The 43,367-nt window shown below is 61.7% G+C and carries 39 protein-coding genes (1 of these 39 cut by a window edge); 17 read left to right on the top strand and 22 right to left on the bottom strand.

The window, feature by feature from the left end; genetic code table 11:
• Positions 1 to 324: 324 nt before the first annotated feature.
• Positions 325 to 900, bottom strand: a complete 576-nt coding sequence (locus LPA34_RS20720; RefSeq protein WP_228981684.1) for a TetR/AcrR family transcriptional regulator — start codon at positions 898 to 900, stop codon at positions 325 to 327.
• Positions 901 to 1,030: 130 nt separating this feature from the next.
• Between LPA34_RS20720 and LPA34_RS20715 the strand changes: the two genes are divergently transcribed.
• From LPA34_RS20715 to LPA34_RS20705, 3 genes are all read left to right on the top strand, one after another.
• Positions 1,031 to 1,765: an SDR family NAD(P)-dependent oxidoreductase gene (locus tag LPA34_RS20715; RefSeq protein ID WP_228981677.1), complete on the top strand. Its 735-nt coding sequence runs from the start codon at positions 1,031 to 1,033 to the stop codon at positions 1,763 to 1,765.
• A 103-nt stretch (positions 1,766 to 1,868) separates the two neighbouring features.
• Entirely contained in the window at positions 1,869 to 2,465 is a 597-nt protein-coding gene (locus tag LPA34_RS20710) for an NADPH-dependent F420 reductase (protein WP_228981675.1), read from the top strand.
• 94 nt (positions 2,466 to 2,559) lie between these two features.
• The gene (locus LPA34_RS20705; RefSeq protein WP_228981673.1) at positions 2,560 to 3,147 is read left to right on the top strand and encodes an ester cyclase; all 588 of its coding nucleotides are present in this window, start codon (positions 2,560 to 2,562) and stop codon (positions 3,145 to 3,147) included.
• A gap of 151 nt (positions 3,148 to 3,298) precedes the next feature.
• On the opposite strand, the gene LPA34_RS20700 is transcribed toward LPA34_RS20705, so the two are convergent.
• The 5 genes from LPA34_RS20700 to LPA34_RS20680 form a co-directional block, all read right to left on the bottom strand.
• A complete protein-coding gene (locus tag LPA34_RS20700; protein ID WP_228981671.1) occupies positions 3,299 to 4,546 on the bottom strand; it encodes an enolase C-terminal domain-like protein in 1,248 nt (415 codons plus the stop codon).
• A 52-nt stretch (positions 4,547 to 4,598) separates the two neighbouring features.
• Positions 4,599 to 5,891, bottom strand: a complete 1,293-nt coding sequence (locus tag LPA34_RS20695; protein WP_228981668.1) for an MFS transporter — start codon at positions 5,889 to 5,891, stop codon at positions 4,599 to 4,601.
• Positions 5,892 to 5,975: 84 nt separating this feature from the next.
• Positions 5,976 to 6,743, bottom strand: a complete 768-nt coding sequence (locus LPA34_RS20690; protein ID WP_228981667.1) for an SDR family oxidoreductase — start codon at positions 6,741 to 6,743, stop codon at positions 5,976 to 5,978.
• A 126-nt stretch (positions 6,744 to 6,869) separates the two neighbouring features.
• Complete coding sequence (locus LPA34_RS20685) at positions 6,870 to 7,589, bottom strand: FadR/GntR family transcriptional regulator (protein ID WP_228981665.1); 720 nt, start codon at positions 7,587 to 7,589, stop codon at positions 6,870 to 6,872.
• Positions 7,590 to 7,765: 176 nt separating this feature from the next.
• The gene (locus LPA34_RS20680; RefSeq protein ID WP_228981660.1) at positions 7,766 to 10,132 is read right to left on the bottom strand and encodes a DNA polymerase II; all 2,367 of its coding nucleotides are present in this window, start codon (positions 10,130 to 10,132) and stop codon (positions 7,766 to 7,768) included.
• A 179-nt stretch (positions 10,133 to 10,311) separates the two neighbouring features.
• On the opposite strand from LPA34_RS20680, the gene LPA34_RS20675 reads away from it, so the two are divergent.
• Positions 10,312 to 10,665 carry a DUF1428 domain-containing protein gene (locus LPA34_RS20675; protein ID WP_228981658.1) on the top strand — a complete coding sequence of 118 codons (354 nt, stop codon included), beginning with the start codon at positions 10,312 to 10,314 and terminating at the stop codon, positions 10,663 to 10,665.
• Between the two features lie 168 nt (positions 10,666 to 10,833).
• Positions 10,834 to 12,273: an MFS transporter gene (locus LPA34_RS20670; RefSeq protein WP_228981656.1), complete on the top strand. Its 1,440-nt coding sequence runs from the start codon at positions 10,834 to 10,836 to the stop codon at positions 12,271 to 12,273.
• 54 nt (positions 12,274 to 12,327) lie between these two features.
• Here LPA34_RS20670 and LPA34_RS20665 read toward each other — a convergent pair whose 3' ends face one another.
• The 3 genes from LPA34_RS20665 to LPA34_RS20655 all read right to left on the bottom strand — a co-directional run bounded on the left by LPA34_RS20665 (position 12,328) and on the right by LPA34_RS20655 (position 14,880).
• Positions 12,328 to 13,338: a DUF2891 domain-containing protein gene (locus LPA34_RS20665; protein ID WP_228981653.1), complete on the bottom strand. Its 1,011-nt coding sequence runs from the start codon at positions 13,336 to 13,338 to the stop codon at positions 12,328 to 12,330.
• 106 nt (positions 13,339 to 13,444) lie between these two features.
• Positions 13,445 to 13,987: an ankyrin repeat domain-containing protein gene (locus LPA34_RS20660; protein ID WP_228981651.1), complete on the bottom strand. Its 543-nt coding sequence runs from the start codon at positions 13,985 to 13,987 to the stop codon at positions 13,445 to 13,447.
• Between the two features lie 98 nt (positions 13,988 to 14,085).
• A complete protein-coding gene (locus LPA34_RS20655) occupies positions 14,086 to 14,880 on the bottom strand; it encodes a TetR/AcrR family transcriptional regulator (protein WP_407672479.1) in 795 nt (264 codons plus the stop codon).
• Positions 14,881 to 15,144: 264 nt separating this feature from the next.
• On the opposite strand from LPA34_RS20655, the gene LPA34_RS20650 reads away from it, so the two are divergent.
• The 4 genes from LPA34_RS20650 (at position 15,145) to LPA34_RS20635 (ending at position 20,860) form a co-directional block, all read left to right on the top strand.
• The gene (locus LPA34_RS20650) at positions 15,145 to 16,326 is read left to right on the top strand and encodes an isovaleryl-CoA dehydrogenase (protein WP_090534375.1); all 1,182 of its coding nucleotides are present in this window, start codon (positions 15,145 to 15,147) and stop codon (positions 16,324 to 16,326) included.
• Between the two features lie 33 nt (positions 16,327 to 16,359).
• Positions 16,360 to 17,967, top strand: a complete 1,608-nt coding sequence (locus tag LPA34_RS20645) for a carboxyl transferase domain-containing protein (RefSeq protein WP_228981650.1) — start codon at positions 16,360 to 16,362, stop codon at positions 17,965 to 17,967.
• A gap of 23 nt (positions 17,968 to 17,990) precedes the next feature.
• A complete protein-coding gene (locus LPA34_RS20640) occupies positions 17,991 to 18,776 on the top strand; it encodes an enoyl-CoA hydratase/isomerase family protein (protein ID WP_228981649.1) in 786 nt (261 codons plus the stop codon).
• A 71-nt stretch (positions 18,777 to 18,847) separates the two neighbouring features.
• Positions 18,848 to 20,860: an acetyl/propionyl/methylcrotonyl-CoA carboxylase subunit alpha gene (locus LPA34_RS20635; protein ID WP_228981648.1), complete on the top strand. Its 2,013-nt coding sequence runs from the start codon at positions 18,848 to 18,850 to the stop codon at positions 20,858 to 20,860.
• Between the two features lie 14 nt (positions 20,861 to 20,874).
• On the opposite strand, the gene LPA34_RS20630 is transcribed toward LPA34_RS20635, so the two are convergent.
• Positions 20,875 to 21,666 carry a phosphate/phosphite/phosphonate ABC transporter substrate-binding protein gene (locus LPA34_RS20630; protein WP_228981646.1) on the bottom strand — a complete coding sequence of 264 codons (792 nt, stop codon included), beginning with the start codon at positions 21,664 to 21,666 and terminating at the stop codon, positions 20,875 to 20,877.
• Between the two features lie 335 nt (positions 21,667 to 22,001).
• Between LPA34_RS20630 and LPA34_RS20625 the strand changes: the two genes are divergently transcribed.
• Both LPA34_RS20625 and LPA34_RS20620 read left to right on the top strand, forming a co-directional pair.
• A complete protein-coding gene (locus LPA34_RS20625) occupies positions 22,002 to 23,432 on the top strand; it encodes a PTS galactitol transporter subunit IIC (protein ID WP_228981644.1) in 1,431 nt (476 codons plus the stop codon).
• 71 nt (positions 23,433 to 23,503) lie between these two features.
• Entirely contained in the window at positions 23,504 to 24,268 is a 765-nt protein-coding gene (locus tag LPA34_RS20620; protein ID WP_228981643.1) for a PTS sugar transporter subunit IIA, read from the top strand.
• Positions 24,269 to 24,329: 61 nt separating this feature from the next.
• Here LPA34_RS20620 and LPA34_RS20615 read toward each other — a convergent pair whose 3' ends face one another.
• From LPA34_RS20615 to LPA34_RS20580, 8 genes are all read right to left on the bottom strand, one after another.
• Positions 24,330 to 25,316 carry a fatty acid desaturase gene (locus LPA34_RS20615; protein WP_228981642.1) on the bottom strand — a complete coding sequence of 329 codons (987 nt, stop codon included), beginning with the start codon at positions 25,314 to 25,316 and terminating at the stop codon, positions 24,330 to 24,332.
• A 166-nt stretch (positions 25,317 to 25,482) separates the two neighbouring features.
• The gene (locus LPA34_RS20610) at positions 25,483 to 26,232 is read right to left on the bottom strand and encodes a CDP-diacylglycerol diphosphatase (RefSeq protein WP_228981641.1); all 750 of its coding nucleotides are present in this window, start codon (positions 26,230 to 26,232) and stop codon (positions 25,483 to 25,485) included.
• A 15-nt stretch (positions 26,233 to 26,247) separates the two neighbouring features.
• Positions 26,248 to 27,003, bottom strand: a complete 756-nt coding sequence (locus LPA34_RS20605) for a FadR/GntR family transcriptional regulator (RefSeq protein WP_228981640.1) — start codon at positions 27,001 to 27,003, stop codon at positions 26,248 to 26,250.
• Between the two features lie 130 nt (positions 27,004 to 27,133).
• The gene (iaaH, locus tag LPA34_RS20600; RefSeq protein WP_228981639.1) at positions 27,134 to 28,588 is read right to left on the bottom strand and encodes an indoleacetamide hydrolase; all 1,455 of its coding nucleotides are present in this window, start codon (positions 28,586 to 28,588) and stop codon (positions 27,134 to 27,136) included.
• A 64-nt stretch (positions 28,589 to 28,652) separates the two neighbouring features.
• The gene (locus tag LPA34_RS20595; protein WP_228981638.1) at positions 28,653 to 29,546 is read right to left on the bottom strand and encodes a ferritin-like domain-containing protein; all 894 of its coding nucleotides are present in this window, start codon (positions 29,544 to 29,546) and stop codon (positions 28,653 to 28,655) included.
• Positions 29,547 to 29,651: 105 nt separating this feature from the next.
• Complete coding sequence (locus LPA34_RS20590) at positions 29,652 to 29,867, bottom strand: transcriptional regulator (protein WP_228981635.1); 216 nt, start codon at positions 29,865 to 29,867, stop codon at positions 29,652 to 29,654.
• Positions 29,868 to 30,225: 358 nt separating this feature from the next.
• Positions 30,226 to 30,909, bottom strand: coding sequence for an NADPH-dependent FMN reductase (locus LPA34_RS20585; RefSeq protein ID WP_228981634.1), 684 nt, complete (start codon positions 30,907 to 30,909; stop codon positions 30,226 to 30,228).
• Between the two features lie 364 nt (positions 30,910 to 31,273).
• Positions 31,274 to 31,675, bottom strand: a complete 402-nt coding sequence (locus LPA34_RS20580) for a DUF3224 domain-containing protein (protein WP_228981631.1) — start codon at positions 31,673 to 31,675, stop codon at positions 31,274 to 31,276.
• A gap of 184 nt (positions 31,676 to 31,859) precedes the next feature.
• Between LPA34_RS20580 and LPA34_RS27145 the strand changes: the two genes are divergently transcribed.
• The 6 genes from LPA34_RS27145 (at position 31,860) to LPA34_RS20550 (ending at position 38,290) form a co-directional block, all read left to right on the top strand.
• Positions 31,860 to 32,177 carry a recombinase family protein gene (locus LPA34_RS27145; protein ID WP_458796460.1) on the top strand — a complete coding sequence of 106 codons (318 nt, stop codon included), beginning with the start codon at positions 31,860 to 31,862 and terminating at the stop codon, positions 32,175 to 32,177.
• 60 nt (positions 32,178 to 32,237) lie between these two features.
• The gene (locus tag LPA34_RS20570) at positions 32,238 to 32,516 is read left to right on the top strand and encodes a hypothetical protein (RefSeq protein ID WP_228981629.1); all 279 of its coding nucleotides are present in this window, start codon (positions 32,238 to 32,240) and stop codon (positions 32,514 to 32,516) included.
• Between the two features lie 6 nt (positions 32,517 to 32,522).
• Positions 32,523 to 35,171 (top strand): autotransporter family protein, encoded by a 2,649-nt coding sequence (locus LPA34_RS20565; protein ID WP_228981627.1) that lies wholly within the window; start codon positions 32,523 to 32,525, stop codon positions 35,169 to 35,171.
• Between the two features lie 172 nt (positions 35,172 to 35,343).
• Positions 35,344 to 35,826, top strand: coding sequence for a hypothetical protein (locus LPA34_RS20560; protein WP_228981625.1), 483 nt, complete (start codon positions 35,344 to 35,346; stop codon positions 35,824 to 35,826).
• A 155-nt stretch (positions 35,827 to 35,981) separates the two neighbouring features.
• Entirely contained in the window at positions 35,982 to 36,320 is a 339-nt protein-coding gene (locus LPA34_RS20555) for a hypothetical protein (RefSeq protein ID WP_228981623.1), read from the top strand.
• 608 nt (positions 36,321 to 36,928) lie between these two features.
• On the top strand, positions 36,929 to 38,290 hold the full coding sequence (locus LPA34_RS20550; RefSeq protein WP_228981622.1) for an MFS transporter: 1,362 nt from the start codon (positions 36,929 to 36,931) through the stop codon (positions 38,288 to 38,290).
• A gap of 42 nt (positions 38,291 to 38,332) precedes the next feature.
• On the opposite strand, the gene LPA34_RS20545 is transcribed toward LPA34_RS20550, so the two are convergent.
• The 4 genes from LPA34_RS20545 to LPA34_RS20530 form a co-directional block, all read right to left on the bottom strand.
• Positions 38,333 to 38,806 carry a hypothetical protein gene (locus LPA34_RS20545; RefSeq protein WP_228981621.1) on the bottom strand — a complete coding sequence of 158 codons (474 nt, stop codon included), beginning with the start codon at positions 38,804 to 38,806 and terminating at the stop codon, positions 38,333 to 38,335.
• A 647-nt stretch (positions 38,807 to 39,453) separates the two neighbouring features.
• Positions 39,454 to 40,809: a glucarate dehydratase gene (gene gudD, locus LPA34_RS20540; RefSeq protein WP_228981617.1), complete on the bottom strand. Its 1,356-nt coding sequence runs from the start codon at positions 40,807 to 40,809 to the stop codon at positions 39,454 to 39,456.
• 78 nt (positions 40,810 to 40,887) lie between these two features.
• Positions 40,888 to 42,132, bottom strand: a complete 1,245-nt coding sequence (locus LPA34_RS20535; RefSeq protein ID WP_411179019.1) for an MFS transporter — start codon at positions 42,130 to 42,132, stop codon at positions 40,888 to 40,890.
• Positions 42,133 to 42,665: 533 nt separating this feature from the next.
• Positions 42,666 to 43,367, bottom strand: the 3' portion of a protein-coding gene (locus tag LPA34_RS20530) for a FadR/GntR family transcriptional regulator (protein WP_228981613.1). Its footprint extends 51 nt past the window's final position; 702 of the gene's 753 nt are visible here — the last part of the coding sequence; its start codon lies beyond the right edge, outside the window; its stop codon occupies positions 42,666 to 42,668.

The following is a 43,367-nucleotide window of genomic DNA, read 5'->3' as shown; positions in this document are numbered from 1 at the left end:
AGACGCTGTTGTGGACGCAAATCCTCCGGCCGGCGCGCCGGGAGCGATCCTGGGAGCCGTATCACCCGTTCTTGATCGATGCTCCTGTCAAACGAAGTTCAGGCGTACGGAGCATCGGACAAGGTTCGACCATGTGCGGTCGCTGGGTAGTACGACCGCTCAACTGCTCCAGCGTCTTGTCGCCGTCGTCAACAGCCGCTCAAAACTCCCGATACGATCAGCTGCATTCGTCATCCTTGCCAGGACTTTTGTGCATGGTCTCGCCGGCGCCGGTCATAGCGGACGCCATCCGGCGCAATGCAGACAACAACTCGTTGCGCCCTGTTACGTTGCCTTCCTGACATCGTTGCCAGGCCGGTTTGTCAGGATGGCGCTCGTAATAACGTGAAAGAGATGATCGGCGCGTGGCGCGAATGAGGGTTGGTCAACGAGCCAACCGAGCGCCGACATCAGGGCAAACAGGTCGACCCCATCCATATCGGCGCGCGCCGTTCCCTCGGCCTGAGCTCGGAGCAGTAGCCGCGCGCCCGCTGAATGCACCGCTGAGCATGAAGCGTGAAGCGCGGACTCCGGGTCCGCATGGGCGTTCGCCATCAAGGCGACAACGCCGCTATAGCTATGAACGAATGCCACCCCTTCGCGAAACCAGGACACGAGCGCTTCGTCAGGTGGATTCGACGATTCGAATTCGCTTGCCTTCTGCGTGAGTGCGTCCAGATTCGTACGCAGCAACGCTTCGAACAAGGCTTCTCGCGTCGGGAAATGGCGAAACAGTGTGGCCAACCCGACGTTGGCCTGGCGGGCGATATCGCGCATGGACGCGTCGGCACCATGCTCGGTGATGACGTTGCGCGCGACCTCAAGTAGATGACTGTAATTTTTTCTGGCGTCGGCTCGCATAAATTGCCTTGACAACCGGATCAGTGATCCGAATATAATGAACCTGTATCTGGATCAGTGATCCACAAGATACAGCACATTTGTGCAAATGGGAACAGAGACGCTGTCCGACATCACGAAAGGAGAAGTCATGGGAAAGCTTGAGGGTAAGGTTGCAGTCATCACGGGCGGATCGAGCGGCATGGCGCTGGCGAGCGCCAGGCGGTTCGTTGAAGAAGGCGCCTATGTGTTCATCACGGGCCGGAGGCAGGAGGCGCTCGACGAGGCCGTCAAGCTGATTGGCCGGAACGTGACCGGCGTGCGCGGCGACGCGGCCAGTCTGGACGATCTCGACCGCCTGTTCGATACAGTCAGGCGGGAAAAGGGCAAGATCGACATCCTGTTCGCGAGCGCAGGCACGGGCGAAGCCGTCCCTCTGGGCGAGATTACCGAGCAGCACTTCGATGCGACCTTCGGCCTGAATACGCGCGGCACGCTGTTTGCGGTTCAGAAGGCGTTGCCGCTGTTCAACGATGGCGGATCGATCTTCATGACCGGGTCAGTTGCTTCGGTGAAAGGTTTTCCTGGTTATGGCGTGTATGCGGCGAGCAAGGCGGCGTTGCGCTCATTCGCACGCACCTGGCTTAACGAACTGAAGGGCAGGAATATCCGGGTGAACGTGCTGAGCCCGGGGCCGATCGCCACACCGATGCAGGACCAGATTCTCACCGAGGAGGCGAAGCGGATGTTCGAATCCCTGATTCCGCGGGGAAAGATGGGTCGTCCTGAGGAAATCGCGACGGTCGCGCTGTTTCTTGCGTCAGACGATTCGAGCTTCGTGAATGGGGTGGAGTTGTCTGTCGACGGCGGCTTCTCGGCCATCTGAAATCGCGCCGAAAGGCGCGTAGAAGGACCTGTCAACTCGACGAATATGATCCGGGTTGTGTCGATAAATATGGATTCCTTAAAATACTGAATGGAGAGTTCGCGTGAGCTATTCGATTATTGGCTTTGGCGCGGTAGGTCAGGCACTCGCCCGAGCGTTTGCAAGAAAGAACATCGATGTGACCGTCGCCAGCCGGCGTCCTCCCGAGATGTTGATGCAGCAGGCACAAGCGATCGGCCCCACCGTTGTCCCCAGGACGCTGCAGGATGCAATCGCGTCCGACACGATCTTCCTGGCGGTTCCGTTTTGGGAACATCGCGAAGTCGCGAAGCAGATCACAACCTGGCACGGCAAGACGATCATCGACGCGACAAATACAAATGCTCCAGTTGAAGACCTGGATGGTCAGCCATCGTCCGCGGTTGTCGCCAGGGCGTTTACCGGCGCCAGGTTCGTAAAGGGCTTTAACCATCTGTCCGCTGCCGTTCTGGCCGCTGATCCGGGCGTGAATGGCGGCAGCCGCGTCGTGTTTTTGTCGAGTGATGACGAAAATGCGGTGGCACCGGTCGCGGTTCTGGCCGAACAACTCGGTTTCGCGCCGATTGCGCTAGGACCGCTCAAGGATGGCGGCTCGCTCGTCCAGGCCAGGGGCAATACCTGGGGTAAACTGATCTTCAAGGATCTCGTCAGGTTCAAATAGCGGCGCGTCAGGACAAAGTCACAGCGGCCACGTGCATCGCTAAACGCGTGCTGATGATCTGACCGGGATTCAGTTGGTGCTGCTGAGCGAGTGCATGATGGCCGCTCGCGACCCGTCGGCCGCGAGCGCCCGTACTGCAGACGTGATGCGGACGGATGTCCGTTCGGAACTGGAAGGCGGCCATTGCCGACATGGCGACCCGAGCGACAGCTACGAGCCGAAAATACGCATTCGTCGAAATCACCGGGAGGCCATGAGCACCATGCACGATATCAGCGGTGTTGTTCGCGGGTTTGTCGAGGAAGTCCTCAACCAGGGGCGGATCGATGCCGTCGACCGGTTCTTCCGGGATGACATGGTCGAGCACGTGCCGTTTCCCGGCCAGGGTTCCGGTCTGCAAGGTCTCAAGGAGGTTCTACGTGAGATGCGGACCGCATTCCCGGATATGCACTGGACCATTGAGGAGCAACTGACTGAGCGTGACCGCGTGCTGACCCGCTTCGAGTGGACGGGCACTCATCGGGGAGCGTTCCTGGGCGTGCCCGCAACGGGGCGGCCGGTAAAGGTTTGGGGCATGGTCATCGACCGCGTGGAGGAGGGCAGGATCAAGGAAACCCGCATCATCATGGACATGCTCGGACTGATGATGCAACTCGGCGCGGTCCTTCCACCGGGTCAGTGACACCAGCATGGTCGAGCACGCACCGGCATGACTGACTGTCGATATCCCGGAAGCTATTGTTGAAGCGTTGCGGGTGCAATGGTCGGGAGTGGAAATCGCAGCGTGATTCGCCCTGAACTGAAGGCGCACAGTCGAGGCTGGATCAGCCGCTTTACGGAGTCTGGAGCGTCCCATCCTTCAGTCGTGTCTGCGTCCACGTCGTCGTCGTATTTTCGCAAGGATATTTCGCCGCCTCGACCTCGTTGATGTCCACGCCCAGGCCCGGTTTGTCATTGGCATAGACGTAGCCGTTCCTGAATTCGGGCAGGCCGGGGAATACATCGAGCAGAGCCTCTTTCGGTCCCTTCAGGTTCTGGATGACGAAATTCGGCGGCTCGGTGCCGGACCACTCCTGGACACCAAAATTGCGCGCAGGCAGATCGATATGAATATTGGCCGCGTGAGCCAATGGCGACATATCGCCTGGACCGTGCCATGCCGTCCTGACGCCGAACTGTTCGGCAAAGATCTGCAGCTTCCTGCCGGCGGTAATGCCGCCAATCTGGCTGAGATGAACCCGGATGTAATCGATCAGCCGCCCGGTAATCAGGAATTTCCATTCAGCAGGGTTGTTGAACAGCTCACCCTGGGCCAGCGGAGTGCTCGTCTTTGCCCGCAGTTGACGTATCCACTCAGCTTCTTCCAGCGGGATGGCATCTTCCAGGAAGAACAGGTCATAGGGCTCCAGTTCACATGCAAACCGGATGGCCTCGATCGGCCTTAGACGCTCATGCACGTCATGACACAAGGCAACATCGAATCCGATCCTGCTACGAATGCCATCGAACAGCTTGAGCGTCTCGCGCATATACTTTTTGCTGTCCAGGTAGACGCCGTCCATTGCTCCTTCCGGCGCGGATGAGGGTGCCTTGCCGTAGCGGGCGCCCCCATATCCGCCGCTCTGGCAACGGATATGAGTAATGCCCTGTTCCTGGTATTGCTGGATGTTGTCGCATAACTCGTTCAGATCCTTGCCGTCGGCGTGGCGATAGATCGGCACACCTTCACGGCACTTGCCGCCGAATAACTGGTACAGCGGCATGTCGGCCATCTTGCCCTTGATGTCCCACAGTGCCATGTCGATGCCGGAGATCGCATTGTTCTCGATTGGACCATTGCGCCAGTACGCGTTCTGGTGCATCAATTGCCAGAGTTCCTCGATCGCTTCGGCGTCCCTGCCGATCAGGAGCGGCCGCAGATATTCCTCGATCAGACACTTGACCGCGACATGCCGGTAGGCAAATGTCGCGCAGCCGAGCCCGTACAGTCCGTCCTGGTTGGTCTCGAGTTTGACGACAGTGAGGTTGATGCCTTCCGGCGCGGTCAGGATGACCTTTACGTCCGTAATCAGGGTTGCCATTTTCAGCCTGCCAGAATCGAATCGATAAAACGAAGCCGCATCGCGTGGTTCCTTACGTGCGGCGCAGCGAGAGCGAATCTTCATCCTTCGTGCGCTGACCGGAATGCGCCGGCACGGTGATCATCAGGATGACTGATAGAAGCAGACCGGCCGCCATGAAGATATACGAGGCCGCGGGGCTGCCGGTCGCGCCGTTCAGGTACCCGACGACGTACGAGCCCGCGAACGCGCCCAGTGCGCCGCACGCATTGACCAGACCGATCGCGCCGCCCAGCACGTTGCCTGGAATCAGTTCCGGTATCAGCGCGAAAAACGGACCATACGGTGCATACATCGTTGCGCCTGCAACGACCAGCAGCGCGAACGAAATCCAGAAGTGCGATCCGCCGATCAGGTACGAAGCCACGAACGCGATGGTCCCTATGAGCAGCAGCGGCCAGACGAACAGCTTGCGGTTGCGCGTCCTGTCCGACAGCCAGGACGCGAGCAGCATCAGGATGATTGCCGCGAGATACGGAACCGCGGCAAGCCAGCCGATCGATACGATGTCGATGGTGGACGCGGCCTTGAGAATCGACGGCAACCACATGATGAAGCCGTACACACCGATACTCCACAGCGCATGAATCGCGCAGCACTTCAGCACGATCGGCGAACGGAAGGCCGCCTTGTAGTCGCGCACCGGCGCGATGTCCGCCTGCTCGGCCTTCAGACGGGCGGCAAATTCGGTCTTTTCAGCGTCGCTCATCCAGGTGACGTTGGCCGGGCGATCCTGCACCGTAAACCACCAGACCACCGCCCAGATGAGCGCCGGCAGGCCTTCGAGGATAAACATCTCGCGCCAGCCGAAGCTGTGGACCAGATAGCCCGACACCACCGACATCCACAGCACCGTGACCGGATTGCCGAGAATGAGGAACGTGTTGGCACGCGAGCGTTCGCTGCGCGTGAACCATCGGCTGATGTACATCAGCATTGAAGGCATGACAGCCGCCTCCACCACGCCGAGCACGAAGCGCAACACCATCAGCATCGGAATGTTGCTGACCATCCCGGTCGCCGCGGCGCACAGTCCCCACAGGACCAGGCTGAAGAAGATCAGCTTCTTCACACTGTTGCGTTGCGCGTAGATCGCGCCGGGTACCTGGAACAGGCAGTAGCCGAGAAAGAACAGCGAGCCGATCAGCGACGATGTGCCCTGCGAGATACCGAGGTCCCGGTTGATCCCGGCCGCCGCGGCGAAGCCGTAGTTCGCGCGGTCGAGATAGGCCAGGCTGTAAGTGATGAAGATGATGGGCATCAGATACCACCATCTTTGGGTTGCTACGGGTTTGACGCTTTCCATGACGTCTCCAGATCGATACGTCACACAGACGGTTTGCCTCGCGCGAGCCGTTTTTTGTTTTGATGTCCCCGCGCGAACCTGCATTCAAAGCACGGCCAGCCAGCCGCCATCGACGTAGATGATCTGGCCGTTCACATAACTCGATGCTGGCGACGCCAGATACACCGCCGTGCCGACGAGTTCCTCCGGCTTGCCCCAGCGTTGCGATGGATTGCTGCTCTTGACCCACGCGTCGAAGGCGGCGTTCTCGATCAGCGGCTTGTTCATGTCGGTCAGGATGTAACCCGGCCCGATCGCGTTAGCCTGAATGTTCGACGCCGCCCACTCGGCGCTCATCGCGCGGGTCAGCATCTTGATGCCGCCCTTCGCTGCCGTGTACGCGCCGACAGTCGCGCGACCGGCTTCGCTCGTGAGCGAGCCGATGTTGATGATCTTGCCGCCCGTGCCGCGCGCGATCATGCGGCGCGCAGCCTGCTTCGCGACGATGAACGCGCTCGTCAGATTGGTGTCGATCACACGCTGCCAGTCGCTCAGTTCGAGTTCGACGAGGGGCTTGCGAAACTGGATGCCGGCGTTGTTGACGACGATGTCGACCTGCACGCCGTCCTTCTCCCATTGCGCGAACGCGTCGGCGACGGCGTGCTCGTCGGTGACGTCGAAGGCGCGGCCTCGTACGTCGAATCCTTTGGCTGCGAGCCGGCTGGCCGCTTCGGCGACCGTATCCGCACGCGTGCCGTTCAGGATCACGCTGGCGCCCGCGGTGGCCAGCCCTTCAGCAAGCGCGAAGCCGATGCCGCGAGCCGAACCGGTTACGAGCGCCGTGCGGCCGCTCAGATCGAATAGCTGTGTCATGCGCTTGTCCTCTCCATGTTCAGAAACGAGGCGCGAGTGCACCCCTCGCGACGGTTGATCCAGTCGCGATAACGCGTTGGTGTGGGGTCCGTGGCGAAGCCGTCGGACAGGTCGCTGGACGCGCTCCTAAACGGGCTGGTCGTTCACGGTGCGATTCAGCGCGGCACGATCCTCGAAATCGTTCTCCGCGCGCCGGATGAGCGTGAGGACAGCAGCCTCCGCCGTCTCCGGGTCGCCTTTCTCGATCGCGACGCACAGCGCTTCGTGCATCGGCAGCGAACGGGCCGGGCCACCGGCGATTTCAGAGCTGAGCTCGAAACTCGTGCGCAGGATCGCCGACAGCGCGTTCTGCATCTGCTGGACGAACTGGTTGTGACAGGCCGTCAGGATGGCCCCGTGAAACGCGAGGTCGGCGGGAACGTATTCACCGTGACCGGCGACCGCTCGCTCCATCGCCCTGAAGGCACGCCGCACCGCGTGCCGATCCTCCTCAGTCGCGCGCTTCGCGGCGAGCCTTGCCGCGTTCGGCTCGATGATCATCCGCAGTTCCATCAAGTCCTGGATCAGGCCGTCGTCGACCGCTTCCGCCCGCGCGCGCCACGTGATCACGTCCGGATCGAACAATTGCCATTGCGCACGCGGCAGCACGACCGTGCCATACCGGCGGCGCACTTCGAGCATGCCCTTGGCGGACAGCGATTTCATCGTTTCGCGAATGACGATGCGACTGACCTGCATCTGCTCCGCGAGAACAGGCTCTGCCGGCAGAATATCGCCCGGCATGAATTTGCCTGAACAGATCTGCTCGCCCATCTGGTTCAGAACCTGTCTGTGCAATGTGGCCATAATTCGCTCTCTAGATCATACGTATGATGTAGAAAGATAAATATGCAGATGTACCCGCGCAATAGGGGTTGACCCGAGGTCAGGCTTTCACGCGGGCGAGGTCAACGCCGTGTTCGCTCGCTGTAGTCGAATACATCCGCGAACACCCGCGAAATGGCACAGGCCGCCATCGATCGTCAGAAGAGAGCTTTCTGGCCCGACATCAGCGTTTCGAAGTCGTCGCCGAGCAGAGGAAGAATCGCGTCGGCCACAGGCTGCAACTGGCGCGTCAGATAGTGGTCGTAGTCGATGTCCGAGCGTAACGTTTCCAGCGGCTCGGGGCCTGCGCCTGTCATCACGTAGCTGATCCAGCCGCCACTCTGATATTGCAGCGGTCGGCCTCTCTCGCGATTGAGCTCGTCGGCGATGCGCGCGGCGCGCACGTGCGGCGGAACGTTGCGTTGATAGTCTTCGAGCGGACGGCGCAGCCGCTTGCGATACACCAGTTGATCGTCGAACTCGCCGCGTAGCGTTCGATGAACGTAGTCGCGGATGTAATCCTGGTAGGGCTGCCGCCTGAAGATGCGCAGATAGAGCTGCTGCTGAAACCGCTGCGCAAGCGGCGTCCAGTCGGTGCGCACCGTTTCGAGCCCTTTATAGATGACGTCTTCGGAGCCGTCCGGCAGCACCGTCAAACCCGCATAGCGTTTCTTGCTGCCTTCCTCCGCGCCGCGAACCGTAGGCATGAAAAAGCGGCGATAGTGCCGTTCGAACTGGAGTTCAAGCGCGCTTTCGAGTCCAAAGCGCGCCGCGACGTGTTGTTGCCACCACTGCGTAATGTGCGTGACCAGTGTGCGACCGATCTGCGCGGCTTCGTCCTCGGAGTGGGCGTGCCTGAGCCACACGAACATCGAATCGGTATCGCCGTAGATGACTTCGTAACCCTCTGCCTCGATCAGCTCACGCGTTTTGCGCATGATTTCGTGCCCGCGCATCGTAATCGACGACGCAAGGCGCGGGTCGAAGAAGCGGCAACCCGTCGACCCCAGCACGCCATAGAACGCGTTCATGATGATTTTCAGCGCCTGCGAGAGCGGCTTGTTCTGCTCGCGCCTGGCGGCTTCGCGTCCTTCCCAGACCTGACTGACGACAGACGGCAGACAGTGTCTGCCGCGCGAAAAGCGGGCGCCAAGGAAGCCCGGCACGGAATCCGCGTCATCGGGATGCTGCATGCCTTCCACCAGCCCGACCGGATCGATCAGAAACGTGCGGATGATCGATGGATAAAGGCTCTTGTAATCCAGCACGAGCACGGAATCGTAGAGGCCCGGGCGCGAATCCATGACGAGCCCGCCAGGGCTGGCTTGCCCGTTTATATCGCCTGGATTGGGCGCGACGAAACCCATGCGATGCATCCGCGGCATGTAGAGATGCGTGAACGCCGCGACGGATCCACCGCTGCGATCCGCGGCAAGCCCGGTGACAGTGGCGCGTTCGAGCAGGAACGTCAGCAGTTCCGTTCTGGCGAAGATGCGCGTGACCAGCTCGCAATCCTTGAGGTTGTATTTCGCAAGCGCCGGTTTGTCTTCGTCAAAGCGCCGCTGGATTTCCTCCATGCGCTGATACGGATTGTCGATGGATTTGCCTTCGCCCAGCACGGACTGCGCGACGTATTCAAGGCTGAACGACGGAAAGCTCCATGTTGCCGACTTGAGTGCCTCGATGCCGTCGATGATCAGACGCCCGGCGGCACCCGCAAAGAAATGGTTCTTTTGATGACCGTGCTCGCGCCATTCCATGACGCTTGCGCCACGCCCGAGTCTGAGCGGAACGCGATAACGTTCAGCGTGTTCCTGCAACACGCGCAGATCGAACTGGACGAGGTTCCAGCCGATAATCGCATCGGGATCGTGAGCGGCGAACCATTCATTGAGCTTTTCCAGCATCTGCGGCCGGCTTTCGCAGTATTCGAACTGAAAGTCGATGATGCTTTCGTCGCCATTCGCGGGGCCCAGCATATACACCTGGCGTTGACCGCACCCTTCCAGTGCGATCGAATAGAGGTCGCCATGAGCGCTGGTTTCGATATCGAGCGACACGAGTCTGAGTTGCGGGCGATACGCCGTGCAAGGCTTCATCTCGGCGTTCACGAGCATGCCGTTTTCGGTCGCCTCGCCGCTGAACGTGACGGGCGCCGTGATGAATCGCTCCATCATGTAGCGCTCGGGCGGAAAGATGTCCGCTTCATAGACATCGACGCCGCCGTGCCTTAACCGCTTTTCCAGCGCGCCAAGCTGGCGATAGTGCCGGCAATACATCCCCAATACGGGACGATGATGAAAATCGACGAGCCCCAGCGGACGCAACTCGACCTGGGATTCACGACGCAATACGGTCTCGGCGCGCTCGCGCTGCTCAGCGGGAATGAACGCGACCGACGTCTGCGGCCGCAGCCGGATATGACGCGGCCCCTGACCGGTTGCGAGCCAGAACTCGACCTCCGTGCCGGTGGCCGTATCGCGCCAGTGTCGGGTCAGAAGAAAGCCTTGATGTTGCTCAGTCAAACGATCGCCTTTGGATGCTCATCTCTCGGGGCAATTTTACTGTCTGCGCGGTTTCAGCGTTGTCGATTTCCTGCTGTGCCGTTCGTCGTGTCTGAAGGCGGGAAGGCTGACAACAGGCTGCGCCGCGGCGAAGCGGCTTCCCGCCCTCATTCCTGTTCAATCGAAGAAGGAGCACGTTCATGACCTACATCGACGGTTTTGTTGCAGCGGTACCTACAGCCAGTCGCGAAGCGTTCACGCAACACGCCGAGGTTGCTGCGGCGGTCTTCAGGGAGCAGGGGGCCTTGCAGGTGGTCGAATGCTGGGGCGACGACGTACCGGAAGGAACGCTGACTTCGTTTCCGATGGCCGTTAAACGCAAGGATGACGAGACCGTTGTCTTTTCGTGGATTCTCTGGCCGTCCCGTCAGGTGCGCGACAAGGGCATGCAGGCCGTCATGGCGGACCCGCGCTTGCGGCCCGAGACGAATCCGATGCCCTTCGACGGCAAACGGGCGATCTTCGGCGGCTTCGAAGTGATCGTGGAAGCCTGATCTGCCGTCGCGGTGGCCACGGGTGTGGGGAAAATCACGACGTTCGAGCCGTTCAGGGGCGCTCACCGCTAGAATGCTGCCGGACCCTGCGCCCGGCGGTGCGCGTGCTCATCGCACGCGTGCAGAGTAAAAAGCCGGCGCAAGACCGGCCTCACTCTGGAGACAAGAATGGTAACCCCTGAACAGGATCGGGCCGCGGCGTACGCGGCGGCCTCCCGTGAACCCGCCGTCCTCGCCATCGACGCGGGCACCATTTCCGCGCGTCTGGACCGGCTGCCCGCGACACGTTCGATCTGGAAGCTCGTCGTTCTGCTAAGCCTTGGTTTTTTCTTTGAGCTGTACGATCTGCTTTATACCGGCTACGTGGCGCCCGGGCTCGTCAGGAGCGGTCTGCTGACCGCCACGACGCATGGCCTCTTTGGCACAACCGGCATCGCAAGTTTTATCGCCGCGCTATTTGCGGGCCTCTTTGTCGGCACGATCGCCTGCGGTTTTCTTGCCGACCGTTTTGGGCGCCGCGCAATCTTCACGTATTCGCTGCTGTGGTACACGGTCGCCAACGTCATCATGGCGTTCCAGGAGACCGCACTCGGGCTGAACGTCTGGCGTTTCATAGCGGGTGTGGGTATTGGCGTCGAACTCGTGACGATCGGCACGTACATCGCGGAACTGGTGCCGAGGCAGATTCGCGGCCGGGCATTCGCCTGCGAGCAGGCAGTCGGCTTCACGGCCGTACCAGTGGTGGCGTTTCTCGCGTATCTGCTGGTGCCGCATGCTTTCTTCGGGCTCGATGGCTGGCGCTGGGTGGTGCTGATCGGCGCGCACGGCGCGCTCTTTGTGTGGTGGATTCGCCGCGCGTTACCCGAGAGCCCGCGATGGCTCGCGCAGCAGGGCCGTCTCGACGAGGCGGACCGTGTGATGACGGCGCTCGAAGCCAGAGTAGAGGCCGAATACGGCCGGCCGTTGCCGCCGCCGGAGCAGGTCGTCGCGATGCCGGAACGCGGCCGGTTCCGCGATATGTGGATGCCCCCGTACCGTTCGCGCACGTTGATGATGGTGATCTTCAACGTCTTCCAGACGGTGGGGTTCTATGGCTTCGCCAACTGGGTGCCGACGTTGCTGATCAAGCAGGGCATCACGATCACAACGAGCCTGCTGTATTCGAGCATCATCGCGCTGGCTGCACCGCTGGGACCTGTGATCGGGCTTGCGATCGCGGATCGTTTCGAGCGCAAGAGCGTGATCGTGGCGACGGCGGGTGCGATCGTGGTGTGCGGTTTGTGGTTCAGCCAGGTGTCGGACGCGTTGTTGCTGGTCGGGCTTGGCGTGTGCCTGACGCTGGCAAGCAACATCATGTCGTACAGCTTTCACGCGTATCAGGCCGAGCTGTTCCCGACGAGCATCCGTGCGCGCGCGGTCGGCTTTGTCTATTCGTGGAGCCGTTTCTCCGCGATCTTTACCGCGTTCCTGATTGCTGCTGCGTTGCGGCAGTTTGGTTCGACAGGTGTGTTCGTGCTGATCGCCGGCGCGATGCTGATCGTCATGGCGGCGATTGGATTGATGGGCCCGCGCACGAAGGGTCGTGCGCTTGAAGCAATTTCGCACTGAACCTGACGATCCCGGGAGGGATCGTCCACGTGATACCCTGGCATGTGGCCTTCCTCAAGCCTCCAGCGCCAGCAACGCAAACGTCGCGAGCCAGTGTTCGCCCATGTAGTCGCCTGCGACGTGATCCAGCGCAGCCGCCAGATGCGTATCGGCCGCTTCGAAGAGTACAGTGGCGCGCGCATCGCCCGAAGGCAGTGCCCGCGCGATCGAGCGTTGACACCACGCACGGCTGAGATTCAACCCGTCGAGGTGCGCGATCTTTCCGTCCGTACGGTCTGTCACCGTGGCCGGTATGAAAAGCGTCGCGGGTTTGCACGCGGCAATATCCGGCAGGAAGCGCGTGAACCACGCGATAAATTCCTCCGGTGGCAACACGCGTTGCATCAATGCGGCTTCCATCAGCGATGGCGACAGAAATTCGTCACCTGACGGCTCCCACGCCTGGCACGCAGCGTCTTCCAGATACCACCGCTTCGACGTGTCGGAGATCAGGCCGGCGAGTGACCGATGCCCCGTCTGACGCGCGAAATCGAGCGCGAGCGAAAGCGCAAACGCCGTGTTGAAATGCGTGCCGACGCGCAACGGATACGTCGACTTCGGCAGAAATTCCTCGAAGCGTTCGACAAACGTCTGGGTTAGCGGCGCGATTGTCGTGGCCCAGGTTGAAGCCCGCGGCAAGCTCATTGACTGCACCTGTGCCGCGAGTGCAAGCAGCCAGCCCCAGCCATATGGACGTTCGAAACCGCGATTGTGCGGCAGATCGAGATAGGCCATCTCACCTGCGACGTTCGCCGCGGTGAAATGCTCATCGACGACTGCGATGATGCGCTTCGCTTCGGGCAGGTCCGGAAAGCGGTCGATCAATCTCAGCACGAGCCAGTAACCGTGCACGCACGAATGCCAGTCGTAGCTGCCATAGAAAACCGGATGCAGCGCGCGCGGCCCTTGCACGTCTTGCGGGCCGGCCAGCGAATGGGTCAGCTTGTTCGGATATTCGCGCGTCAGATGATCGAGCGCCAGCGTAGCGAATTTCGATGCGATAGCGGAAGTGAGTTGAGTGGTCATCGGTACACCAGCAAAAACGTTAGCCTGCATTTTGCAGGCACCTAACGATTGTGCCCCACGTGTGTTGAAGACGCACGCACAACGCACCCAGACGTTGTTCGAATCCTCACGATTTCGCTTTCACGAGAATCGCGGGCGTATCCGGCGCGCCCATTCTGTTTGCTGCATCCAGCGGCGTAAACCCACCCGAGTCGCGTGCTTCAGGATTGGCGCCGTTCGCGATCAGGAGGTCGACGATCTCCGTGCGATTGAACATCGCGGCGATCATGAGCGCGGTGCGGCCATCGGGTGACGCGCCTTCGACATCCGCACCCTGTGCGAGCAATGTTTCAACGACGTTCCTGAATCCTTTAAATGCAGCGCCGGCAATCGGCGTCTGGCCATTGTCGTTGCGCAGGTTGGGATCCGCACCATGTTCCGCAAGCGTTCGCACGGCATCGACGTGCCCGTGATACGCCGCGAGCATCAGCAGGCTGTCGCCTTTCTCGTTGCGAAGATTGGGCGGCACACCTTTCTCGATCACGACAGCGAGCGTGGCGGCGTCGCCGCGTCGGGCGAGGTCGAAGACTTCGCGTGCCACCTCGATGAGATCAGGATCGATTTCGGTCGAGGGCTGTGGCTTCGCGGATGAGTTGGGATGACCTGTCAAAGTGGACTCCTTCCGTCAGGACACGCCGCGAGGCGGCGTCGGGACTTCAGTCAGGATACGCATTTTGTGCGAAACGTGTGCGCGGCTTGTGCTCGCCTTCAGGCCGCGCCCGTGCCGGCTTCCTTGCGCGTACGCCGCGTCATGGTCGCGGTTTTATCCGCGTGTCCCGCCTTGTGCGCTGCTTCGACCACCTCGAGTTGACGCGTTGCCTCGCCTACCACATGCCGAAACTGCAGTAGCGCGCCGAGCGACGCGTCGGGCGGCTGCAGCGCCGACCACAGCACGTCGATCAGACGGTCGGCGGTCGCGTCGATATCGATCCGGCGATTGACCAGCGTCGCGTCCCAGAGCACATGTTCCATTGGCCCGAACACCATCGAGCGCAACAGCCGCAGCGGCACATCCTGCCGGATCTGGCCGGTTTCCTGTCCCTGCGCCAGCACCCGCATGAGCGGTGCCGTGTAACGGCGTTGCAGTTCAACCAGCGCCTCGCTGAGTTCATGTTGACGCGCGCGGCCTTCCGACAGCACGAGCGAACACAGGCCGGTGCCGTTCACCAGCATCAGGCGAAGGTGCATCCGCACGATGAACGCGAACTGCTGACGCACCGTGCCGTCGCGGGGCAGGCCCGATTCGATGGCGTCGATGATCTCGTCATACCAGTCTCCGATCACGCGCGCGCACAGTTCGCGTTTGCCGCGGAAATAACTGAATACGGTGGCCTCGGAAATGCCGAGCCGCTGTGCGATTTCGGACGTGGTAGCGCGCTCGTAGCCCTTTTCGGAGAAAACGTCGCGCCCCGTCTGAAGGATTTCCTTTACACGCTGTTGCGATTTGCGCCCGGCCGGCAGGCGGCGCGATGGAGGCAATTTGGCCTTCGGCACGGCCATGATTTGAGTCCAGTTCAGTTTTAAGCGCTCGATGCGCACGATGAAATCCATGTTAGCACGACAGAATCAGTCTGCAAGGCGGATTATGAATAATTGAGTGTGGCTCAAAAAACATATTGACGTATACGTAAATGTGGCGTGAAATTCGCCTTGAGCGGCCGCGACGCATGGATCATCATGGGAGCGGCCAGAGAGGATCGCTGAGCCCCGCTCAGAAAGCCGGCACGCCCAGCCAGGGCGGCCGCCACGGAATTCCAGGAGACATCCATGACGCATCTGCCCGGTTTGCAGTTTCCGCTTGGTGAAGAAATTGAAATGCTGCGCGACAGCATTGCAGGATTCGCCGCTAAGGAAATCGCGCCACGTGCCGCGGAAATCGACCGCACCGATCAATTCCCGATGGACCTGTGGCGCAAATTCGGCGACCTCGGCGTGCTGGGCATGACGGTCTCCGAGGAATACGGCGGCGCGAACATGGGCTATACGGCTCATATGGTCGCGATGGAGGAAATCTCGCGTGCATCGGCTTCGGTGGGTCTTTCGTATGGCGCGCACTCCAATCTCTGCGTGAACCAGATTCACCGCAACGGCACCGAAGCGCAAAAGCGCACATACCTGCCGAAGCTGCTATCGGGCGAACACGTCGGCGCGCTTGCGATGAGCGAGCCGAATGCGGGTTCGGACGTGGTCAGCATGAAACTGCGCGCCGAAAAGAAAGGCGACCGCTATGTGCTGAACGGCACGAAGATGTGGATCACCAACGGCCCCGACTGCGACACGCTCGTGGTCTACGCGAAGACCGATGTCGAAGCGGGCTCGCGCGGCATTACCGCGTTTATCGTCGAGAAGGGCATGAAGGGCTTTTCGGTTGCGCAGAAGCTCGACAAGCTCGGCATGCGCGGTTCGCACACCGGCGAACTCGTATTCGAAAACGTCGAAGTGCCGGAAGAAAACATCCTGGGCCAGCTGAACGGCGGCGTGAAAGTGCTGATGAGCGGGCTCGACTACGAACGTGCGGTGCTGGCGGGCGGCCCGACGGGCATCATGGTCGCGGTGATGGATTCGGTCGTGCCGTATATCCACGATCGCAAGCAGTTCGGTCAGTCGATCGGAGAATTCCAGCTGATCCAGGGCAAGGTCGCGGATCTGTACACCACGCTGCAGGCGTGCCGCGCGTATCTGTACGCGGTTGGCCGTCAGCTCGACACGATCGGCTCGGAACATGTGCGCCAGGTGCGCAAGGATTGCGCGGGTGTCATTCTCTACACCGCTGAAAAGGCGACGTGGATGGCCGGCGAAGCGATCCAGATTCTGGGCGGCAACGGTTATATCAACGAGTATCCGGTGGGGCGTCTGTGGCGCGATGCGAAGCTCTATGAAATCGGCGCCGGTACGAGCGAAATCCGACGCATGCTGATTGGCCGCGAGCTGTTCGCGGAGACGATGTAAGTCCGCCCACGCGCCGAACCGGAGAGCCACGCGATGCCGATCATAGAAACAAAACTGAATCCGCGCTCGGACGATTTCCGCGCAAACGCGGCAGCGCTGGAGGCGCTGGTTGCCGATCTGAAGGCAAGGATCGCAGCGCTCTCGCTGGGCGGGGGCGCTGCCGCACGTGACAAGCACGTCTCGCGCGGCAAGTTGCTGCCGCGCGAGCGTATCGCGCAACTGCTCGATCCAGGCACGCCGTTTCTCGAACTGTCGCAGCTCGCGGCGTTCGGCATGTACAACAACGATGCGCCGGGGGCCGGTGTCATCACGGGCATCGGGCGCATTGCCGGGCAGGAGTGCGTGATCGTCTGCAACGACGCGACGGTGAAGGGGGGGACGTATTATCCGGTCACGGTCAAGAAACACGTGCGCGCGCAGGAAATCGCCGCGGAAAACCGCTTGCCATGCGTGTATCTCGTCGATTCGGGCGGCGCGAACCTGCCGAATCAGGACGACGTGTTTCCGGATCGCGATCACTTCGGGCGCATTTTCTATAACCAGGCGAATCTTTCGGCTGAAGGCATTCCGCAGATCGCGGTCGTGATGGGCTCGTGTACGGCAGGCGGCGCCTATGTGCCCGCGATGAGCGACGAGTCGATCATCGTCAGGAACCAGGGCACGATTTTTCTCGGCGGTCCGCCGCTGGTGAAGGCCGCAACCGGCGAAGTGGTCAGCGCCGAAGATCTTGGCGGCGGCGACGTGCATACACGTCTGTCCGGTGTCGTCGATCATCTTGCGCAAAACGACGCGCATGCGCTGGCGATTGCACGCAGCATCGTCGGCAACCTGAACCGTGTGAAGCAGCCGCCTGTCGCGCTGCGTGAGCCCAGGCCGCCGCGCTACGACGTCAAAAACATGTATGGCGTGATTCCCGTCGATACGCGCAAGCCGTTCGATATCCGTGAGGTGATCGCGCGTGTCGTCGACGATTCAGCGTTCGACGAATTCAAGGCCCGCTATGGCACGACGCTTGTTTGCGGCTTCGCGCATATCTGGGGACACCCCGTCGGCATCATTGCGAACAACGGCATCCTGTTTTCCGAATCAGCGCTCAAGGGCGCGCACTTCATCGAGCTGTGCTGCCAGCGCAAGATTCCGCTCGTGTTCCTGCAGAACATCACGGGCTTCATGGTGGGCCGCAAGTATGAAAACGAAGGCATCGCGCGCAACGGCGCGAAGATGGTGACGGCGGTCGCAACCGCGAAAGTGCCGAAGTTTACGGTGATCATCGGCGGCTCGTTCGGCGCGGGGAATTACGGCATGTGTGGCCGCGCGTATTCGCCGCGCTTTCTGTGGATGTGGCCTAACGCGCGCATTTCGGTGATGGGTGGCGAGCAGGCAGCGTCGGTTCTCGCAACGGTCAAGCGCGATGGCATCGAAGGAAAGGGTGGCACGTGGACAGCGGAACAGGAAGAAGCGTTCAAGCAGCCGATCCGCGAGCAGTACGAGCATCAGGGTCACCCGTATTACGCAAGCGCGCGCCTGTGGGACGACGGCGTGATCGATCCGGCGCAGACGCGCGATGTGCTGGGTCTGGGGCTGTCGGCTGCGATGAACGCGCCAATCGGGGACACGCGTTTCGGCGTGTTCAGAATGTGACACACGCGAAGGAGTCGTGCGGCATGCAATACGATCATATGGACGTCGCGTTTGCCGCTCAAGTGGCGACCGTGACGCTGAATCGCCCCGACGTGCGCAACGCGTTCAACGAAGCGATGATTGCGGAGTTGACCGATGCGTTCGAATCGATGGGCGAACGGCAGGACGTGCGCGCGGTCGTGCTGGCCGCGAACGGCAAGGCGTTTTGCGCGGGCGCGGACCTGAACTGGATGAAGAAGATGGCGGGCTTCTCGGATGACGAGAACCGTGCCGACGCGATGCGTCTCGCGAACATGCTGAGCGCGATTTATCGCTGCCCGCAACCCGTGATCGCGCGCGTGAGTGGCGACGCGTACGCTGGCGGCATGGGGCTGATTGCCGCGTGCGACATCGTGGTGGCGGTCGATACGGCGCGCTTCTGCCTGTCCGAGGCGCGTCTTGGCCTGATTCCCGCGACGATCGCGCCGTATGTCATCCGTGCGCTTGGCGAGCAGGCTTCTCGCCGCTACTTCACGACGGCCGAGCAGTTCGATTGCGCGACCGCGTTGCGGCTCGGACTGGTGAGCGAAATGGTCACCACGGACCAGCTCGACGCAACCATACAGCAACTCGTCGAGACGCTGATTGCAAACAGCCCGCACGCGGTACGCGAGTGCAAACGGCTCGTGCAGGACGTGGCGGGCCGTACGCTCGACGCCGCATTGATCGAAGACACCGCGGCGCGAATAGCGCGCGTACGGGCAAGCGAGGAAGGCCGCGAAGGCGTTGCGTCGTTCCTTGAAAAGCGCGCGCCCGCATGGCGTACCTGATGCAACGAACGCACGCACGCGTCGCATGCGCGACGCCCAGCATAAAGAACAGCCCGGGAGCGAGACACCTCATGTTCAACAAGATCCTGATTGCAAACCGGGGCGAGATCGCGTGCCGCGTGGCGGCTACCTGCAAGCGCCTCGGCATCGCGAGCGTCGCGGTGTATTCCGACGCGGACGCGAATGCAAAGCACGTCTTCGCGTGCGACGAGGCGGTTCATATCGGCGGATCGACGGTGGCGGAAAGCTATCTGCGCATCGAACGCATCATCGAGGCCGCGCGTTCGACGGGCGCGCAGGCGGTGCATCCGGGCTACGGCTTCCTGTCGGAAAACGAGGATTTCGCGCATGCGTGCGAGAAGGCCGGCATCGTATTTATCGGGCCGCCGGTCAGCGCGATCGCCGCGATGGGTTCGAAGGCGGCAGCCAAGGCGTTGATGCATTCGGCCGCCGTGCCGCTCGTGCCGGGTTATCACGGCGACGATCAGGACGCGGCGCTGCTGCATCGCGAGGCCGATTCGCTCGGCTATCCGGTGCTGCTGAAAGCGAGCGCGGGCGGTGGCGGAAAAGGCATGCGGGTGGTCGAGCGTAGCGAGGATTTCGCGGCGGCGCTGGCGTCATGCAAGCGTGAAGCGGCGAGCAGCTTCGGCAACGATCGCGTGCTGATCGAAAAATACCTGACGCGGCCACGGCACGTCGAAGTGCAGGTCTTCGCCGACACGCAGGGCGGTGCAGTGTGGTTGTTCGATCGCGACTGCTCGGTGCAGCGGCGCCACCAGAAAGTGCTTGAGGAAGCGCCGGCGCCGGGTCTCGACACATCGTTGCGTATCGCGATGGGCGAAGCGGCGGTTGCCGCGGCGCGCGCGGTGAATTACGTCGGCGCGGGCACCGTCGAATTCATCATGACCGGCGACGCATTCTATTTCATGGAAATGAACACGCGCCTGCAGGTCGAGCATCCGGTCACGGAGATGGTGACGGGCCTCGACCTTGTCGAGTGGCAATTGCGCGTTGCCTCAGGTGAACCGTTGCCGCTGACGCAGGACGAATTGCGCGTCGACGGCCATGCGATCGAGGCGCGCATCTACGCGGAAAATCCCGCGCGCGGTTTTCTGCCCTCGACGGGTACGCTCAAGCATCTGCGGATGCCGGAAGGTGTCGAGTTCTCGCCCGGCGACGCGGCGGGTGGCCGGGCGACAGTGCGCATCGATAGTGGCGTGCGTGAAGGCGACACGATTACGCCGTTCTACGACCCGATGATCGCGAAGTTGATCGTGCATGGCGCGACACGCGACGAAGCGCTGGCCCGGATGAACCGCGCATTGCGCAAATGCGAGGTGGTCGGGCCGTCCACGAACGTCGAATTCCTGCAACGGATCGTGACCAGTGAGCCGTTTTCATCGGCGGATCTCGACACGGGGCTGATCGAGCGCCATCACGAAGCGCTCTTTGCGCCGCTGCAAAAGCCTTTCAGGGAAGCGCTCGCGCTGGCGTGCGGCGCATTGCTGACGCGCGAAGGCGGTACCGCTCACGGCGCATCGCCGTGGGATGCACTGTCGCACTGGCGCCTGAATGGTGGCTATACGCAAACGCTTTCATGGCGCGACGTCGACAGCGAAACGGCGTTTTCTGTCACGTTCGCGCGCGACGGCGAAATGCAGACGCTCGATCACGCAGGCCAGCGCGACACGTTCACGTGGTGGAGCGGCGAAGACGCGCATGAGTTCGGCGCGACGACGGGCGACTCACGCGTGACAGGTCGTGTGTTTATCGATGGCGACGTTTTCCACGTGTTTTGCCGCGGTTTCGCGTTTGCATTCGAGTGGCAGAACCTGCTTGCCCATGCAGCCGATGCCGAGCACAGCGAAGGCAGGCTGACCGCGCCGATGCCGGGCAAGGTAATCGCGGTGCTGGTCGAACCGGGGACGGTGGTGGAAAAGGGCACGCCGCTCATCGTGATGGAAGCCATGAAGATGGAGCACACCATCGGCGCGCCCGCAGCGGGCACGGTCGCGGAAGTGTTGTATGCGGTGGGAGATCAGGTGGCCGACGGCGCGCAGCTGCTGGTGATGGAAGTGGGTTGACTTCGCGTGCCGGATCAGGCGAGGCGCGTATAGCCAAAGGCAAGCGCTTCGTTCTCCAGTTGTTCAATACGCGCATAGTCCGTCAGTGACAGCGTGGAAAACCCCTTCAGGCGCAGCCGTTTTGCGCGAACGGGGTCGGCGCGCAGCGCGTTATCCAGTGCACTTCGAAGCGCCTCGACGGTAGATGCGTCAACGTCGCTGCTGGCGACCAGCGGTAGCCCCGGCGACGCCTGCGTCCACGCAACCTCGCGCACCGACTGTGCGAGTTGAGGTAACCCGTCCCGCACGAACGCCATCGTCACACAATCGATCGCCGCGATATCCGCCCGGTTTCCGGCGATTGCCGTGAGTGAGCCGATATGCGAACCGGTAACAACCGCTTCGCTAAAGAACGAACCATCGCGTGAAAGCGGCGCGATCACATGTCGCAGTGCATTCATTCCGCTATTTGAGTCGAGCTGGTTGAATGCGACCCGCAGGCCGCGCGACGTTTCAAGCGAATGAACGGGTCCATCGGCACGCGTCATGATCACACTCGAATAGTTCGGACCGGCACAACCCGGCGCATCGAATTCCGGTGTCGCGACCAGTTGCACGTGTTCGTGCAGCCCGTGCATCAACGGGTAACCGCAGGTCTGCGAAATCAGGAGATCCGCGCGGCGCCAGAATGTGTGCAGCGGCTCGTCCGCTTCGACGATATGTGTCAGCGGCGCCGTGTCGCGCAGAACGTCGGCGAGAAACGCACGCCAGTCCGCAGCGAGGGCGGGCGTCACGTTGTACATCGGAAGCGAGGCGATCCAGTTCATGCCGCCGATTCTGGCATATCGGCCGGGTCGCCGCCGTGGCGCCTTGCGCGCCCGAGGCGGTTGACGTCTTTCGCTCTCATGACTCAACGTGGCATCAAACCGCTAACCCGAACCTCGGGCAACTGAAGGTCACGTCCTCGCTCGTCCGCCGTTTCCGGTATCGGGACTAACCCTGGAAGCGAACTTTTTCAGCCCCGACTGCTTGTGCCCGAAGTGGACAAAGAGATATTGTAAGAATCAAATGTACATAATGCGTCGCGAAAAACATTTTACCGGTGTCCGACTGGTTTGACCGTTCAGGGATGACCATAGGCAAAAATGGAGGAGATGAGAGCATGTACGCCATCCTGACTGGAATAAAAGCGGCAATAGACGCCCTGGGTCCAACAGTGCTAATGCCCATCGTGATCTTCCTCATTGCGGTCGTCCTGGGCGCCAGGCTGGGCAAAGCTTTCCGCGCGGCCGTTACCATTGGTGTGGCTTTCATCGGTATCAATCTGGTGCTTGGTCTGATGTTCACGTCCATTGGCCAGGTAGCACAAGCTATCGTGACTAATACCGGCATCAAGCGAGACATCATTGATGTGGGCTGGCCTTCGGCGGCTGCGATCGCTTTTGGTTCTTCAGTTGGACTGTGGGTCATTCCGGTCGGTATTCTGGTGAATATAGTCTTCCTGCTGATGCGCTGGACACGCACGCTGAACGTGGATGTGTGGAATTTCTGGCATTTCGCCTTCGTCGGTTCACTTGTCGTTGCGGCAACCGACAATCTTGCCTATGGCATTGCCGTCGCAGCGATCGTCGCGGCGCTTTCGCTGCTTTTCGCGGACTGGTCGGCCCGCGCGGTGCAGCAGTTTTATGGCGTGCCGGGCATTTCCGTCCCGCACCTCGCTTCGGCGCAGATCCTGCCCATTGCGATTGTGCTGAACTGGGCCATGGATCGCATTCCAGGCGTCAAAAAAATTAACATCAGTACCGAAACCATCGAGCGTCGCTTTGGCGTGTTCGGGGAGCCGGTCGTCCTCGGCCTTGTCCTCGGGCTTGCGCTCGGGCTTATCGCCTTCTACAACGCGGGCAAACTGGAAGTCGTACTCGCCAAGGTACTCAGCACGGGCATCACGCTCGCCGCGGTCATGCTGCTCCTGCCGCGAATGGTGAAAATCCTGATGGAAGGTCTCCTGCCGGTTTCCGATGCAGCACAGGCGTTCGTTCGCAAGCGCACGGGGGATCGTGAATTGCTCGTCGGGCTCGATTCGGCAATTCTGATTGGCCATCCTGCGGCCATTTCATCGTCACTGATTCTGGTGCCGATCGCCATCGTCCTGTCGATCATCCTGCCCGGCAACCACGTGATCCTGTTTGCTGATCTCGCGGTGATTCCCTTTATCGTCGCATTGACTGCACCGCTCCTGAAGGGCAATGTTTTTCGCATGGTTGTGGTCGGCACGGTGACACTTGCCATCGGTTTCTATGTCGCGAATGCGCTGGCGCCGCTCTTTACACATGCAGCCGTGGCGTCGGGTTTCAAACTGCCGGCTGGCGCCTTGCAGATCACTTCGGTGGTCGATGGGTTCCTGTGGGTACCTTATGTTGTTATCAAGGCCGTCCAATGGCTCGGCGCTGGCGGTATTGTTCTGCTTGCCCTGGTCGTTGCCGCTCTGTTCTGGCTATACCGACGTAATACGGCTGGCTGGGAACGGGCTGCAGGCGCTGAGGACGAACAGCTGGAACAGGTTGATGAGCAGTCGGAGCAGACTGCTGCGTGATTGCCGGTCGTACTGTCGCGGGTATTGATGCTGGAATCGGTATCCTGCGAGGATGATTCAAGGAGCGTACGGTGGTAAATAGTCTGATGGCGGTTCTCGAACCGGAAGCGATAGTGCTTCAGAGCGAGGCGAAGACAAACGAAGAGATCATCCTGATACTCGCTCGGGAACTCGAACGACTTGGCTATGTGAAGCCGGGTTTTGCCAATGCCGTGATAGAGCGCGAACGGTCGTTGCCAACCGGGCTAAAAATGGAAGGCGAGGGCAATGTCGCTGTTCCGCATACCGACCCCTGTCATGTCCTTAAGGCCGGGGTCGCGATGGCGACGCTAAAAAATCCTGTTGCATTCGCCAATATGGAGGATCCCGAGGAGAGCGTTAGCGTTGATGTTGTTTTTCTGCTTGCTATTAACGACAAAGACAAACAGATCGAGACCTTGCAGACGATTATCGCAACTATTCAGGACGCGTCGGCGATAAGGGCTTTGAAGTGTGCCAGGACGCTGGAAGAAGTCAAATCGGTGTTTGGACAATGGAGCGGAACGAAAATGGCCAGGATTAAAACGATTCTGTTTGCGTGCGGCACCGGTGTTGCGACGTCTACAGCAGTGAATGTGGCCGTGACGGAAGAAATGAAGAAGAGAGGATTAACCTTCAATGCCCAGCAGGCTAAAGCTACAGAGGTTCTCTCGCTTGCCGACAACGTCGATTTCATTGTGGCAACGACGCCAATCTCTGCTTCCGTGACGAAGCCAGTAATCAAGGGACTGGCCTTTCTCACTGGCATCGGCAAAGACAAGGTTCTCGACGAGATTGAGGCGGCGCTGCGAAAGTAGTGTGAAGGTGCTCCGCTTTCGACGACTTGCATCCGGGTTACGGGTCGCCCCAGGCGTGTTCTTATGAAAGACGGGTGGAAGCAGACGGATTCCTCTGGATGAAATCAGACAGATTGCCATGCACCGGATGCGCAACCGGTGCGAATGCATAAAGCTTTAACCATTCGCTGTAACCCTTTACCAGAAAGCCTCCTGAGCGTTCTATGTATTGCTGGCGGGACGTTTCATAGACTTCCCGGAGTGCGAACCAGGGCACATGTGGCAGGTCGTGATGTATCGCATGATAGTTATTGTTCAGAAAAAGAAGCCGCCAGAAGAACGCAGCCTCATTGATGACTGAGCGATGCTGACCGGAACCGGCGGTGCGATGTTCATGAAACGAGCGCACAGACCCGACAGACAGCGCCGCATAGCCGACACCGGCAATAAAAACCCATGCCGGCAGGCCGCACGCTACGTTCAGCCAGTACGTCAACGCAACGAGCGCGATGCAATGCATGAGCCACGTGGGTACATCGCTCAAGTCACCCCCAGCGATCCTGCGAATTGCTTCGCTCGCCGTCGTCGCGATTGAAAACGCAGGTCCGAATAACAGGCGCCCGATAAATGTGTTGCGGACCGTGAGCAGCGCGCGCATCAGGGCCCCCGTCCGTTGCCACGCTCGATGCGTAACAAAATAGCTTTCCGGATCGAGCGATGGATGCGTCAAATGCGAATCGGCGTGATGCTGAAGATGCAGGTCGCGATAGATGCCATACGGAAACCACACCGCAAGCGGCGCGAAGCCGAGCAGCCCGTTCAGCAGGCGTGAGCGTGTCGGATGACCGTGCATCAGTTCGTGTTGAAGGGACATGTACCACGCGCTGAGGAAGGCGAGAAGAACCGCGGCAACCGGCACACCGAGTGCGCGAACGTGAACCGCGACACCGAACCAGGATGCGTAAATCGTCGCGATCACCACCCACGTCGGCCATTCGGTGCGCCACGTCAGCGTGGTGGCGAGGTGGGCCAGGGTACGGCGCTGGGTGTCGTCGAGATAGTTCGCCACAGGCTGGTCCGCATCGTTACGAAAGGCTGCTGATACTGCGCGACGCGGTTAGACGGCACGCCATTGAAGCCGATCGTAAAGGCCCATGTCGAATGACAGAACCAATTTCTCGCGGAAAGCATGTGCTGAAAAACGGAAAGCCTGTTTCAACGGAATGAAGCGCGTGTCAGCTCTTCCGTGCGAGTTTGCACGCGTGGTCCATCAGCGGTTCCGCCGAGCCGCTGCCGTCGTCGAGATCCAGGCTGCTGTTGACGATCAGCCATCCGTCGCTTGCCGCGGAAGGGCCCGCGCCGGTCACGAGGATCGTCTGCGACGCCATCGTCGTATCGTCCGGAAGATTACGCGCGACGACCCTGAACGGATCGTCGGTCCCGGCAATCGAGGCGACGCGCATGATGCGGTAGCGGTTTCCGTCGATCGTCTCCCAATGCCATTTGCCCGGCGCGTTGCGACGATATCGCGCGAGCACATCGATCACGTCTTTGCGCAGGCAGTCGATATGGATGTGCAGTTGCGACTGCGTACGGCGATACGGGGAGTTGATTTCCAGCCCGAGTTGCTCGTCGCCGAGTTCCTGTTTGACGGCCTTTTGAACGTACGTGCGGGCGTTCCACGCGTCGGACCAGTACGGCCTCGCATCGTCAGCGATGACTTGCGGGCTTTCGATGCCAGTCACGCGATCGGTTGGAATCAGCAGGTACTGCGATGAACCGTTGATGTCCTTGAGAATAGCGTAATGCGCCTGCAGGTCGACGCGAGTGCAGAAACCGGGTGTTCCGGATGATTGCATCGACATCACGCACTGGCCGTCGACGATGCGCCACAGCGCGTTCGAATCAGCCGCGGCGAGCGTCGCGCAGCCACTGCCGGTGGCGGCTAGCACGACGCTGATGAAAGTGCAGAGCGCGAAACGCATGGGGCGTCGGTTCCGTTATGTTGGGTGATCTCGCGTGAGCTGACGTGGCTGCGCCGCGTGTCGTTCGTAAAGTGCCCGCACGTACGTCAGATGCTGCTCGGCCGCGCTGCGCGCCTTGTGCGCGTCGCGTGCCACGATCGCATCGTAGATGGCCTGGTGCTGCTCGAGGAGCTGCCGTTCCATCGCGTCGTCGTAATCGATGAGCCGGTGCGACTGACGCATCGATTCGCGGATCAGCGTGTGGATGCCGTGCATCACGTGCGCCAGCGCGACGTTGTGCGTCGAATCGGCAATCGCGAGGTGAAACGCAGCGTCGAGATCCGCAAGATGCGTGCGGTCGGATGACAATGCGCAGGTCTTTAATGCCTCAAACGCGGTGCGGATCGCAGCGAGATCATCGGGCGTCGCGCGCTCGGTTGCGTAGACCGTTGCGATCGATTCAAGGCCTTGCCTGAGCTCCAGGATATCGGAGCGCGTACGCGTGTTTTGCAATAACAGTTCGGCGAGGGGCTTTGAAATGACCGTGGCTGTCATATCGACCACCACGAAGCCGCCGCGACCGGTCATTTCGATGTAGCCGTCGGCTTCGAGCCGGATCAGCGCTTCGCGCAGCGAAGGGCGCGATACGCCGAGCTGCGTCGCGAGCTCGCGTTCGGCAGGCAGACGGTCGCCCGGGCGCAGCGCGCCTTCCGCGATCAACGCCTTGATCTGCTCCGACACGACATCGGAAAGGCGCTTGCGGGTGAACGTCGGGATCGGGCGAAATTGCATGGTTTCGGTGGACGTGGCGGCAGGCGGCGACGCGACCCGCTTCGCGAGGTTGACGCGAGGCAGGACCACAGTCGCCGGAACGCAGCGATTATAGCGTCCGCATGCGCGCGCTCCGGCACACGCAGGGCGGTTACAGGGCTGGAGCCGCGAGCGAACCCAATATCTGTTCGAACGCGATGCCGATCGCAAGCAGGCGCCGGTCGCTGCCAGTCGGGCCGTCCAGTTCGATGCCAACAGGGCGCCCGTCCTGCGTCATGCCCGCGGGCAACGAAAGGCCCGGAATGCCCGCATTGCTGGCCGGGTCGGTATTGCGCAGGAACGCTGCCATTTCATCGAGCGTCTCGCCGTCGTCGATCGTCACCGTGGACGAGCCGTTCATCTCGTCAATGGGCACGGCGGCGAGGATCGTGGTGGGGAAAAGCAGCGCGTCGATCCGGTGCGTGTTGAAAGTTGCGTCATATAGCTGCTGAAGCTGCGGGCGCCACGTGTGCATCGCCGCGTCGTATTGACTGGCGAACACGTCGGCGATGATCGCGTCGTACGCGCTGCGCACGTCCGGGCACGCAATGCGCGCGGCGATATCCACCACGGTTTTCACGGGCGCATTGTTGGCGACGAGCCACGCAGGGACATCGTCGACGGGTTCGTGCAGCGCCACGGGCGAGCTGACCTTGTCGTTCAACTCGATCAGCCCGGGCATGTCGAGCTCGACGAAGACCACGCCCGCTGCCGCGAGGCGCGCCACGGCAGCGCGCGCGACGCTTTCGAGCGCGCGTTCCAGGCCTTCCCAGAGCGGCGCGGGCAAGCCAATGCGCAGGCCCGCAAGCGAAACGGCGGGCAGCGTGGTATCGCCCGCGATGACGCCGTCGAGCAGCGCAATATCGGCGACGGTGCGCGCCATCGGACCGACCGTGTCGCGCGTGCGGCTGATCGGCACGACGGCGTGCGGGTCGTGATAGCGGCGCGCGCGGCCGCCGTTACCCACCGAAGGACGAAAGCCCGCGGTGCCGGTCAGCGCGGCGGGAATACGCGTTGAGCCGCCGGTGTCGGTACCGAGACCGGCGGGCGCGATGCGGGCGGCGATAGCGGCTGCGGTGCCGCCCGAAGAGCCGCCGGGAATCAGCGATGGATCGTACGGATTGCGCACCGGTCCGGCGTGCGAAGCCAGATTCGTGCTGGTGATGCCGAACGCCAGTTCGTGCATGTTGGCCTTGCCGAGCACGATCGCGCCGGCATCGACAAGCCGCTGCACGGAGGGCGCGTTGGAAGACGGAACGAAATTCTCGAGCGCCGGCGTCGCCGCCGATGTCTGCAGTCCCACCGTGTTGATGTTGTCCTTGACGACGACCGGCAGGCCGGCAAGCGGCAGCCGCGTTTTTTCCGCGGCGGACAGCGCGTCGATGCGTTTTGCCGCGTCGAGCGCGCCTTCCATGTTGAGCGCCGTGAGCGCGTTCAACGTCGACAGTGCAGCCGCGCGCGCCAGCAACGTCGCGACATAATCGGTGGCGGCGAGGCGCCCCTGCTGGATGGCGACGACGGCCTGCGTGGCTGTCAGCGCGAGTTGTTCATCGACCGTCCATGTCATGCTGTCTCCAGAGTTGTGGCGGCGTTCGCCGCTTGCCGCGACAGGCGGCGGCCATCCTGCATCGCTACTTCAGGAAGCGCAACGCGAAGCGCGCGAGGCGCGGCACGACGGCTGGCCGGACAAGTCGCGCGTCGTAGCCGGCCATGCGACGTTCGTTTTCGGCGAGACACAGCTCGACGAGTTCGCGCGCGGTCAGTTTTTTACCAAGCGTGCCACCGTTAGACGCGAGGAAATTCGAATCGTGCGCCACGCCGTTCGCGTCGATACCCTTCGCAATCGCGACGCGATCCCACACGAGCCTGAACCAGATCGCCCCCACGCGCAGCGAATGCCATGGCCTGCGCCACCACGGCATCGTACGCCGGTACCACGTCACCCAGTTCATGAAGAAGAGAATATGCCGGGCTTCTTCCTGAATCACCGGTTCGAACGTTTCGACGAGCGCCTCGGGGAAATAGCCGGATTGCTGCGCCGAGCGGAACAGGCCAAATGCGAAGAAGCTGTCGATGCACTCGCTGTAGCCGGTGAACATCCATGCCCATTCGGCGTCGCGCGGAGCGGGGTACTCGGGTTCGGGCGCGAGTTCGATGCCATAGGCCTCGACCAGCTTCGACAGCACGACCTTGTGACGGGCTTCCTCGGCGGCGTCCATTTCGATCGCCTCGCGCAGCAGCGGATCGCCCAGCTGCGCGGCGTACGTGGCGACGCGGATCGACGCACGGCCTTCGGTCTGTACGGCGATATTCCAGATGGGAAGCGAGGTCAGGCGCTGCAGCGCGTCGGGCGGAAGTGGCGGCCAGTCGAGAACCGCGGGCCGGTAGGGATTGTGTGTCTCCAGCAGCATGCGGCAGAACATCTGTTTGTGTGCATCGGAGCCGATCTTGACGCGCGTCGGGTCAAGGAAGGTCCAGTGGCGCAGGGCGCGGTCTTCGGGAGCATGCGTCAGAGTATCGGACATGGCAGCGAGACAGGCAGGCGGAGATGTCGCTTATTCTGTCACAACCCTTGAAAACACGGCGTCGAAGCGGCCGACGCCGGCTGGCTCGCTCATCCCGGGCAACCTCTACCGGTGACTGTCGATCCACAGTCGTCCCCACCGGAACGCGTAGGCCAGTGCATGTTCTTCGTCGAAAAAGTAATCGAGGGCATCGAACGAATACGCGTGGCTCTGCGTCGCGGTGGCTTTCTCGATGGTGAGATTGGCGGCGAAGAGGCCGTTGGGCAGGCGCTGTGCTGCCGTGGCGACCTCGTAGCCCTTGTAGTGAATAAGTCGGTTCATGGTCGTGCCGATGATCGCGCCCGCTTGCGTTTTCAGTTCACGCGAAGTGCGACGATCGGTCAATGAGCGGGCAGGGACAAGCGTAGGCCGTGCCGCGTGGCGAATGAACCAATCTTTCGTCGCAAGCAAATCAGGGGTGGCCTCGAACGGTCATCGGTGATCCGGATGTGGCGGTGTCGTATGCGCGTGGTCACACTATCCGGCGTTCACGCGCTTCCCGTATGTTGCGTGGCATACGCACGGCCTGCCCGGCCGTGCGCGCTGTGTGCGGTGGCGCACGCTGCGTGAGGTGGCGGAATTGAGCGATGTGGATGGACGCGCCGATACCGGCCCACCCCTGCGCAAAAGCCCGCGCCGGTCAGCTCGCCAGCGACAGCACGTTCGCCGCGCGCGATGGCCGGGGTGCGGCGCTCTCCTGTTCCGCGAGTGCGGCGAGCGACGCTGGCGCCGTCGATCGTCCCGCGCCGAACGCCAGCGCGAACGTGGCAGCTTGCTGCCCCACGGTCGCGAGCTGCCCGGCAGCCTTCGGATCGGAGCATGTGTCTTCCGTCTCGAAGCGGGTTTCGAGCGTATTGATGCCGGCACCGAGCGGCGTCGGCCAGCCGCGCAACGCGTGGACGATCGAGCGCAGCGAACCCAGCACCGAGCCCGTCGCCTGCCAGCCGTAAGCCGTGACGATGCAGCCGACCGCGCGGCCGTCGAGGTAGGGACGCTCGTCGGCGCGCAGCGCTTCGAGCGTATCGAGTGCATTCTTGACGAGCCCGGAGACGCCGCCGTGATAGCCCGGCGTCGCGATGATGACGGCGTCGGCTTCGCGCACGGCTTCGATCAGTTCGCGCTGCGCTTCGGTGAGCGACGCGCTTTCAGGCGCGTAATGCGGCAGGCTGTGCAAAAACGCACCGCCGAACAGATGCGTGCGTGCGCCGGCGCTTTCAGCGCCATTCAGCGCGATGCGCAGCGCGCGTTCGGTCGACGAGCCGTCGCGCGTCGTGCCGCCGATACCCACGACGAGCGGCGGGCGGATGTGATTGAAACGGGGCAATGCGATGCTCCTTGCGTTGCGGCCACGGGCGCTGCACGGCGGGCTGCGTGTGCAGGCCGGGCAAGCCGGACTGATCCGCCATGTTAGCGACTCGAAGCGCTATCGCGAACGTGCTTTTTGTTCTAACGATATACGCGCAAGCGAGGGGTGTTTTCTGCAGTCATGCTGTATGGTGCCGCGCGATATGGTTATATGAAACCGTTCGTTGGCGAGTCTTCCACGCGAAGGTACGATGATTTCGTCTCCTCTATGACATCTCCTTTGACATGGGATTTGCCCCGGCACCGCCTGCGATGCCGGGGTATTTTTTTGGCCAGGCCACGGGACAGCAACTGGAAGCAGGAAGCGAGCGGACGGACTGTTTTCAGTTGCCGGGCAGGCGATAAGCAAACTCATAGAAGTGCGCGCCCTCTACGATATTGATCTTGAACTCGCCCTCGATGCCGTTCAGTTCTCCGGTTCCGGAGTCTGGAACGACAGTCACGGACAGAGAGGGCACGCCGCGCTTCATGGTGCCAGTGTGCTGCAGCATGAACGAGCCGTGTTTTCCTGCCAGTACCCCTGTGACTTTCTCTACGGCAACGTATCCGGCCGAACCTTTAACGCTTGTCATCGCGCTCAGCATTTGTCCCTTCGTCGTGGCTACGAGATCACCGGAGATCTGCTTGTCGATAGACATGCGCCCAAGCTGCTGATCGGAGTCCCCATTTTCGAACGACATGGGTTGGAGTGAAACGACGAATGTGCCTTTTGCGAATTGGGTCATAAGAATTCCAGTGCTGAAGAGCCAACAGTGGCGAATGGAAGGACGAAGGTGAAAGCGATTGTCGATGAAGCGGACAGTGGCAAAACGGCTTTGCTATTCGAATCCGGACCGGGGGTAGCGCGAATAATCGATCAGGCCATGCCAGCAGGCTTTACATCCAGAACTGCCGGCCAGTAGTTCGGCCATGAAGCGATCGTTTCATGGATGCCAGATCAACCGGGAACCCGATATCACGGGGCGCATTGCAAAATGTGCAAAATGCATCCAGCAACAGCTTCCATCTTTCAATGTCCGACTATACTGGATTTGCCCCGGAGAAACGGGGGCTCGTATGCTGACTGGGTACGCCCGTATCTCGACCGACGACCAGCATCCCGGTCTGCAACGCGACTCGTTGGCAAACGCCGGGTGCGAGCGTGTGTTCGAGGACACGGCGAGCGGAGCATCGACACCGCGTCGATTGCAGATTCATGCGATTTCGATTTCAGGTCGTGACAGGTAGCTACTGGTTGACGCAGTGCACACAGCAGGACTGGTTTGCATGCCCTGGAGGGAGGAGCGCATGTATCGTACACGTCCGACGTTTGTACCGACCCGGCTGCTGAACGCCGTCACGCTCGCATTCGTGACATCCGCGCTCGTCCCTTTTACGCCCGCGCTGGCAGCCTGCAACATTACATCGCCGGCCAGCGGACAGACGGCGACCTGCGACACGAGCGCGCCGAATCCCGCGAACACGCCTGTTTCCGCGGTGCCGGGCAGCACGAACGTCACCGTGAACGTGTTGCCCGACGCTGAACTCGACGTGTCAGGCGCCACGGGCATTGCCGTATCCGACTAGAGCACCGTGACGAACCTCGGCACGCTGCGCATAACAGGCGATACGTTCAATGGCATGGCGTCTCAGGGAAGCGGCGCCGGCCAGAACACGCTGATCAATCGCGGACTGATCGTCGTGGGCGGGAACAGTGCTTCCGGACTCTTCAACAGCGCTCCGGCGGCCACGATGCTCAACGACACGGCCGGCGTCATCCAGACAGGCGGCACGAATGCCTACGCGATGTCCGATGTCGCGAGTGCGGGCGGCAGTGCGCTGACGAACGACGGCAAGCTTGTCACCACCGGCGCGGGTGCCGCCGGCATGGCGACGTTCGCGATCAACGACACGCTCATCAACAACGGCGCCATCACGACCGCCGGCGACAGCGCGTACGGCATGCTTGCCCGAGCCGGTACCGCGCCGGGCAACAACGTGATCACGAACAACGGCACGATCACGACGACCGGCACGGACGCGCACGGCATCATTTCGCAGGACCCGACCCCTGGCGCCATCACGAACACCGGTTCGATCACCGCGCAAGGGCCGGGCGCGCTTGGCGCGTTCATCGCGGGCAAGGTGACCTTCAATAACGTCGGGGGCGCGAGCATCGTGAGCGAGCAGGCCAACGGCGTCGACGGAAACGGCGGCGGCACGTATAACAACGCCGGTACGATCTCCGCGCGAAACGTCACGCTTTCGTTCGCCGACGTCGATGCGACGGTCAACAACAGCGGCACGCTGACGTCCGCCACGACCGAAGCGATCGCGTCGAACGGGCCGATCAATCTCGTGATCAACAATACCGGCAACATCGTGGGCGGCGGCGGTCGGGCTATCTTCACGGATGTCGGTAACGATACGTTCAACTGGAGCGCGGGCACGATCCAGGGCTTTGTGCGGATGGATGCCGGCGACGACGTGGCGACACTGACGTCGCTAACCGATACCAACCTGGCCGGCGTGCCTTCATTCGATGGCGGTCCCGGCAACGACGTCGTGACGTTCGACCACACGCAGGCGGGTGGCTTGAGCCGCTTTATCAACTGGGAGACGGTCAACGTCACGAACGGCAGCCAGCTCACGCTCGACAGCAGCGGGCTGACGCTCGGCGACAGCGGTACCCAGACAGGCACGCTCAACATCGATGCGACGAGCACGCTGTACGCCGGTGGTCTGGGCGATCCTTCGATCATGCCGGCGGTCGCGGGACGCCTTGTCAACGTCAACAACGCGGGCACGATCGATCTCACGAACGGCGGCACGAGTACGACCGACGCGCTGGTGGTGAACGGCAACTACACCGGCAGCAACGGCCGTTTGTTACTGCAGGTGGTGCTGGGCGCGGACGGTTCGCCTGCCGACCGGCTCGTGATCGCACAGGGCACCGGCTCGGGCAATACGGCGCTCGGTGTGACGAATTCCGGCGGCGCGGGAGGCCTGACCGTCACGGACGGCATCATGGTGGTTCAGACGACGAACGGCGCGACGACGACCGCAAATGCGTTCACGTTACCAAAGCCGCTGGTCGCGGGCGCATACGTGTACTACCTGTTCAAGGGCGGCGTGAGCGCCGGGACTGCGGACAACTGGTATCTGCGTTCGAGTCTCCCCCCGGCGCCCGTTACGTCGCCTACGTCGACGTCAATGTCAGCGCCTCAGGCCAGCGAGGGCACGCCACCGTTGCCGGCGCCGCCGCCGGCCGGGTCCGCGCCGACGCCGCTTTACCGGATGGAGGTACCCGTCTACGCCGAGGTGCCGGCATTGACGCGCGAACTCGGCGTGGCGCAGATCGGCACGTTCCACGACCGGCAGGGCGAGCAGTCGTTGCTGGGCGAAACCGGTGCGCTGCCGGCCGCGTGGGCGCGCGTATGGGGTGAACACGCGACGCAGCGAAATGGCGGTGGGGTCGACCCGGAGTTCAGCGGCGCGATGGGCGGCGTGCAGGTCGGACACGACGTGTATGCCGATCGCACTGCGAGTGGCCATCGCAACCACTACGGCTTTTTCGTGGGCGCCGCGCGCGCCGAAGGCGATGTAAGCGGCCTCGCGCTCGGGTTTCCCGATCTGGCCGCCGGGCATCTTGCGATCAACGCGTACAGCATCGGCGGCTACTGGACGCACATCGGTCCTGGCGGCTGGTACACGGACGCCATCCTGATGGGCAGCACGCTCACGATCGATCCGTCGTCGAATCAGGGCATCGGCGCGACGACGCACGGTCATACGGTCGGCGCATCGCTCGAAGGCGGCTTGCCCATTGCGCTGTCGACGATCCTGAGCATCGAGCCGCAGATGCAACTGATCTGGCAGCACACATCGATCAGCGATCTCAATGACGGTATTTCAGGCGTGTCGTTTCATGCCGCAAGCGGACTCACGGGCAGGCTTGGCGTGCGGCTTGCCGGCCGTTTCGATGCGGCAGGCACTGCGTGGCAACCGTATCTGCGTGTGAACCTGTGGCATGACTTCGGTGGCACGGATAACGCGACGTTCGCCGGCGCCACGGTCATTCCGGTGAGCGTATCGGCGACGTCCGCGCAGTTTCAGCTCGGCATCGTCGCGAAGGTGAGTGTGCGCGGCAGCGTCTTTGCGAATGCGGGCTATACGACGAACGTCAACGGCGAACATCGCAGTATCGTCGCCGGCGACGTGGGCGTGCGCTGGTACTGGTGAGCGGTACGTGAAGTGCGTTTCCAGTGGCAGTCCGCCGCGATGCGCGCATCGTTGCGTGCGGATGCTACGTGCCGGGATTCAATTACACTCTACGGCGCAGCGTTTTCCGGTGGCTTTGTCCGTGCCCTGGCGATGGACTGCATGACCCCGTCACGGAGCGCCGAACCCACCGATGAGCCACGCACCGCAATCCAGCGAGCAGGACCAGGTCGTCCTGATGGACGACATTCCCCATCCCGATCACGATACCAGCGCGCCGTTCGTGCTGGCCAATGAAAGGCTGGTCGCCATTGTCTATCGCATCGCAAAGACGGACTTCGAGCGCTTCGGTCCGTTTAGCGACGATGATCCGTTTTGCGTGATCGCATTCATGTCGGCCGCGTTTCACCAGTTCGGACCGCCGCGCGATGCCGATCTGCCCGCTTACTTTCTCGCTTCAAAAGGCTTGCTCGGATATAGCGCGCATGAGGTCATGCGCTCATCGCTGGTCGCGGATTCATGGGGACCGGCGTATTCGCTTGAAGGTGGCTTGCGGCACTTCGTGCTGACGTTTGGCGATTCGACGTTCGAATGCGTAGCCGGCGATTGCACCGTCGCGGGCATTTACGGTAACGGCGATATCGCGGCGCGCGAGGCGTTCTCGCTTTGCCAGTAAGCGCGGGCTGTGCCGTTCATGGCGCAGGCTTAAGTTCGCACTCAAGCCACCACGATTGCAGGGCCTTAAGAAAAACATGACGGCGTAACGACATTGTAATAATGTGCCGTTTGAATCCATCCTGAGACTTGAACAAAAAACGGGGGTTTAGGACCATGCAATATTCGAACACGGTGAACGGGGCCGGTGCCATCGCGGGGACCATTCAAGGCAATCAATCGGGCACTTCGCAGGCAGGTGCATCTGCGAACAAGCCTTCTTTCCAGGAACTGCTTGCCGAGCTGACCGATTACGTGAAGGGCACGCCGTCCCAACAAATGGAAAAGCAGATTCTGGCGAAGCTCGGAATCACGGAAAAAGACCTGAAGGCAATGACGCCGGAACAGCGCGCCAAGGTAATGGAACAGGTGCGCGAGATGGTCAAGCGGGAACTGGCGGCGCTCAAGGAAACGCAGCAAGCTAAAAAAACCGCAGGTATCGACGGCCTGGCTTAAGGGTGTACGGCCGGGGTAGACAGCACCTGGACATGCAGCGCTGCGTGAGCGCGACCATGTACGTTGCTTGAAGATCGTCTCGTGCGCCCGCTCGCTGTACCGCTAACCGTTCAGCAACCATCTTGCATGGGACCGGCGTAACGCACCAAAGCGCGTCCCATCGCCAGAATCGCCGCTGCTGGTCCAGCCCTGGTCAGTCCGATCCCGCAGAGCGATTGCGCAACCGCCGTGCGAGTCGCGAGCGCATATGTGTCATGCGCGGATGCAATCGCCCGGCGCGCGCCGCAGCGTCGCCTGCGTGGTCTGTCCAGCCAGCGCGAATCCCAACGCTCATAACGAGACGGGCAATCGGGTTATCCCGCGTTGACCGTCAGCGAACCGCCTGCTTACAATCCCATTTTGTTCAATAAAAGAATTCGCGTTCGTAAGGCGAACAAACTCGTAAATGCGACCGGTTGAAAGTGCTGTTTCCAGCGCATCTGCCGGGAAAGCCGGTGAAGGTCTGAATAGCCGGTTCGCGGCCGGTGCGGGTATGGTCGACGCTTGCGGCCGCGCAGGATCGTAACGTGGATGGTGCCACTGCGCCGTCGACCGTCAGGGGATGAGACGTGAATCGAAACACTGCCGTCAACGTGCAGACGTTTATCAATGAGCACCCGTTCTCGGGGTTTCAGTGGCTCATTTTCTTCATGTGTTTTGTGATCGTGCTGCTGGACGGTTTCGATACCGCGGCGATCGGTTTTATCGCGCCTTCGCTGATCACGGAGTGGAACGTCAGCAAGCCTGCGCTCGCACCGGTATTGAGCGCCGCGCTGTTCGGCCTCGCATGCGGCGCGCTCGTATCAGGGCCGCTTTCCGACCGGCTGGGGCGGCGTCTGTTGTTGATCGGCTCGGTCATGCTCTTTGGCGTGGCGTGCCTCGGTTCGGCTTTCTCGACGACCATCGAACACCTGACTGCCCTGCGCTTCGTGACCGGGATCGGTCTTGGCGCCGCGATGCCCAACGCCGTCACGATGATGGGCGAATTCTGCCCGGACCGCCGGCGTGCGACGGTCATCAACCTGATGTTCTGCGGCTTTCCGCTAGGCGCGGCATGTGGCGGCTTTCTTGCTGCGTGGCTGATTCCGCATTTCGGATGGCGCGCCGTGCTGATGCTCGGCGGCATCACGCCTTTGCTGCTCGTGCTGGCGTTGCTGCTCAAATTGCCGGAGTCCGTGCGTTACATGGTCGCGAAGAACCATCCCGCCGAAAAGATCCGCGCGGTGCTGGCGCGTATTTCCAGTGCGGCGGCACAGGCCGGATCGTTTGTGATGACCGAGCAGGCACCGCAGGTGGCGGGGAAGAGCGGCGCGGGGCTCGTGCTGTCGCGTTCCTATATCGTCGGCACGGTGATGCTGTGGCTTACGTATTTCATGGGCCTCGTGATTTTCTACGCGTCGATCAACTGGATGCCGATCCTGTTGAAAGAAGCCGGCCTGGACCCGCAGCGCGCGACGCTGATTTCCGCACTGTTCCCGCTCGGTGGCGTGGGCGCGGTGGTGTGCGGCGTGTTGATGGATCGTTTCAACGCGAACCGGATCATCGCCGTGTGCTACGCACTGACGGCGGTGAGCGTCTACTGTATCGGGCAGGCGGTGGGCAACGTCGGTTTGCTGGTGCTGACGGTGTTCATGGCGGGCGTATTGATGAACACCGCGCAATCGTCGATGCCCGCGCTGGCTGCCGCGTTTTATCCGACTGAGGGTCGCGGCACCGGCGTCGCGTGGATGCTTGGCATAGGCCGCTTTGGCGGCATCGCAGGGTCCTTCCTCGTTGCGGAGCTGGCCCGTCGGCATTTCTCGTTCGCGGGCATTTTCGCCATGATCGCGCTGGCTGGCGTGATTGCATGCGTCGCGTTGCTGATCAAGCAGACGTCACGCCCCGAGCTGGCCGTGCCGGCACCGCTGGAAGCCGGCACGCCCGGCCACTAGGCGCAACCAGGCCGGAGAGCGCGCAGAGGGCGGAGCACGTCGTTACGATGACGTTTCCGCGAGCGCGGGGAGACGTCCGGCCGTGAGCAACCCTTCGATCATCTTCGCTTCCGCCATCGCAATGCTTTCGAGCGACGCGGCCGCCAGCTGGCGCGCAAAGACGTCCAGCGCGAAACACAGCCACGCGTAGTCGATACCGCTCGTCGCCCAGATGCCGTTTTCGTGCGCCGCGGTATCGATCTGCATCATCGCAGCGTGCGCTTCCTGGATCGCCATGCGGTCGTCGCTTTCGTAACCGAGGCGGCAAAGCTCCTCAGCGACCAGCAACTGCCGGCCGAGCGTCGTGAACAGTTCACGCGAGCCATGACCACGGCGGAATGCGTCGAGACCGGTGTAGCACTGCAGCAGCATGGCCTGTGTCACAGGCTCGTGTGCGGCCCGGCTAAACGTGAGCGCGCGCAGCAGCGGCGACATGGCCGGCTGGGTGTATTTGCGGATGTGCGATTTTCCAGACATGATGGTTTGAACCTTCTTCGGTAATGCAGGGCCCCGGCCGTACGCGTTGAAAATGGAACCGGGGGCCTCGGACCAGAGTCCGTGCAGGCATGATGATCGCCGACAATTAAGGCAGGCTTAAAGCATATAGCGCGCGGATGCGTCCACTGTGCATGCCGCCCGAAGACGAAAAAAAGCCCCGTCCCACACGGGAACGGGGCATGACAGGATGGAAAGTCTCGCGAACTCGTGGAAGCCCGCCGACGTATCGCCATCGCATACAACGTGGTTGTTACTATCTTGACTGCCTGTTACCGGCATCCGGTCCTTCTTTTGTTGTCTGCAGCAAACCCCAGATACTTTTTTGAATGTGCTTCATCCACGAACTGCAAGTGCTGCTACGTCTGCAACCACTACGTGAAAAAACGGTCAACGGTACGGTTCAACGCAACGCGGAGGGGACCGCGTCGATGGCGCGGTGATTCGCTCCATGAAAACAAGTGTAGGTGCGCGGACATCCATTCAATCCGGCGAAACGAAGCGGATTTCGCGGGCAATTTGATGAATTGCCGGACATCGCGCGAGGCGTGGCCCGGCAGTTCTTCCGTGCGTACCGGCTTCTGGCGGCGGGTGATCCGAACCGTTGGCGGGACCCGCTGCCAGGACCGTCAGCCCCCGCGCACGAGGCACGGCCGTTTGTTGTCGAACTTCCAGTTCGGAATCAGATATTGCATGGCGACACCGTCATCGCGGGCGCCGAGGCCATGCTCTTGATACAGCGCGTGGGCTTTCCCGAGTGCGTCCATATCGAGTTCGACACCGAGGCCCGCCTTTTCCGGCACCTTCACCTTGCCGCCGACGATCTGTAGCGGCTCGCGTGTCAGAAACTGCCCGTCCTGCCAGATCCAGTGCGTGTCGATGGCGGTGATCTTGCCGGGCGCGGCAGCCGCGACCTGGGTGAACATCGCGAGCGAAATGTCGAAGTGATTGTTCGAATGCGAACCCCAGGTCAGGCCCCATTCGTTGCACATCTGCGCGACACGTACCGAGCCCTGCATGGTCCAGAAGTGCGGATCGGCGAGCGGAATGTCGACGGATTGCAGCTGGATCGCGTGACCCATCTGGCGCCAGTCCGTGGCAATCATGTTGGTGGCGGTCGGCAGACCGGTTGCGCGACGGAATTCAGCCATCACTTCGCGGCCCGAGTAGCCGTTCTCCGCGCCGCACGGATCTTCTGCATACGCGAGCACGTCGTGCTGGTCGCGGCAAAGACGGATCGCTTCCGCCAGCGACCACGCGCCATTCGGATCGAGCGTCACACGGGCGTTCGGAAAGCGCTCCGCCAGAGCGGTCACCGCTTCGATTTCGGCGTCGCCGGCAAGCACGCCGCCTTTCAGCTTGAAGTCGTTAAAGCCATAGCGCGCCTGCGCGGCTTCGGCCAGACGCACCACGGCTTCGGGCGTCATGGCTTCCTCGGTGCGCGCGCGCTCCCAGTCGTCGCCGCCTTCCGCGCCGCCTGCATACGGCAGGTCGGTTTTGTTGCGGTCGCCGATATAGAACAGATATCCGAGCATTTCGACTTCGTCGCGTTGCTGGCCTTCGCCCAGCAGTGCGGCGACGGGCACGCCCAGATGTTGCCCGAGCAGATCGAGCAGCGCGGCTTCGAGCGCCGTTACCGCGTGAATGGTCGTGCGCAGGTCGAACGTCTGCAGCCCGCGTCCGCCCGCGTCGCGATCGGCGAACTGCGTGCGCACCTTGTTGAGCACGGCCTGAAGATTGCCGATCGACTGGCCGACGACCAGCCCGCGTGCATCGTCGATGGTCTTGCGGATGCTCTCGCCGCCGGGCACCTCACCCACGCCGGTATTGCCGGCGCTGTCGCGCAGGATGACCACGTTACGCGTGAAGAACGGGCCGTGCGCGCCGCTCAGGTTCAGCAACATGCTGTCGCGGCCGGCGACGGGCACGACGCGCAGTTCGGTGACCTTCGGCGTGGCGTTCGATTGCAGGGTAGGAGTGGACATGAGCATTGAACCTTGTATGTTTGAGAAGCCGGCTGGCGGGAGTCGGGTTGCTGTGGGTTGAACATCCGCCCCGGGCGGTCAGTGAGCCTTGCTGTGGACGGCCTCTACCGGCGCGTCGCGATTCACGAGACGGTTGCGGGTAAAAAAGCCGGCTGCCGCCGCGATGAGCGACGCCACGCCCAACCCGTACAGGCCACCGGAAATCGAGCCGGTGTGCTGCTGGAGGTAACCAAACGCGGCAGGTGCGAAGAACCCTCCCAGATTTCCGACAGAGTTGATGAGTGCAATCACGGCAGCCGCCACACGGGCATCGAGGTAGCCCTGGGGAATCGGCCAGAAAAGCGACGAAGCGGCCTTGAATCCGATGGCGGAAAAGCAGATGGCGACAAACGACAGGACCGGATTGCCCGACGTCGAAGCGAACAGCCCGCATGCGGCAATCACGAGCGCCGTGGCGAGCCAGGCCTGCTGAAAGCGCCATTTTGCAGAAAGTACCGCAAAACAGTACATCGCGACCATCGCGATCAGCCAGGGGATGGTGTTGAAGAGCCCCACCTGGAAATCCGAGAGGCTGCCCATCTTTCTGATGATCGTCGGAAGCCAGAAGGTGGCGGCGTAGATCGTCAGTTGAATCGCGAAGTACAGGAAGCAGAACAGCAGGATCTGCGGATCTTTCAGCAGCTTCATCGTCGGCACACGGGCGGTGCCGTGGGCGTCGCGCTCGGCCTGCTCGGCGGCGATGGACGACGCGAGAATCTTCCGTTCGTCAGCCGTGAGCCACGTGGCGTCGCCGATGCGGGACTTCAGCAGCATCCAGCTCACGCCGCACAGCAAGACCGAAAAGCCGCCTTCGATGAGAAACATCCACTGCCAGCCGTGAAGCCCGGCACCCTGGATCGAAAGCAGGGCGCCGGTGATCGGGCCGGAAAGCACGGATGCGATCGCCGACCCCGAAAGGAAAACCGCGATGGCCTTGCCGCGCTCTTTTTGCGGCAGCCATTGCGTGAAGTAGAAAACGACGCCGGGGAAGAACCCGGCCTCGGCGATGCCCAGCAGGAATCGCAGCACATAGAACGACGTATCGTTCCAGACGAACGCCATCGCGGCGGCCACGATGCCCCACGTGCCCATGATGCGCGTGAGCCAGGCGCGCGCGCCGTACTTCTGCATCAACACGTTCGACGGCACCTCGAAGAGCGCATAGCCGACGAAGAAGAGGCCACTGCCGAACCCGTAGGCAGCAGCGCCGAGGCCCAGATCCGTCTGCATGTGCGCGTTAGCAAAGCCGATGTTGACGCGGTCGATGTAGTTCGCGATAAACATCAGGAGAAAGAGCGGCAGCACATGCCGTTTGACCTTGGAGACCGCTGAGTCAAGCAGGTCGGTCGAGGTGGCGAAAGTAGATGTCAAGATGTCTCCAGTATTGGCCGGTGTGCGGGCCTGATCGGACGCAGTACGGTGCAGGCGGGGTCGACGATGAGGGTCTGCAAGCCTGTGTGTTGTATGTTGTCGGACGACAGTCTACTCTTTCGGAGTGGCGTTTTCCAATGTAGTGTTTACCCGTATTTTTGGCTTTAAATGCCTGTAATACAGGATTTTACTGGATTCCGGGAAGGTGATTTCGGGGCCAGCGATGATATGTGATCTGATGACCGATGTTGAGATTTTTATCGAAGAATCCTGACATCGCGATGTCCCGGCGGGTTTTCAGGCCAGCCGTTCGGCGATTGAACCGGGAGCGGGGCCTGGCGCGGTTCATTTAGGCGGGCGCGGCGAGGGCGAGTGGAGCGACGCCGGCTCCATCCGCGCAAAAAAAAGCGGCCGGCGGCCGCTTTCCTGCTGGATTGCCGGACGCGTCAGACAAGACCTTCCGCGCTTTCTTCCGGCGTCTGGCTTGCGCGGCGCAGGCGTTCGCGGCTGCTCGACAGATGCATCCGCATCGCGGCGCGCGCGCCCTCCGGGTCGCGTCGGGTGATCGCGTCGAGAATGCTTTCGTGTTCGATGTTGACGCGTGTCATGTACGCAGCCGGATCGCTGCGCGCGATGCCCGGTGAGTCGATACGGTGACGCGGAATCAGCGCCGCGCCCATTTGCGTGAGGATGTCGACGAAATACCGGTTGCCTGTCGCGTGTGCCACCGAGACGTGGAACCGCAAATCCGCGGCCGTGCTGTCGCCGCCTGCACGGTTCGTTTCCTCGACGGCTTCGAGCGCGGCGCGGATGTTCGCGATGTCCTGCTCTTTCGCGCGCTGCGCGGCCAGGCCCGCGCATTCCGTTTCGAGGCTGATGCGCAGTTCCAGCACCGACAGGAGATCGTTCAGCGTCGTCGCGGGGACCATGTCGAGGCCGAGCGGCTGGTGACGCGGTTCCAGCACGAAGCTGCCGATGCCGTGCCGCGTCTCGATCACGGCGCTCGCCTGAAGGCGCGAAATGGCTTCGCGCACAACCGTACGGCTGACGCCGAGCAGGGACATCAAGGCGGTTTCGGTCGGCAGTTGATCGCCCGGTTTCAGGGCGTTCGACGCGACCTGTTCCCTGACGTAATTCACCACGAGGTC

Source organism: Paraburkholderia gardini, assembly GCF_907164575.1.
Taxonomy (GTDB): Bacteria; Pseudomonadota; Gammaproteobacteria; order Burkholderiales; family Burkholderiaceae; genus Paraburkholderia; species Paraburkholderia gardini.
This window is presented reverse-complemented; position numbering and strand designations above follow the sequence as displayed.

Bases quoted from the DNA above. Each gene is read 5' to 3' on its own strand.
- LPA34_RS20545 (WP_228981621.1), bottom strand. From the start codon at position 38,806: ATGTCTGGAAAATCGCACATCCGCAAATACACCCAGCCGGCCATGTCG.
- LPA34_RS20595 (WP_228981638.1), bottom strand. From the start codon at position 29,546: ATGTCCGATACTCTGACGCATGCTCCCGAAGACCGCGCCCTGCGCCAC.
- LPA34_RS20535 (WP_411179019.1), bottom strand. From the start codon at position 42,132: ATGTTTATCGCGAACTACATCGACCGCGTCAACATCGGCTTTGCTAAC.
- LPA34_RS20580 (WP_228981631.1), bottom strand. From the start codon at position 31,675: ATGACCCAATTCGCAAAAGGCACATTCGTCGTTTCACTCCAACCCATG.
- LPA34_RS20590 (WP_228981635.1), bottom strand. From the start codon at position 29,867: ATGAACCGACTTATTCACTACAAGGGCTACGAGGTCGCCACGGCAGCA.
- LPA34_RS20610 (WP_228981641.1), bottom strand. From the start codon at position 26,232: ATGCGTTTCGCGCTCTGCACTTTCATCAGCGTCGTGCTAGCCGCCACC.
- LPA34_RS20695 (WP_228981668.1), bottom strand. From the start codon at position 5,891: ATGGAAAGCGTCAAACCCGTAGCAACCCAAAGATGGTGGTATCTGATG.
- LPA34_RS20705 (WP_228981673.1), top strand. From the start codon at position 2,560: ATGATGGCCGCTCGCGACCCGTCGGCCGCGAGCGCCCGTACTGCAGAC.
- LPA34_RS20650 (WP_090534375.1), top strand. From the start codon at position 15,145: ATGACGCATCTGCCCGGTTTGCAGTTTCCGCTTGGTGAAGAAATTGAA.
- LPA34_RS20640 (WP_228981649.1), top strand. From the start codon at position 17,991: ATGCAATACGATCATATGGACGTCGCGTTTGCCGCTCAAGTGGCGACC.
- LPA34_RS20605 (WP_228981640.1), bottom strand. From the start codon at position 27,003: ATGCAATTTCGCCCGATCCCGACGTTCACCCGCAAGCGCCTTTCCGAT.
- LPA34_RS20665 (WP_228981653.1), bottom strand. From the start codon at position 13,338: ATGACCACTCAACTCACTTCCGCTATCGCATCGAAATTCGCTACGCTG.
- LPA34_RS20720 (WP_228981684.1), bottom strand. From the start codon at position 900: ATGCGAGCCGACGCCAGAAAAAATTACAGTCATCTACTTGAGGTCGCG.
- gudD (WP_228981617.1), bottom strand. From the start codon at position 40,809: ATGTCCACTCCTACCCTGCAATCGAACGCCACGCCGAAGGTCACCGAA.
- LPA34_RS20690 (WP_228981667.1), bottom strand. From the start codon at position 6,743: ATGACACAGCTATTCGATCTGAGCGGCCGCACGGCGCTCGTAACCGGT.
- LPA34_RS20670 (WP_228981656.1), top strand. From the start codon at position 10,834: ATGGTAACCCCTGAACAGGATCGGGCCGCGGCGTACGCGGCGGCCTCC.
- LPA34_RS20635 (WP_228981648.1), top strand. From the start codon at position 18,848: ATGTTCAACAAGATCCTGATTGCAAACCGGGGCGAGATCGCGTGCCGC.
- LPA34_RS20630 (WP_228981646.1), bottom strand. From the start codon at position 21,666: ATGAACTGGATCGCCTCGCTTCCGATGTACAACGTGACGCCCGCCCTC.
- LPA34_RS20625 (WP_228981644.1), top strand. From the start codon at position 22,002: ATGTACGCCATCCTGACTGGAATAAAAGCGGCAATAGACGCCCTGGGT.
- LPA34_RS20685 (WP_228981665.1), bottom strand. From the start codon at position 7,589: ATGGCCACATTGCACAGACAGGTTCTGAACCAGATGGGCGAGCAGATC.
- LPA34_RS27145 (WP_458796460.1), top strand. From the start codon at position 31,860: ATGAAGCGATCGTTTCATGGATGCCAGATCAACCGGGAACCCGATATC.
- LPA34_RS20715 (WP_228981677.1), top strand. From the start codon at position 1,031: ATGGGAAAGCTTGAGGGTAAGGTTGCAGTCATCACGGGCGGATCGAGC.
- LPA34_RS20700 (WP_228981671.1), bottom strand. From the start codon at position 4,546: ATGGCAACCCTGATTACGGACGTAAAGGTCATCCTGACCGCGCCGGAA.
- LPA34_RS20570 (WP_228981629.1), top strand. From the start codon at position 32,238: ATGTATCGTACACGTCCGACGTTTGTACCGACCCGGCTGCTGAACGCC.
- LPA34_RS20555 (WP_228981623.1), top strand. From the start codon at position 35,982: ATGCAATATTCGAACACGGTGAACGGGGCCGGTGCCATCGCGGGGACC.
- iaaH (WP_228981639.1), bottom strand. From the start codon at position 28,588: ATGACATGGACGGTCGATGAACAACTCGCGCTGACAGCCACGCAGGCC.
- LPA34_RS20645 (WP_228981650.1), top strand. From the start codon at position 16,360: ATGCCGATCATAGAAACAAAACTGAATCCGCGCTCGGACGATTTCCGC.
- LPA34_RS20560 (WP_228981625.1), top strand. From the start codon at position 35,344: ATGAGCCACGCACCGCAATCCAGCGAGCAGGACCAGGTCGTCCTGATG.
- LPA34_RS20675 (WP_228981658.1), top strand. From the start codon at position 10,312: ATGACCTACATCGACGGTTTTGTTGCAGCGGTACCTACAGCCAGTCGC.